This window comes from Mucilaginibacter arboris (assembly GCF_009754915.1).
Classification (GTDB): Bacteria; Bacteroidota; Bacteroidia; order Sphingobacteriales; family Sphingobacteriaceae; genus Mucilaginibacter_A; species Mucilaginibacter_A arboris.
This window is the reverse complement of record NZ_WPIK01000001.1, coordinates 287505-345175: the sequence shown is the minus strand read 5'-3', so window position 1 is coordinate 345175 and position 57671 is coordinate 287505. Positions and strand designations below refer to the sequence as shown.

Here is a 57671-nt window from a genome sequence, read left to right as displayed (position 1 = left end):
AAAGTGATAAAGGTTGCTGTTTGCGGCGGTTCAGGAAGCTTTTTGCTGAAAGATGCCATCCGTGCAGGTGCTGATGTTTTTGTTACGGCAGATTTTAAATACCACGAGTTTTTTGATGCAGAAGGGAAACTGGTAATTGCCGATATCGGACATTTTGAAACAGAGCAGTTTACACAGGAATTATTAGCCGAAATTATTAGCAAAAAATTTCCTAACTTTGCTCTCCGTTTAACAAAAATTAATACAAACCCCGTCAAATATATAATTTAATGGAACAAACAGTAGAACAAAAGCTAAAAGCTTTATACGAACTACAAACTATCCACACTAAAATCGACAGGATCAGACAGGTAAGAGGCGAACTCCCAATGGAAGTGAGCGACCTGGAAGATGAAGTTGCCGGTTTAGAGACCCGTATTCAGAAAATTAAAAATGACCTGGATGACCTGGAAGATTCTGTTGTTACCAGAAAAAACCTGATAAAAGAAGCACAGGCCAATACTAAAAAATATGAAGCCCAGCTTACAGAAGTTAAAAACAACCGTGAGTATGATGCAATTTCTAAGGAGATTGAAATCCAAGGACTTGATATTCAGGTAAGCGAGAAAAAAATCAAAGAAATTGGTTATGAAATTGCTACCAAAACCCAGGTTTATGAAAAAGCATTGGCTGACCTGGAAGAGCGGCGTAAAGATTTTGAACTGAAAAAAGCAGAATTAGGTACGATTACTTCCGAAACCGAAAAAGAAGAAAACGAGCTTACAGGACAAGCAGAGCAAGCGAAAAAAAACATAGAAGAGCGTTTGCTTTTTGCTTACAACCGTTTAAGAAAAAATGCTAAAAATGGTTTGGCTGTTGTTACAATTGAACGTGATGCCTGTTCAGGATGTTTTAATGAGATCCCGCCACAGCGCCAGGCAGATATCCGCCAGCGTAAAAAAATCATTGTTTGTGAACACTGCGGAAGGATTTTAGTAGATGAACAAATGGTTCTGGAAACGGCTGAAGCGGTTTAAATTCTATAAACATAAAAATTAAAGGTGACCGAAAGGCCACCTTTTTTTATGCGGTAAAAGAAGCATCAGGCTTAATTCTGATAAACAATAGCATTAATGTTCATGCCGGCACCAACGGAAGCAAACAAAATTTTATCTCCGGGATGAATAGCTTGTCCTTCCATTTTGCCTTTTAAGATAGTATCGAGCAGTGTTGGAACAGTAGCGACAGAACTATTGCCATAATGAGAAATATTCATCGGCATTAACTCCGCCGGAAATTCTTCTTCGCCGTAAAGTTTAAAAACACGTTGCATAATGGCCGTGTCCATTTTCCCGTTTGCCTGATGAATTAATACTTTTTTTATATCATATAAACATACGTTTGCTTTATCAAGCGCCATTTTTATTACTTGCGGTACATGGACCAGCGCATATTCGTACAGCTTCCGGCCATTCATCTTAATAAATAAATCCTTTTCTATTCCTTTTTCGGGCGCAAAAGAAGGGCCCATGGTTAGCAGATCAGCATAATCAACCGCATGAGATTGTGTTTTGTGTGCTAAAATCCCAACATCAGCAGCAGCAACAGCTTCTAAAATAACAGCGCCGGCACCATCAGCATAAATCATGGTATCACGGTCATGCGGATCAGTGATCCTGGAAAGTACTTCGGCCCCAATTACCATGCATCTTTTGGCATCGCCTGATTTAAGGAAATAATTAGCCTGAATAACACCTTCTACCCAGCCCGGGCAGCCAAAAGGCAAATCATAAGCCACACAATCTGGGTTTTTGATTTGTAAAAGCTGCTTAATTCTTGCAGCGAGTGTAGGGACTAAATCAACACGGTTTGTACCGTAAGCAATATCGCCAAAATTGTGGGCTACAATAATGTAATCGAGTGTTTCTCCATCTATGCCCGAACTTTCCAGTGCATCTTTTGCGGCTAAAAAACCTAAATCGGATGTGTTTTGATCCTTTTTTGCGTAACGCCTTTCTTCTATCTCAGTAATGTTTTTAAACTGGTCTAAAATAACCTCGTTGGTTTTAGCAATCGGGTTCCCGTTTTTCTCAAAAAAACGGTGGTTAATAAAGTGAGTACTGGTAATGATAACTTCCGGAATATAACTTCCGGTAGCAACAATTACCGAACGGATATCGGCTTGCATAATTTTTTATACTCTATACCAAAATGGTATTTAGTATAAAATTAATGCTATTTTGTTGATTTTCAAAATAGGATCAAAATAATTCTGTTTGCCTGCCATGCTGGTTTATAAAATGGTTGAGGTTATAAGGAGGGATTTTGCGTTCGTTCAGGTATTTTTTACAAGCAATTGTAAAGAATTGCTGGATTGATGCTGCAATATTCCCGTCACCACTTTTCCGTGTCCCCCAGCGGGAATCATTAAGTTTTCCTCCATGGCAATTCTCAATTTGATGCAATACTTTTTCTGCCTGATCCGGAAACGCTTTGTAAATCCAATCGGTAAAAATAGCTCCGATTGAACCGTTCAGCCTCACGATAGTATAAGCTGCATCCCGCGCGCCACAATTAGCGGCAGCTTTAATAATGTTTGTAATTTCGTGACTGTTTAAACCCGGAATAATAGGGGCTACCATTACCCGGACAGGTACACCTGCTTCCGAAAGTTTTTTGATTACGTTTAAACGGCCGGCAGCGGTTACGGTACGAGGTTCTAATTTCAAACGTAAATCTTCCGATAAAGAAGTGATGGAAACGTTAACATGGATCAAATCAAGCCTGGCTAAAGCTTCAACTAAATCGATGTCACGAAGGATCAGGTTATTTTTAGTGATGATGCTAATCGGATGCTTATATTTTAAAAAAACCTCCAGCAAAGAACGTGTGATTTTTAACTTTTTTTCTATTGGCTGATAACAATCTGTATTGCCGGAAAGTGCAATTACGGCAGGCTGATAATTCTTTTTGTTGAAGTATTTTTCCAGCAGAAGGGCAGCATTATGTTTAACAATGATCTTTCGTTCAAAATCGAGGCCTGCGCTAAAACCGTAATATTCATGCGAGTTGCGGGCGTAACAATAAATGCAGCCATGTTCGCAGCCCTGGTATGGGTTGATGGAATAATTAAAAGATAAATCTGGACTGTTTGATTCGCTGACAATGTTTTTAGGGGACTCGTTAAAAAACTGGGTTTTGCTATTTTCTAAAAACGGCTCGTCCAATCCTTCCTCAAATTCTCTTACGTATTTGTTTTGCAAAAACTTGTTGTGCGTGTTTAACTGCGCACCTCTGCCTTTAAAATACGCTTCGTTTTCCTGCTGATCCATAAACAAAAATACTAATATTTTTAGTATTTAGAATAATAGATCAATAAAAAAAGCCGATAAAAGAAGCATTGCTAAAAACGGAACATGCTTCTTTTATGGCTGTAAACTTTGCTTAGCTATCAACCATTAACTATCTGCAACAAATGCTTCTTTTATGCCTGTAAATCATCTAACAGAAAAACAAAAATTTCTTTTGGGCCATGCGCACCAATTACCAGTGTTTTTTCGATGTCCGCTGTTCTGCTTGGGCCTGTTATGGTAGAAATCATGGATGGCAGTTTGTTTTTGTATTTATCTTTAAGCAATTTAAATCCATCTTTTAAATCTAAAACTAACTGAGAGGTGTAGGCCAAAACTATATGTTGGTGCGGGTAAATACTTAATCGTCTGCCAGCAGCACTTCCGTTGGTAATTAAAATACTTCCGTTTCTGGCAATTAAAGCATCGCATAAGGTTAATCCGACTTCTGCCTGCTCAAAATCTTTGTCTGTTTCAAAATAAGGATATTCGTATGTTTTGAGGATATTTTGCAGATAACTTTCCCAGCAATATATTTTATGCCAGTTGCGCTGCTCGGCAAGTGTGAGCAGGTTTTCGATGAACTGTATTTCATCTTCACAAAAAATAAACTGACCGGCAACAGCCGTAAATTGTTCGGCAAACATCATTTCCAGAATATCGTTCTGTGGTGGGTACAGCGGTACATCTTCCAGTTGCGGATAGGGGTTATCGCGTTTTTCCAGCAAAGCCTTACGTATCTTTTTCAGCAGTTGCTCTTTTGGGGTCGTGTTGTCTTTCATTTCAAAATAAAAGCCACTATGCGTTTACATAGTGGCTTAAAATGAGTTGCAAATGTTTATTCTGGTTTTGAATTTGCACCGGTTTCTTCCGGGTTTCTGGCGAAAGTTCCGGAATGATCACCAACACCTTCATGGATCAGGTTTTGTTCAACCGGTTCCAAATTTGATGATGGTTCTTCTCCGTTCACAAATTCATCATAAGTGGTACGATGTTCAAAAGGTCGTTTGCCTAAAATTTCTTCCAGGTCAGATTGAAACAGGATCTCTTTTTCCAATAATTTATGGGCCAATTTATCCAATCCCTCACGTTTTTCCATCAGCAACTGCTTCGTGCGTTCGTAAACATTGTTAATTAAATTACGGACCTCGTTATCAATTAATTCAGATGTTTTTTCTGAATAGGGTTTGTTAAACTGATACTCGCCTTGTGTATCATTAAAAGATACATTTCCAACTTTATCGTTCATACCATAAATAGAAACCATAGCATAAGAAAGTTTGGTTATCCGTTCCAAGTCGTTTTGTGCTCCGGTTGATATTTTATTGAAAACTATATCTTCTGCTACACGGCCACCCATCGTCATACATAAACCATCGGTTAGTTGTTCTGTAGTATATAAAAACTGTTCTTTTGGCAAATATTGTGCATAACCTAAAGCTGCAACACCACGCGGAACGATAGAAACTTTTACCAAAGGATCAGCATGTTCTAAAAACCAACCGGCTATGGCATGCCCGGCTTCGTGAAAAGCAACAATTCTTTTTTCCTCTGGGGAAATGATCTTGTTTTTCTTTTCCAATCCGCCAATTACACGGTCAACTGCATCCTGAAAATCCTGCATATCTACAGCTTCTTTGTTTTTACGGGCAGCAATTAAGGCTGCTTCATTACAAACATTGGCAATTTCTGCACCGGCAAAACCAGGCGTTTGGGCCGAAAGTTTTTTTGCATCCACATCTGATGCTGTTTTTACCGGCAATAAATGTACTTTAAAGATTTGTTCGCGGCCATTCAAATCAGGTTTATCAATAGAAACCTGTCTGTCAAAACGTCCCGGACGCATTAAAGCCGAATCCAGTACATCCGGGCGGTTAGTAGCTGCCAGAATAATGATACCGGAATCAGTTCCAAATCCATCCATTTCAACTAACAACTGGTTTAGGGTATTTTCGCGTTCATCATTACCGCCTACAATGTTGTTTTTGCCACGGGCACGGCCAATTGCATCAATCTCATCAATAAAAATGATACAAGGGGCCTTGTCTTTTGCTTGCTTAAATAAATCACGCACACGGGAAGCGCCTACACCTACAAACATTTCTACAAAATCTGAACCTGAAAGCGAGAAGAAAGGTACTTGTGCTTCACCAGCTACTGCTTTTGCCAGTAAAGTTTTACCTGTTCCAGGAGAACCGATCAGCAAAGCACCTTTCGGTATTTTACCACCTAAGTTGGTGTATTTCTTTGGATTTTTAAGGAAATCTACAATTTCCATTACTTCCTGTTTTGCTTCTTCTAAGCCGGCAACATCATTAAAAGTAACATTAACCTGAGATTCTTTATCAAATAAAGTAGCTTTAGATTTACCAATATTGAAAATTTGCCCGCCTGGGCCACCGCCAGATCCGCCGCCCATTCTGCGCATAATTAACATCCACATGCCGGCAAATAAAGCAACCATAATAATGGTTTGAACTAACCAACTGGAAAAGATGCTTTCGTGCTGCTCGTAAGTAATCGGTACTTTTTGTGCGTCAGGTATGTCTTTTTGTGCGTTTTGTACAGATTGTTTCAGGCTTTCGTAAGATGCATCAGTAAAATAATACTGGGCATTATCATTAGCCATATTAAAAGAGCGTTTATCACGCACATCTGCATAATCAGTTTTGTTCAAACTGTCTTTTTTAATATAAACTTCGGCTACTACCAAGTCACCGTTTTTATAAGCAACAATTTTATCAACGTCGCCTTTTCTCAGCATACTACTTTCAAAAGTTTGAAAGTTAATAAGCTTGCCTCCGCTGCCGCCAAAAAAATAAGGTACAACCAGCAATCCTATTACAGCAATTGCATAGATCCACATAAAGTTAAATTTAGGCGGTTTTGGTGTAGTTTTTTTATTAGGTATCCGGCGGATAGTTTTCTGATTTTCAGAGTTTTTTTCTTTCATTTTTTACAAACACATATTATATAAAACACTACAGGACCAGAAACAAATTAAGCACTTTTATAAGATTTAAATTCGGCATCGCCCCACAATTCTTCTATCCCGTAAAACTCGCGTTTATCTGTTTTAAATATGTGTACTACAACGTCAATGTAATCTAATAAAATCCACTCTCCGTATTCAAAACCTTCTTTCCTCCAGGGGTCTTGCTTCAAAGCTTTGTAAACTTCTTCTTCTACGCTTCCTGCAATAGCCTTTACCTGGGTGGTTGATTCGGCATGGCAGATCACAAAATAATCTGACACCGAACTGCGGATATTTCTGAGGTCTAATCTAACAATATCATTGCCTTTTTTTTCCTGGATCCCATTAATAATGACTTCTGAAATTAAGGCTGATTCTAATTTATTCTTGTTTATTACCATTAAAAACACTTAGTTTTGAAAACGAATTTACACACGTTTTATTCTACTTTGCAAAATAACATAATTTCGAATGCATTTGTTGGGCAAAATATTCTGTCATTTAAGGAAATAACGTCCACCAACGACCTGATGAAACAACTAATGGCAAATTCCACGCCATTGCCGGAAGGAACAGTCATTATGGCAGAACAGCAAACGGCGGGAAAAGGACAGCAACAAAATGGATGGCATAGCGAAGCAGGTAAAAACCTGACTTTTAGTTTACTTTTGCTTCCCGGGTTTTTAATGCTGGCCAATTCTTTTGATCTCTTAACCGCCATCAGTTTAGGGGTAATAAAACCGTTACAAAAAATCTTAGGAAAGGATACGTGTATAAAATGGCCGAATGATATTTATTATGGTCAAAAGAAGCTTGGCGGCATCTTGATAGAAAATGTTTTGGCTGGTAAAAACATTAAACATTCGATTATTGGTATCGGCATCAATATTAATCAGGAAAATTTCCCTGGCCACTTGCCAAACCCTGTTTCTGTAAAGCAAATTCTTCAAAAAGAATGCAGTTTAAAAGAAGTATTGTTACAAATTTGTGCCGGAATAGAATTTTATTATTTAAAGTTAAAGGCGGGCAAATCTGAAGAAATTAAACAGGAATACTTAGATAATCTGTATGGTTTTAGGAAAACACTTCAATTTAAAGCAAACAATGAAGTTTTTGAAGGAGAAATATTCGCGGTAAACCATTTTGGTTTCTTAGGTGTCAAAAAACAAAAGGAAACTGTATTTTATGATCTGAAACAGATCAAATTTATTTTTAGCTAATTATGAAAAAGTTAACACTCTTTATCGTTATATCATTATTAAGTACAGGCTTATTTGCACAAATTTTAACGCCTGTAAAATGGTCTTATGCTGCTAAAAAAATCAACAAAACAGAAGCAGTCCTGCTGTTAAAAGCAACAATAGATAACGGCTGGCACATTTATTCTACCCAGCAAAAAGATGGCGGGCCGGTTAAAACGGCAGTTACTTTTACGCCATCAAAAGATTATGCGCTAAACGGAGCAATTGCAGAACCTAAACCAGTTACCAAATTTGAAAATGCTTTTAAAATGAATGTAAGTTATTTTGAAAAAAGCGTTGTCTTTCAACAAAAAATAAAACTTAAAAAAGATCAGGCCAGCATAAAAGGCAAACTCGAATACATGGTTTGTAATGATAAACAATGTCTTCCGCCAGAAGATGTTGATTTCAGTATTCCGGTTAAATAATTTGTATTAGCCGGGCTTGTGCCGCTTAGATTATAATTATTATGAGTACTTCTTCTATAGAAAACATTGGCGTATTTACTTCTGGTGGCGATGCACCCGGAATGAATGCTGCTATTCGTGCCGTTGTCCGCACGGCTTTATATTACAATATTCAGGTTACCGGTATCCGCCGTGGCTACGAAGGCATGATCAATGGTGATATGTTTTTAATGGACCGCCGTTCGGTAGCTAATATTGTACAGCGCGGCGGAACTATTTTAAAAACTGCCCGCAGTGAACTATTTAGGACACCTGAAGGGCGAAAAATAGCATACGAACAGCTACAAAAAAACAAGGTTGATGCCTTGGTTGCTATCGGTGGAGACGGAACTTTTACGGGCGCAAAAATTTTTGGAAACGAATTTAATATGCCGGTAGTAGGCTTGCCCGGAACAATTGATAATGATTTGTTTGGTACCGATTTTACTATCGGTTATGATACTGCTATTAATACGGCTGTTAGTGCTGTAGATAAAATCCGTGACACGGCCGAATCTCATGACCGTTTGTTTATTGTGGAAGTAATGGGCCGGGATTGCGGACTGATTGCTTTACGGACAGGTATTGCTACCGGTGCCGAAGCTATTTTGATACCGGAAACTATAAATAGCGGTATCGAATCTGTTTTTGCAAGGTTAGAACGTGGCCGGAGGCATAAATCATCCAAAATTATTATTGTAGCAGAAGCCGACGAGGCGGGCGGCGCTTTTGAAATTGGGGACAAAATCAAAGAAAAGTATCCGAATTACGATACACGGATTTCTATTTTAGGCCATATCCAGCGTGGCGGCAGCCCAACTTGTATGGACCGTGTTTTGGCCAGCCGGGTTGGTGTAGCGGCAGTAGAAGCCTTGCTGGACGGGCACCGAAATGAAATGATCGGCCTCATCCATAACGAGATTAGTTATACTGATTTTGATCATGCTATTAAACACAATACAGAAATCAACGCTAACTTCTTAAAAATAGTTGAGATTTTGTCTTTGTAGATTTTAGGGCGATAAAAGAAGCATTCCTACTCCCTCTCCTTTGGAGAGGGCTGGGGTGAGGCTGCTTCTTTTATCACCCTAAAATTTAGAGTAGTTTTGCGGCTACTTCTTCCCAGGTATTAACCCTTTCAAATTCGTTAATTAACTTATTATGGGGAGAAGTAAACAGCAACGGACGGCCATTAAATGCAGTAAAATTTCGGCTGCGGTCATCAATCATCACATCAACATTTACTATTTTTAAGCCGCAAAAAATGGTTCGTTGCCATGGGATGAAAGGGAAATGATCGACCAGCCAGTCAACTTTATCTTCCAATGAATTACGAAACTCCATCGCAGCAGAAACAATAAAAACATCATATTTTTTATCCAGTTCTTTAACTACCCGCTGGCTGTCTTTAATCACGTCCAGGTCTCTGAAAAACCCTTTTTCGTAAATGTGTTTTCTAAAATCGCCAGCTATATGTTCTGGCACAATGTCATAAAATTCTTTGCCGTCTGCCAGTTCCTGTAAAGTTTCTTTAGGATGATCGCGCTTGTAAAGCAATTTAAACTTAGCAATAACATCTGCCAGCACTTCGTCCATATCAATCGCAATCCGTTGTTTTTCCATATTTGCAATACTTTATTTGCAATACTTTGCCAATTGTACAAATAGAAAAAATTATTTTAAGGATAAGGTTTAATTTAAGTTAAAAAAACCGTTAAAGTTGATTTATTAATGATTATGCGTTTTTATTAAATAGTTTTTTCTACTTTTGCAGCCCCGCAACAAAAAGTTCCGGGGGATATGTTGAATACATAAAAACAAAAAATGGCAACAAAAATCAGATTACAAAGACACGGTAAAAAAGGCAAGCCTTTTTATTACATCGTAGTAGCCGATGCACGTGCACCAAGAGATGGCCGCTTCATCGAACGCATTGGTTCTTACAATCCAAACACCAATCCGGCAACCATCGATATTAATTTCGATAAAACGCTTGATTGGGTAAATTCAGGTGCACAACCAACAGATACTTGCCGTGCTATTTTAGGTTACAAAGGTGTAATGTACAAAAAACACTTGCAAGGCGGCGTACAAAAAGGCGCCTTGACCGCAGAACAGGCCGATGCAAAATTTGCAGAATGGACTGAGCAAAAAGAAAATAAAATCAGCGGTAAAAAAACAAACTTAGGTACATCAAAAGATGAAGCGCGTAAAACTGCTTTAGCTGCTGAAGCTAAGAAAAACGCAGACCGTGCTACTGCAATTGCTGCTAAAAATACGCCACCGGCAGCAGAACCGGTTACGGAAGAAACCGAAACTCCGGCTGAGTAATTAAATATAGCATTTTATGGTATAGCGAAGCATCTTCTACAAACAGAAGAGCTTCGCTATACTTGTTTTAAGCCCTTTTTATTGATGACTACAGAAGATTGTTTCCACTTAGGTGCTGTTACCAAAACACGCGGTTTAAAAGGTGAACTACAGTTGTTTATTGCTTTTGATGAACCCGAAAAGCTGAAATTCAACACTTTGTTTATTGAACTTGCCGGAAAGCTGGTGCCGTATTTTGTAACGTTTTTTAAACTTCCGCAAAAAAATATGGCTTATTTGCAACTGGAAGACGTGGATACGGTAGAAAAGGCTGCATTATTAGTAAAAAAGGCTATTTACCTGCCCAACAAGGTAAAGCCAAAAAAGAAAAAGAGCGAATTTGGTTTGAAAGACTTGCTTAATTTTATTGCTGTTGATGTAAACGAAGGAGAACTGGGCGAAATTATCGAAATCAATCAATTTCCGCAGCAGTTAATTGCAACGGTTTCTTATAAAAACCAGGAAGTGCTTTTCCCGCTAAACGAAAGCATTATTAAAAGTATTGATGTGGTAAAAGGAGTAGTTTTGGTGGATTTGCCGGAAGGTTTGCTGGATGTTTATTTAGATTGAACTACTATTGTTCAATACAAATCATAATGACCTTTTAAAGAAAGAATATTTAAGATTATTGTTTGATTTTTATCAGAAATACTGTAAATAATTCGATGTTCGTTATTGATTCTTCTAGACCATCTTCCTGCTAAATTATACTTTAATTGCTCTGGTTTGCCAATTCCTTCAAAAGGGTTTTCCTCTATGCGTTAATTAATTCCTGAATTTTCTTTTGTATAATTTTATTGCCCGATTTTTTCCAATACTGCAAATCCTGTATTGCCTTAGGCGAATAAATTATTTCCATAGATCCTCAGTACGGATACTAACACCTTTTCCGTTTTTTATATCTTCTTCTGCTTTTAAAATTTCAGCTACAAATTCCGGATTGTAAGTGTTTTCTTCTTCGAAAGAAATTTTTAAAGCGTGTAAAATAGCCCTTACAGCAGTTAGTTGCTCTTCATTATCAGGATGTATAATTAGTGTTGCCATAATTCAAAATTAAGGTTTATTTTGATGGATTAAGCTATAATTTTCTTGTTAAAGTTGGGTTAAAGGGTCCTTACTGCGTTCCGCCTTTTAATTTCAACGCCTTATCTTTGCCTCATGCGTTTTGATATCATTACTGTTTTGCCTGGTTTGCTCGAAAGCCCGTTTGCACATTCCATTTTATTAAGGGCGCAAAAAAAAGGAATTGCAGAAATCCAAGTGCATAACCTGCGCGATTACGCAACCAACAAGCAAAAAAGTGTGGATGATTATCCTTATGGCGGCGGAAGCGGTATGATTATGACAGTAGAACCTTTTGCCAACTGCATTAATCACCTGAAAACACAACGTGAATACGATGAAGTGATTTTTATGACGCCAGACGGTGAAACGTTAAATCAACACATCGCCAACCAACTTTCTATTAAAGAAAATGTGATGGTTTTGTGTGGACATTACAAAGGAATTGACCAGCGTATCCGGGATAATTTCGTTACGCGCGAAATTTCTGTTGGCGATTATGTTTTATCGGGAGGAGAATTGCCTGCAGCGGTTTTGGTAGATGCAGTGGTGAGATTGATTCCAGGCGTACTTTCTGATGAAACTTCTGCTTTATCAGATTCTTTTCAGGACGGATTACTGGATGCGCCTTTATATACGCGCCCGGCAGAATGGAACGGACAAGCAGTTCCACCAATTTTACTAAGCGGAAATGCCGGAGAAATTGAAAAATGGCGTCACGAACAAGCATTAGAACGGACTAAACAACGCCGTCCGGATTTGCTTTCGTAATCTTATACGCTATTTTGTGAATAAAAACAGAAATGTGGAAAATTTGAAATGAGCCTTTTATAATTAATTTTAATTTCCTATACTTGCAATCCGATTTTTAGGGCATAAAAATCGTTATTAAGAGCTTAAAATCATGGATTTAGTAAAATTTGTTGAAGAACAAAACATAGTTAAAAGCACCTTCCCTTCCTTTAAAGCTGGTGATACGGTTAGTGTACACTATAAAATCAGAGAAGGTAACAAAGAGCGTATTCAGGTTTACCAAGGCGTTGTGATCCAGCGTAACAGTACAGGCGCTCACGAAACTTTTACCGTTCGTAAAGTTTCTAACGGTGTTGGTGTTGAACGTATTTTCCCAATCAATTCTCCAAATATTGATAAGGTAGAAGTAAACAGCCACGGTAAAGTACGCCGTGCTAAATTGTTCTACCTACGCGAATTAACAGGTAAAGCAGCCCGTATTAAATCTAAAAGAGTATAATTTCTTAAAAAGATTTAGGTTGATAAAAGAAGCCTTTCAGAAAAATCTGAAAGGCTTCTTTTATGGGATAAAAATTTTTGTTTAAGTTGATTTAAAAATCAAAGTATTTTGTTATCCTGGCCTAAGGGAGAGATCTTATTCGAATATTTGTGCTTCTTTTATCAGCATAAAATCGAAATTAATCCATCTTTTTTAAAGAAGATCACGACCGCAGGTAGAGATGACAGTGTTAATCCGTTACCAATTCTGCTAAAACCGTTCTTCCGCCTTTTACAGTTTCGCCTAAGTTTACATTGATTTTTGTTCCAAGCGGTAAAAAAACATCTACCCGCGAACCAAATTTAATAAAACCGAACTGTTCGCTTTGTTTTACTTCATCACCTTCTTTTACGTACCAAACAATTCTTCTGGCAAGCGCACCGGCAATCTGCCTGAATAGAACCGGAATGCCTTGGTGTGTTTCTACTACAACTGTTGTACGTTCGTTATCTGTAGATGATTTGGGATGCCAGGCAACCAAATATTTGCCTGGGTGATATTTAAAATATTTAACAACTCCGGTAATCGGATTGCGGTTAACATGCACATTTACAGGCGACATAAAGATGGAAACCTGTATGCGTTTATCTTTTAAATATTCTGTTTCCTGTGCTTCTTCAATCACCACCACTTTTCCATCTGCCGGACAAACCACCATTTTTTCATCCTGAGTAACGGTAATATTTGGATGCCGGAAAAACTGCAGCACGATCAGGAAAAGTATGGCTGACGTAATATAAATTACCCAGCGAAAAACAACGGCGTCCGGAAAGTAAAACTGAACGAGCGCGTTCAGCACAAAAATAAATAAGATGCTTAATGCAATAGAAGAGTAACCTTCTTTGTGAATAGTCATGCAGTAAATAAACGTTTTAAATTACAAAGTTGAAAATAAGTATAGATAAATAAAAACCAGCGGCGCGGCTAATAACAATCCGTCGAAACGGTCGAGCAAACCGCCATGTCCGGGCAAAATACTGCCGGAATCTTTTACGTTGATGCTTCTTTTAAGCATAGATTCTACCAGATCGCTCATCGTACCAAAAATGGAAATGATTAGGGCAACGATGATCCAATGTAAAGCAGAAACTTCCTGGAAATAACGGCTAATTAAAAAAGCGATTAACGCTGTTGCTGCAATTCCTCCGATAAAACCTTCCCATGTTTTTTTAGGCGAATGACGTTCAAACAGTTTGTTTTTACCGAAATTTTTGCCAATCAGGTAAGCGCTCGTATCGTTCGTCCACAGCAGTAAAATAAATCCTAACGGAAGATGAAAGCTAAACTTTCCCTGCAAAAATGCCATTGCCATAAAAAATACAAATGGCATTAAAGTATAAATCAACCCTAAAAAAGTATAGGCAATTTGATGAAACGGTTTTGCTGGTTTCCGGTAAAGTTCAGCAAAAAAAACAATTACACTAAGCAGAATAATTAATGCTGAAAAATACCTGCTAAAAGAAGCATCGAGCCAGAATGAAGCAGTGCCGGCACAAATTACCGCACCCAGAATTAAACCAATAACTTGCTGCGGATAAATGTCTGTCGTATTAATCAAACCATAAAACTCAAACAAACAAAGCAAACTCAGCAGCGAGAAAAATCCGAGGAAAACATAAGGCCCGAAAAAAAAGGCGACCAGCATCACCACAACAAAAAAGAAACCGGTTATGGCGCGCGTTTTCATGGATTGATATCATTTAAAACCAGAATTTCTATGGCTTGGCTAAAATTAGATTGATGAATGTAAACTTCTACCTGGCCGAATGTGTTATGTGCAGAGTCGCGTTTGTTCATTAAAACCACTTCAATTTCGTGCTGCGTTAAAAGCTGTTTAACCAGTTCTGCCTGAAAAAAGTTAGTAGAAGTATATATTTTAACCCAATCTGATTCCATTAAACAGCTTGTAAACGTTGATTTTGGGTTTGAGACACTTTTTTGTAGGTTAAAAACAGTATCAGCGTAAGTAAAATACTAAAGGAATAGCTTTTCCAGTCGAACATTTGCTGTTCATCCGGATTAACTTTAATTAGTTTAAGCTGATAAAGATAGCTTACAACCAAAGCTGTACCATTATTTAAAAAATGGCCTAAAACGCCGGGCCAAATGCTTCCGCTCCATGCAGCAAAATAACCGAAAAATACGCCGAGCAGCATTCGTGGCAATAATCCAAAAAACTGAAAATGAATGGCACTGAAAAGTGCGGCAGAAAGCCAAACGCCCCAATGAATGCTTTTTGTCCAGCCGGTAAAAATTTGCTGGAAACAGCCACGGAAAATAAATTCTTCTGCAATTGCTGGCAAAATGGCAATCATGAGCAAATTGACCAGAAAATTTACAGAAGATTTCATTTTTAACAAAATTTCGGTTTGCTGACTGGCAGTATCTTCCATGTTTCGCATCCATCTTTCTAAACCTTTTAAAGCTTGCGGCAAAACCATTTTCTGATTAAAATTAATCAGCATTTCCATCAGCGGCGAAGAAACCAGCATGATAAAAAACACCAGTAAAAGAAGCATTAACGGAAATTTTCGCGATGTTTTGAGATAGGGAACGGGTTGCCTTACAATAACTTTTGCAAAAAAAATAGCTGGGGCCAGGAAACCGAAAACAGATGAGCCCATCTGCATAATCTTCAGGCTATTTAAAGTACTTGCAGGCATATCGGCGCCCATATTCATCATCGCGCTAAAGCCCGAAACGCCATAAATGATAACGATAAATATGCCGCAAATTAACCCGCCTAAAAACAAACCTGCCACAGCAAGCAGTACCAATAGTAAAAACTGTAGCGGATATGACATTTGGTAGTACGGCTTTTCCATCATCTGCTTAATAAATTACGTAAATTTGCAGGGCTTAAAGATAAACATGTCTGTTCAAATAGGAAACATTGATCTGGGAGAATTCCCGCTGCTGCTTGCGCCGATGGAAGATGTAAGCGATCCGCCTTTTCGTTATGTGTGCAAGCAAAATGGTGCCGATATGATGTACACAGAATTTATTTCTTCGGAAGGATTGATCCGTGATGCCGCAAAAAGCCGCCAGAAGCTCGATATTTTTGAATATGAAAGGCCAATTGGTATTCAAATTTTTGGAAGCAGCATTGAAACGATGAGTGAAGCAACGCAAATTGCTACCAAAGCAAATCCTGATCTGATTGATATTAACTATGGCTGTCCGGTTAAAAACGTAGCTTGCCGCGGTGCAGGTGCAAGTTTACTGCAGGATATTGATAAAATGGTAGCCATGACAAAAGCTGTGGTAGAAGCGACGCATTTGCCGGTTACCGTTAAAACACGTCTGGGCTGGGATGATAACACTAAAAACGTTTACACTGTTGCCGAACGTTTGCAGGAAGTTGGCATTAAAGCGCTAACTATTCACGGGCGTACGCGTTCGCAAATGTATAAAGGCGAGGCGGATTGGAATTTGATCAGTGAGGTGAAAAAGAACCCGAATATTGAAATTCCGATTTTTGGTAATGGTGATATCGATTCGCCGGAAAAAGCCGCCTCCTGGAAACGGGAGTTTGCAGTAGACGGGATGATGATTGGCCGGGCTTCTATTGGTAATCCCTGGATTTTTAGGGAGATAAAGTATTATCTCAAAACAGGAAACTTATTACCCAAACCAACGATAGAAGAACGGGTTGAAGTTTGCAAAATACATCTGCAAAAATCAATTGCCTGGAAAGGGCCGAAAACCGGAATTTTTGAAATGCGCAGGCATTATGCCAACTATTTTAAAGGCATCGAAAATTTTAAAGAAACACGGATGAAATTAGTTGCTTTAGAAGACATCGAAGAAATTTATGACGTTCTGGAAGGAATTAAAACGATACATGCCGAGGTTATGGCTTGATTATTGAATTATCAGTTTTATCATCCCTTTTTTATTTGATCAACAAATTATGGTTAATACAATTACCGAAGGTGTAAAAGTTTCTGTAGAAACCTTATATCAGCAAGAATATTCTAATCCGGCAAACGAACATTTTATGTTTGCTTATAAAGTAACAATTGAAAATATGACCGGTTATGCTGTACAATTAATGCGCCGCCGCTGGGATATTTTTGATTCAAACGGAGTACACAGGGAAGTGGAAGGAGAAGGCGTTGTAGGTTTACAACCTGTTATTGAACCAGGGGACCAGCATGAATACGTTTCGGGATGTAATTTAAAAACCGAAATGGGCAGCATGAAGGGAGAATATCAAATGTTACGTTTGTTGGATAACCACGAGTTCGATGTTAAAATCCCGGAATTTCATTTAATTGCCCCTTATAAGCTAAATTAAGATGCTTCTTTTACATACTAAAAATAAGAAAGGCTGCGGTTATCAATCGCAGCCTTTCTTGTTTATTTGAAATTTTTATTATCAGCTTAGTTTCTCCGGTTATTAAACAGAAAAGAAGCGTAATAAACCAAAGTAGCTAAGGCACTTAAAGCAGCAACAACATAAGTCATTGCAGCCCACCATAAAGCATCTTTTGCCTGTTCGTGTTCTTCGGTGGTTTGCATTACTGTGTAATTATTGTTTAACCAGGCCAAAGCGCGGTTACTGGCATCAAACTCGACCGGTAAAGTAACAAAGCTAAATGCGGTAACCAAAGACAAAGCAGCAACACCAATAGCTAACACCAAGGGGTTTCCGCTAAAAAACAGCAGCATAATACCGAGCATTAAAGTCCATTGCGTAATAGTTGAAGCCGTTTGCACAATCGGGACCAAAGCTGTACGGAAGCCTAACCAAGCGTAAGCTTTAGCATGTTGTACAGCGTGGCCGCACTCGTGCGCCGCAACAGCAGCAGAAGCAACGCTACGGCTTTCATACACATCGGCGCTTAAATTTACAGTTTTATTTTCTGGGTTATAATGATCGGAAAGCTGTCCGTCAACCGAAATTACTTTTACATCATAAATGCCATTATCGCGCAGCATTTTTTCGGCAACTTCTTTTCCGGATAAACCGGAAAGCAAGCCAATTTCTGCATATTCTCTAAACTTGCTCTTAAAACGCCATTGCACACCAAAACTGATCAATGCAATAACAATCATCAATAAATATCCTGAGGCCATCTTGTTTTTCCTTTTTTAAATCTTACCGATCACATTTCAAAAAGTATTCCGATTGCGAATTTTTTACCGATAAAAGAAGCATCAGCAAAAACCTGACAATTGGTCAGGCCATTAAAAGGAAGATAATTATAAAAGTTCCAGCAAAGTTTCCAAATGCATTCCTCTCGAACCTTTTACCAATACCGTTGCGCCCGTTACCGGTGCTGTTTTTAATGCCATAAAAGCAGCATCGGTAGTTTCAAAAAAAGTATCGGTAAAAGAAGCATGGTGTTCGTAAAATCCTTTCCCGATAAATATTCTTTGATCTGCTTCAATCTCGTTTGCTTTTTTTATAATGAGTTCGTGTTCTGCGGATGAATGTTCGCCTAATTCAAACATATCGCCTAAAATCAATACTTTTTTATTGGCGGTAATTGCCTCCATATTTTTAATGGCAACTTCCATGCTGCTTGGGTTAGCGTTGTAGTAATCGCAGATCAAGGTATTGGTTTTGGTTTGAACGATTTGCGAACGGCTGTTTTCGGGCTGATAACGGCTAATTCCGCTGTTAATTTGTTCTGCAGAAAGTTTAAAATGATGGCCGATACAAATTGCAGCCAAAATATTATCGAAGTTATAACTTCCCGTTAGCTGCGTTTGCACTTCATTTTTTGGTGCTTGATTTGCCTTATTTGCCTGCCATTGGATTTTTAAGAGTGGCACATTTTCTAATATTTCTCCGGAAACTACATTCGTTTCATCTTTTCCATAATAAACCACCTGCTTAAAATGACGGTGAAAAGCCATTTCCTCCAAAATCAAATCATCGTGGTTTACAAACACCGTTCCGGCGCTTTGTTCCAGAAAATCAAAAAGCTCGCCTTTGCCTTTTTTTACGCCTTCTGGTCCGCCAAAACCTTCTAAATGTGCGCGGCCAATATTGGTAATTAAACCATGCGTTGGTTGTGCAATGTTGCAGAGAAAAGCAATTTCCTGCTGATGGTTTGCGCCCATTTCTATAATCGCTATTTCTGTTCCACGTGAAATGGCTAAAAGCGTAAGCGGAACGCCGATGTGATTGTTCAGGTTGCCTTTTGTGGCATAAGTTTTAAATTTTCTGCTTAAAACCGAATTGATTAACTCTTTCGTAGTAGTTTTTCCGTTGGAACCAGTAAGGCCAATAACCGGAATATTTAGTTGCTTACGATAATAACGTGCTAAATCCTGTAAAGCCGTAAGCACATCATCAACCAAAATAAAACGATCGCTGATACAATAAGCAGCTTCATCAATAACGGCATAAGCAGCGCCGGTTTCTAAAGCTTGTGCAGCAAAAGTATTGGCGTTAAAATTTGCTCCTTTTAAGGCGAAAAAAATGCTGTCGGGGGCAATTTTACGGGTATCGGTAGAAACTTGCGGATGCTGAAGGAAGATTTGATAAAGCTGCTCGGTAATCATTTTTACTGTTTTTACAATTTTAAGGAATTGCAGCGTGATTTTGAAAAAGAGGAAATCCCTTGGGTTTTGCTGGGTTGAGCTGCTTCTTTAGTAACGTGCTTGCTTAATGTTGAGTCCCTGCTTTAAATGCTTTCATTATTCTTATAAACTAAAATAAAGATAGGGCTTATTTTAGTTTTGCGCCAAAAACTAAAATAAGAACAGGCGCTATTTTAGTTTTGGATGAAAAATTAAAATAAGAGGATTAAATATTGAAGTGTAACCCAGAAAGGTAAACTGCTTTACGCAAATTTGCTTTTACAAAAGCAAATCGTATTTATAAAATCAATAGCTTAGAAGCGGTTTAAATGATGTTCAAATTATTGGAGATGCTTCTTTTATCACCTAAAAATCTGCAAGGCAAATGGCTTTTGTATCGGCAGAAGGGGTAAACACCGATTTTATAGTGCTAAAAGAAGCATCAGCATTTTTCCCGGGATAAATTAAACAGCTTTTGATACTTTCTGAAATACCTTCTTCCTCAAATGAAAAAACTTGTTCTTGTATTTTTACTTTTTGCTTGCTTCTCAACCCTAAAAGCACAGCAAATACAGTCGCCTTCAGGGTTTTTAGGTTATCCATTAGGCGATCAGTTTACGCCGCATTACCGTATCGCAGAATATTTCAGATACATCGCCCGAACTTCAAAAAATGTAAGGTTGGTTCAATACGGAACAACAAATGAAGGTCGGCCGCTTCTGGCGGCTTTTATTGCTTCGGATGAAAACATCAATCGTTTAGAAGACATCAGGCAAAACAATTTGCGTTTAGCCGGATTAAGTTCTGGACAAGGAAGTACAGATTTTCCTGCTATCGTTTGGTTAAGTTATAACATCCATGGTAACGAACCAAGTTCCAGCGAAGCAGCCATGCAAATGCTTTTTCAACTGGTTGATCCTTCTAATTCTCAAACCAAAAACTGGCTTAAAAATACAGTTGTGGTGATTGATCCTTGTCAGAACCCGGATGGCCGCGATCGTTATGTTAATTTTTACAATCCGGTCCATGCTACGCCGCCGGATGCTGATCCTGCTGCCCGCGAACACCGCGAACCATGGCCAGGCGGCCGCTACAACCATTATTATTTTGATATGAACCGCGATTGGGCCTGGCAAACGCAAAAAGAATCGCAGGCAAAACTGGCTTTGTACAACCAGTGGCTGCCCGAAATCCATGTAGATTTCCATGAGCAAGGCTACAATGCGCCATATTATTTTGCGCCTGCTGCAGAACCTTTTCATAAAAATATTACACATTGGCAGCGCGAGTTTCAGGTAAGCATCGGGAAAAACAACGCAAAGTATTTTGACCGTAACGGCTGGTTGTATTTTACCAAGCAGGAGTTCGACTTGTTGTACCCATCTTACGGCGATACTTACCCGCTTTACAATGGTTCTATCGGCATGACTTTCGAGCAGGGCGGAATTGGCGCTGGTTTAGCTATCAAAACGGCTTCCGGTGATACCTTAACTTTAGCTGATCGTATTGCACATCATCTAACTACTGGTTTAAGTACGGTAGAAACAGCTTCTGCAAATTCAAAAAAATTGCTGGAAGAGTTTAAACGTTTTTTTGATCGTGCCAAAAGCAATCCACCCGGAGCATTTAAAACTTACGTGGTTAAAAATGAAAATCCGGACAAGCTGAAAGCATTGGCAAAATTGCTTGATAAAAACAGCATCCAATACGGTTTTGGTGGAGGAAATAGCTTTAGCGGATTTAATTACATCACCGGAAAAACCGAACGTTTTAATATAACTGCTAACGATATGGTGATTACATCGGCACAGCCAAAAGCAATTTTATTGAACGTGCTGATGGAACCTAAAACGTTTATGAGCGATTCTAACACTTATGATATTACGGCCTGGTCCTTGCCTTATGTTTACGGGTTAAAAACTTATGGCATAAAAGAAGCATTGCAGCCGCAAAGCACTTCCTTAAAAAACCAGGAACCAGACTATAATCATAAAGGAGCTTATGCTTATGTGGGCAACTGGAAATCGTTGGAAGACGTAAAGTTTTTAGCTGCGCTGATGCAGAAAAACATTAAAGTACGTGTAACGGAACAAGCTTTTGATGCTGCCGGTAAAAAGTTTGCTGCCGGTTCGTTAATTATTACGCGGGCAGGAAATGCACAATTACAAGACCGTTTTGATGAAACGGTGCAATCTGCCGCAAAAGCTTTTGAGCGTAATTTAACGCCTTTAACTTCTGGTTTTGTGGAGAAGGGAAATGATTTAGGTTTTTCTTCTGTTCATGCCATTACCAAACCTAAAATTATGTTGCTTACTGGTGATGATGTTTCGGCTTCTGCTGTTGGCGAAGTATGGTTTTACTTTGAAAAAGAATTGCATTACCCGGTTAGCCTCATCAACACTAAAGATTTGAACCGTGTAAAACTAAGCGATTTTGATGTCGCTATTTTTCCTGATGGTTATTACAATGATTTTCCTGCCGAACCCTTACAAGCCTGGGTTAGCGCTGGCGGTAAATTAATTTTGATGGAAAATGCCTTAACAAAAGCTGCCGGTAAAAAAAGCTTCGCCATTAAGCTGAAGGAGGATAAAAAACCAGATGCGGATGCGGATGCCAGGCAGGATCCGAAAAAGAAAACAGGAGATCCGGTTAAAGCTTTTGGTAACCGCCAGCGTGCTGCCATCAGCGAAAACGTTGCCGGCGCTATTTATAAAGTTAACTTAGATAATACCCATCCGCTTGGTTTTGGCTTCCCTGATTATTACTTCACCCTAAAACAAGATAATAATTTGTATGAGTTTTTAAGTGATGGCTGGAATGTAGGGACCATCCGTAAAAACGCTTACACGGCAGGTTTTGTAGGACAAAAAGCGAAAGCCGGTTTACAGGATGGCCTGGTGTTTGGCGTGCAGGATATGGGCCGCGGCCAGGTTGTTTACCTGGCCGACGACCCGCTCTTCCGCAGTTTTTGGGAGAACGGAAAGCTGCTTTTTAGCAATGCTGTTTTTATGGTCAATTAATTTAGTTGCCCGTATTAACACGGTTTTTTTCGGCATCGGCGCCGCTGTTATGGCGGCGTACGGCCAGTTTGCTATTGCCGAAGTTATAAGATAAGGTTAAACGGGCAACGCGTGTTTCGCCTTTTTGCCTGATATCAAGTACCGTATTCTGGTAATTGCTGGTGAGGTCATTTCTGCGGGTGTTAAAAATATCGCTTACAGAAAATTTCACATTTGCTTTTTTGCTAAAGAAAGAACGGCTTACGCCAGCATCAACAGAATACTGAGGCTTTATATAAAATAAACCATAAACCAAAGCAGATTGATAATTGGAAGAAAGTTCTGCTTTTAAAGTTTTGCCAACCGTAAACGTTTGCAAGGCTTTAAGCTGAAAAGCAGCACGTCCTTTATTCAGGTTTCCGCCAAGCAAAGAATCAGATTTAAAACCTAAATAAAAACCATTTAAGTTTACGTTGCCGGTCCACCATTTGGCAAAGGTAAAAGGAGTATTGATGTTAACGTTATAAGAATCCTGGCTTTGCAAGTTTAAATGTGTTTCGTACGATGCTTTGTTTACCGTTAAAATTACTTCGGTCATCACATCTTTGGTATGGCTGTAGCCCATACTCACGTTAACGGTTTTATTGTAACTGTAATTAAGTTCGAAGGATTGGGTATATTGAGGTTTTAAAAACGGGTTTCCCTGGCTGTAAGTATATTGGTCTAAGTAATAAACAAAAGGGTTTAAGTTGTCGTAGCTCGGGCGGTCAATCCTTCTGCTGTAAGAAAAGCCGAGATCATGTTTAGCAGATAAACTTTCGTGTAAAAACAAACTCGGGAAAAAGTCTAAATAATTACGGTTTACTACCTGGTTTTTGGTAATCAGGTTACCGTTAGAACTGGTATTTTCTGCCCGCAAGCCCAATTGTACAGAAAGCTTTTTAAAGTTCCTGCTGAGGTTTACATAACCGGCGCTGATTTTTTCATCGTAAATAAAGCGGTTGGTGCGCGAAGTATCATTAACATACCCGCTGTTCCCTGCTAATTTCTGTGCCTGCAGGTCGTTATCCGTTTTTACATCACTCAGCTTAAAGCCAGCTTCCAGCTTAACTATTTTTTTAAAAGATTTGGTATAATCTGCTTTTATAGTTTTAATACTGATTTCTGATGGTGTTTGGTTCCTTAATAATAAAGAACCTCGTTGTGAATCCCCGTTGGATAAAAAGAAATCTGTAGTGTACTGCGCAATGTTATTATTGTTAAACTTAGAATAATCCAGGTCAATGCCTAATTCCTGCCCGGCAGTGTCAATCTGAAAACGGTCATTCAGGTTAAAAGCGAAATTGCGATAAGTTTGATTTAAAGTTGAATTGGTATTCTGCATAGAATCCACGGCGGTTGGTTTAGCGCCGATGAGTGTATGGGTGAAGTTTTGGTCCTTTTCACCGTTAAAATAACCGTTCACTAAAAAGCCGATCGTGTTTTTAGCCGTAACATCATAATCCATTCCTGCACGGTAATTATTGTAGTAATTAGTTTGCTGCATAAAGGTTTTCTGGGTAAAGAACGTATTTCCTGCTTGTCCTCCAACAGTCCGGTCAATGTCGAGGTTTCGTGCTTGTTGCCTGTTGCCATGATTATAAGAGCCGAAAAAGTTAAACTTTCCTTCTTTATGGTTTAACGAAACCGATTCGCTGCTTTTTGGATAAGCGCCGTAACCGCCGGTTAAGGTCAGGTTTCCGTTAGTGCCTTTCGCTTTATTTTTTTTGAGTTTGATGTTGATGATGCCCGAATTGCCCGAAGCATCATATTTTGCAGAAGGATTAGTGATAATTTCTATAGACTGGATCGAATTTCCATCCGTAGAACGCAGCAAAGTAGCCAATTGCGCCGATGATAGGTAAGTTAGTTTACCATCAATCATTACCGTTACGCCTTGTTTGCCTTGTAAGCTAATGTTATCATCTTTATCAACCGTAACCCCTGGCGCTTTTTCCAGGATTTCCATGGCAGAATTTCCTGCCGCAAGCACACTGTTTTCTATGTTTAAAACTGTCCGGTCTATTTTTCTTTCAACCAATGGTTTTTGGGCAACAACAGATACTGCTTTTAGCTGATGGTTTCCGGCGGACATCAGCAAAGTTTCAACAGCAACATCAGCATTGGTTTCGCTAATGGTAAATGGTTTAGAAAAAACTTTCTGATAACCAACCATGCTTGTAGCAATCAAATATTTACCACTTGCAATGCCAGAAACTTTATAAGATCCCTTGGCATCTGTTAATGCTCCTTTTACCAGGGAAGAATCTTTGGCTTTCAATAAACTAATGGTAGCAAAATCAAGCGGTTTTTGCTGATTATCTTTTACCATCCCGCTTACCGTTCCGTTTTTTTTGATTTGGGCAGATGATTTGATCGCATGCAAAAAAAATGCTGCTAAAAGAAGTATGGATAAGGTCGAGGTTTTTTTCATGGTATAAAATTTTGGCAAAAAAATTCCCGTTAAAAAGAAAGCTTCTTTTTTTTAATTCTTATTAACAGGATTTGAATTAGGTTTGACCGGCAAGCCAAACCTGTTTTGTAATTATTCTATCAGCAGTGTTTTATTGATAAGATGCGGGAAGCAATGGTTTGGTTACACTTTTTTTTAAATATTTTTAGGTGATAAAAGAAGCATCGTAATTCATGAAGGTAGAAGAAACCGAAAGCCGGCGGTTGGGTTGGTTAAGGATAATAAATAAACCGCGCCGGAAATCGTATCATTTAAGGCCTTCCTTATTTTGGGTAGAATCTTTTAAACAAACCAAACCTGTTTCGGTCATCTTAAATTTGGCAAGCCTGTGCCCCCAGTTTTTATCATCGTTATAACAACTGTATAAATCTACATCCCGTAAAATATAATCTAAACTTTCATCAATGGTGATGATGGAATTTAAGGGAAGGTTTAGCGTTACATCAAGTTTTTGATCGCGCCATACTGCTTTGTTTATCGGTATTAATTTGCGGTCGAACTTTATTACCGAATCTTCCTGCATAAAATTGTACTGCGTATTGCGGGCATTCAGTAAGGCTTCCTGATAGTTTGCCCCTTTTGATCGATAAGATTCTACCAGCGAGGGAAATTTATTTTCGCTTTTTTGAATGAATAAAGAAACATTTTCCGGGCTAATGTCTGTGTCGTTTTCATTGTTCATGTTTACAATAATCCGGTTAGCAAAATCATTTTTTTTAATGCCTAATGTTAAGCTGTCTTCTTTGGTTAATATTTTAGCTGTGTTTATTTTGAGGAAATAATGCTGGTTGGGCGTAGGCATAATATCCATTTTTTGGTTAAAACTGGCTGTGTACCTAAAATCAGATGCTATTTTTGTGGCATAAAAAGCTACGGTACTTAAGGCCGCAATCCAACCAATTAATAATATAAAACCAATAGATCTGCCTAAAACATTCCTTGAAAATACAATACGGATGGTGAAAAGGATCAATCCAAATAACGGAATAGCGCAAACTAAAAATCCGCACACATATAAAATGTTATTAAACCGGTAATCAACGATGTTAAAAGGCGAAAACCTATGTACAAACATGGATTGATTGGCAGAGAAAACAACGATGGAAACCAGTAAACCAATGATAGCACAAGCGCATGCGATAATAATCATCAGGCCAATCAGTTTTAAAAGGATTTTACCGCCGCCCTTAAAAAACCGTTGCAGGAGCAATAAAAACTCACCTATAAAATCCCTGATCTTGTAAATAAAAGGCCTTGCTTCGCGGTTAGCATTTGATAACGATTGTTTGATGTTTTTTAGTTCTTCATCAAAATTGCGCTTAAAGCCTTGTAAATCTGCCCGTTCTCCCTTCATGGCCATTCTTTCTGCGCGTGTATTTGCCCTCGGGATGAGAGCCCAAAGGATAATATAGATTAAAAAGCCGCTGCCCGCACCAAAAAGCGTAATTACAAATGCCAAACGGACCCAAACAGCATCTATACCAAAATAGTTGGCAATACCGGCGGCTACACCGCCAATTAAATGATCTTCCGGATCGCGGAATAAACTGCGGTTAGCAGAAGTATCGCCAGCGCGGGATGCAAAAACTGGTTCCTGTTCTTCTGTAGAAAAATCTTCAATTGTTCCCATCTGTAAAATAACCGACGTTACATCCGTAGTAACAATTACTTGTTTACCATCTTTTTTTAGCAGTTCGGTAAACATTTCTGCAATTCGGTTTTCTATGTCTGTCGTAATTTCAAAACTGTCATCCGTGCCGGCAAAATGCTTTTTAATGCCGGTCATATAATTTTTTAGGATATCGTAAGCATCTTCTTCAATATGGAAAATAGTTCCATTCATATTGATGATTATTGTTTTGTTCATGATGGGATAGGTATAATAGGTTTATAGGTTATTATTTCTGTCTTTTAAAGAGATTTCTACTGCAAAAGATAACTCCTGCCAGGTTTTGTCAAGCTGTTGGAGCAGCACAGAACCTTCTGGTGTTAACTGGTAATATTTTCTGGGCGGACCGGAAGTAGATTCTACCCAGTTATAACTGAGCAAACCATTATTTTTAAGGCGGGTCAGCAGCGGGTACAAAGTCCCTTCAACAACCAGCAGCTTCGCTTTCTTTAATTCAGCAATAATATCCGAGGCATAAATTTCCCCGCGGGAAATAATAGCGAGAATACAGTACTCCAGTATCCCTTTCCTCATTTGGGTTTGCGTATTTTCCAATATCATAATACAAAGATATATGTTTAGGATTGTATTATGCAATGCATGGTACTAAATAAATGAAAATAATTTTTAGTGATGTTTTTTCATGCAAAACCTAACGCTTTATTGCAAGGCAATTATTTAATATCGATAAAAGAAGCATCAGCGATAAAGCTTGCAAAGTTTAAATACCTCTTATCTAAAAAAATAGGGCATGGTTTCCTTCCGTTCAAAATCATGTTTTGCAAACCGTATTGATAGCAGGAATATCAATAATTAAAATCGAAGGTTTTTTAGCTTTCGAAAATGAGGGAAGGGTTTCCAAGCAGTCAAAACTTAAACATAGCTTAAAATGAAATATATTTATTGCTATAACTCCTATTTTGGATATAAAAATCACAAAAAAGCATAATGTAACTTTTATTTAAGCCTAAATAGATTATTTTAAAAAATACTGTTTTAAAATTTGCCTTAAAATTTAGAAATAAACAACTTTTATTATTAAAAAATAAAATAATCTTAATTAAAATAAAAAATGATAAGTTTTTTATGATAAAAATTAGAAAATAACAATCTTTTTTAATTTTAATTGTAAAATTATTGAATAAATGATGTATTTATTAGTAATTTAAGAATTATTGCATAACTTGCAATCGTTTTAATTAAAATAATAAGTATGAAACAAAAATTACTTAAGCTTTTCTTGATTTTATTTGCATTATCGAGTGTGGCATTTGCCCAAAGGCGAACAATTACGGGTGTAGTTACCGGAAAACAAGACGGACTGCCATTGCCAGGAGTAAGTGTAATTGTAAAAGGAACTAAAACAGGCACTCAGACAGGGCCTGACGGGTCCTATTCGATTAAAGCTGATCCTGGGCAATCGCTGGTATTTACTTTTATAGGTTTTAATACACAAACTGTTACACCAAGCAGTAACCGTTTAGATGTTACTTTATCCGGGCAGACCAGCGAATTGAATGAAGTAGTGGTAGTTGGTTATGGTACGCAGGTGAGGCGGGATAACATTGGTAGTATTACTCCTATAAAGGGACGGGACTTAGCCGAAGTGCCGGTTCAAAATTTTGAACAAGCTTTGGGTGGGCGGGCCGCGGGCGCCCAGGTTACTATACCTAATGGCTTACTTAACGCACCGCCAGTAATCAATATCCGGGGCATCAACTCCTTGTCATTAAGTTCTCAGCCATTATTTGTAATAGATGGTGTACCAAGCTATACAGGTGATGTGAGTGGGGCTTCTGCTGCTGGTAATGCCTTAGGTAATATTAATCCGGATGATATTGAAAGTATTGATATTGCAAAAGATGGTTCTGCCACAGCTATTTATGGTAGTCGTGCGGCAAATGGTGTTGTATTTGTTACAACTAAAAAGGGTAAAAAAGGTAAGGCTGTTGTTACGTTAGATTCGTGGTATGGCATCAGCAAAGTACAAAGATTACCTAAACTGCTGAACGCTGAGCAGTATGTAATGATGAAGAATGAAGCGCTGGGTAATGCAGGTTACAATCTGGCCAATACTTACTTTGCCTTAGAAACGGATGCAAACGGTAAGGAAATTAATACTAATTGGAATGATTATGTGTATAGAACAGGCAAGGCATATAGCAATAGTGTAAGTGTATCCGGCGGAAGCGAAAATACTACATACTACTTGTCTGCTAACTATAGTAATCAAAATGGTATCCTTGCTAAAAATAGCTTTAACCGCACGGGTGTTACAGCAAACCTTGACCACAAAGTGAGCAACATTATTTCAATGGGTGGCAAAATTTCTTACTCGGATGAACAGAATTTGGCCGCTACTACTTCGGGTTCTCAAAATGGTGAAGCGTTTAACATTGCAGGTTTAGGCCGTATCCCATTGGTAAGCCCTCCTAACGTATCGCCTTACAATAACGATGGTTCTTACAATTTGAATGGTAATGCATTAGGGCTTGGTAATGATAAAGGTGTATCTACTTCGTATTATAATATTGTACCGGTATTAGATATGAACCGTTCCAACAATGAAGTCAATCATGTTTCTTCAAATTTTTATTTTCAGCTAAAGCCCCTGTCATGGATTACCTTAAAAACCACTTACGGTATTGATTATCTTTATTCTGATAATGATATTTATCAAAACCCTTACCAGGGAGATGGTTATCCTAACGGTTCGGCTACCGACAGTTACACCAAATATAAAAGATGGGTGTGGGATAATACGGCTCAGTTTGATAAAGGGTTTGGTAAAAATTCCTTCAGCTTATTGTTAGGTAATGAACAGCAACGTAGTACGCAACGCGGTTTTGGTTTAAACCGTACTGTAATCTCAGACCCTGCATTTAATGTTATCCAGGCTGGCTGGGGTACCAACAATGCATCCGGTTTATCCTACGGAGAAAATTACCTGGTATCGTTTTTCGGACGTTTAAATTATGACTTTGATAAAAAATACTTTCTAAGTGGTACTATTCGCCAGGATGAATACTCTGCCTTTGGTGCTAATAGTAAAAAAGGATATTTCCCCGGCGTTGGTTTAGGCTGGGAAATAACCCGCGAAAATTTTTGGCATGGCATAGGTGCTGATAAAGTCTTCAGTAGTTTTAAAATAAGGGCCAGTTATGCCAAGGTTGGTAATAATACCTTGAGTGATTATCAGTCTTTCGGCTTATATAATAGCGGTCTTTATAACGGAACAGCTTCATTGGCTTATAACCAAACCGGTAATCCTCAATTAGGCTGGGAAACCAGTAAGAAAACCGATATTGGTTTCAACTTTGGGGTGTTGAATGACAGGATAACTGGTGAAGTTGCTTATTACAAAAATAATATTTCTGATATGTTATATGGGGTTAATGAGGCACCATCTGCAGGTTTGCCAAGTAACCCGGTAGTTAACATCGCTTCTATGTATAACCGAGGTTTGGAAATTACGCTAAATGCTAATGCTGTTCAAAATAAAAATTTTAGTTGGACACCTTCATTTAATATCAGCTTTAACCAAAACAAGCTTACATCATTATCTCCGGGCCTTACTTCTCTTACCAGCATAACAGCAGGTAGTGAAACCGTAAGCATAAGCCAGGTAGGTTCTCCTATTGGTGACTTATATATTGTTCGTACTGCTGGTGTTGACCCCGCTACTGGCCGCAGGATATTTATTAATGGTGCAGGCCAAAAAGTTTACTATCAGTATTACGCGCCAACTGGTGCATACAACTGGACTTATGCTGACGGAACAAAAGCACCAGCGATTACCCAAGCTACTGATGCGGTTAATTACAAAAAGACCAGCCCTACCGCATATGGTGGTTTTAGCAATACCTTCCGCTATAAAAGCTTTGATTTGAACATCCTGTTTACCTACTCACTGGGCGGTTATGTATATTATGGAACAGGTGCCGGTTTGCATGACCAGCGTTTCTGGAACAATACTACTGATATTTTGAACCGATGGACTGCACCGGGACAGGTTACTAATATTCCAAAAGTGGTTTACGGTGATAATGTATCAAACGGATCAACTCTGCCTTTGGATATTAATGTATATAAAGGAGATTTTCTGAAATTCAAATCAGGAACGTTTGGATATTCGCTGCCTAAATCTTTGGTAAACAAAGTCGGTATTTCTAACCTTCGGGTATATCTAAGCGCTTATAACCTGTTTGTCATTACTAAATATCCAGGTCCAGACCCTGAAGTTTCTTCCAACGGTACTGGTGGTAATTCAAGTCAGGGTATTGACAGGAACACGGCAGCTAACCAGAGAACCATTACAGCAGGTTTGCAAGTTAAATTCTAACAAGAAAAATCAAAAGAAATGAAAAAGAAGTTTTTAATTATACTCGGTATGGGGGTAATGTTAAGTATCTCATGCCAAAAAAGCTTGCTGACCCCTGTATCACAAACGCAGGTTTCAGATCAAGACTATCAGCCTTTTACTACTTCTGCACGTATAAACTCTCAGGTATTGGGATTGTATGCTAGTATTCGTCAAAGCACAACCTCAAATGCAACTACCTATAATTCGATTTTTGGTGGCCGTTACCAGATTTATAATGATGTTAAGGCGGATAACTGGCTTAATTACACTGCAAACTCGGTAACAGCATATCAAACCTGGAATGAAACGGTAACCAGTACAGCATCAGAAGTAGAAGGTTTATGGACCGCAGAATACCGTACAATTAATAGTTGCAACCTATTTATTGATGGCATGGCTGCTAAAGGAACCTCGGTAGTTGGAAGTACTCAAGGGGCCTATTATGTAGCTGAAGCTAAGTTTTTAAGGGCATTAGCTTATTACAGTCTGCTGCAACTGTACTGCCGGCCCTACTGGGATGGCAACGGGAGCCAACCGGGGCTACCGCTTCGTTTAACAGGTAATAGCTCCTATAATAACTATGACCTGGCACGTAGTACTGTAGCACAAGTATATACGCAAATAATTAGTGACCTACAAGCAGCAGAAACAGGCTTGCCTACAAACTATGCAGATGCTGCAACTAACACTACACGGGCGCATAAAAATACAGCTATTGCTTTGTTGACTCGTGTTTACCTTACCATGCAAAAATGGACTGATGTAATAAACGAAGCAAATAAAATTGTTCCTGTCAGTGCGCCATTTACTGCCAGCTCTGGCGTGGCAAATACACTTCAGGCTACTCCGGCTGCCGCATTTACTTCTTATACTACTACAGAATCTGTTTTTTCTATGCCTTTTGTGAATGCTACTGAAACTCCTGGCTCGCAAAGTGCGTTAGCAGACTACTTTGGCGGCTTAGGCTCTACAGAGTTTTACTTGAACCCCAATGGTGTTATCGCGGATGCAAATTGGAAAACTTCAGATCTCAGGCGAGGTTTTGTGGCTACAAAAAGTGGACGGGGCTGTATTACAAAATTTCCAACAGTATCGCCTTACACTGATTGGGCTCCTGTAATGCGCTGGCCAGAGGTATTGTTAAGTTTGGCTGAAGCCCGGGCGCGCAGTACACAATCGGTAGATGTACAAGCGGTAGCTTTGTTAAATGCTGTACGGCACCGTGCTGATGCAAGTACCACCTATACAACAGCCAGCTTTGACACCTACATAGACTTGGTTAATGCTATTTTACAAGAACGAAATATTGAGTTTTTGGGTGAAGGCTTAAGAAATATTGATTTGGTACGGTTAGGATTAACTATACCGGCCAAAGGTACTGTTCCTGCCATTACTTCATCTGACCCCAGATATATATGGCCAATTCCGAATAGTGAACTTTTATATAACAAGCTGATGACGTCTAACCCTTAATTAGTTTATAGTTAATTATAATTTAACCCCTGAAGTTATCGGGCTTCAGGTTCTCTTCAAATGAGAAAGAAATAATTTTCCTACTATTACTTTTCCAGCACAATTTCAACCCGGAGGTTCTTAACCGCTTCTTCGGGTTTTTTATTGTCATACAAAGGGTTTTTTCCGCCTAAACCAAAGCATCGGATCCGGTTATTGGCAATACCATGTTGCAACAGAAACGTTTTTACTGCCCAGGCGCGCCTTTCGGATAGCTGTTGCAGGTAATGTTCATCCGTAAAAACATTAGAATTGGTATGGCCGATAATCTGTATTTTCCAGTTCTTTTCCTCCTGTAAAAAAGTTAACAAATTGTTTAAATCAGTTCCGGAAGTATTAACAATGGCAGGGCTGTTCGGCAAAAAATGAATGTTGTAAAAGATGATGCGGGCGCCTTCTTTTAACTTTTGCAACTGATAGTTTTGTTGCCATACTGTTTTTACCGATAAAAAATCATTGACCAGCACATACCCTTTTTTGCTGATGGTAATCATCAATTTATCTTCTGGCGGCACTTTAAAACTAAATTTTCCGGTCAAGGAATCTGAAACCGTGCCCGCAACCATTTTTCCTGCGGTATCTTCAACTGTAATTGCTGCTTGCAATGGTAGCATGCTTTCTTTATCAGTAATAAAACCACTCATTAAAGAATTTGATATTGGAGGGGATAAGGTTTTACTGATCTGAGAAGAAAAAGTAAAGCCTTTGCCGCCTGGATAAATATTATCCACAACCAAAATATAATTTTCGCCTTTATAAACGGAAATAGGTTTAGAATAGCTTTTACCAGGGCCCGGAGCGGTAAACAGGTTAAAAAAACCTTCTTTTAAGCCTGTTTTGCCTGCAATTGTACCATCGTTACGGCTATTGTTGGTACGTATAGGTTTGTTATAATCAATCCTGCTGTTGCCAGAACCAATTGTAATTTCTTTAAAAAGCATCCAGTCGTAATCATCGCTTGCAGAAAACGGGATAATATCAAAAGTGAGAAAACCATCATTTTCTACACTTAAACTAAACCAGCAAGTGTTCCTTTCCTTTTCAAAAAGATAGCGTGAACGTGCTTTATTTATCGGATATTCCTGAATTTTACCAAAACCTTTTGCAGAAGCAGGAAAAGTATATTTTTGATGGATATTTAAGTTTACAGCATCTGCATAATCACCTTTTAAGGCATAGTTATTCTGGCCGCTAACTTTTAAACTTATTAGTAATAAGATAAATAGCAGCCGCTTACCGTTCATTTTTTATCAATGCTATAAATGCCAGGGCCTATAAAAAACAATCCTAAAAACATAATGGCATCTTCAATAGCATGTGCCGCACTTTCTAAACCTCCGCCTTTGCTGAAATGCGTTAAAGCAGCGATAATCAAATTGATAAACAGCAGCAAACAAACCGGACGGAAAACCAAGCCGATGATTAACAATAAACCGCCGAAAGTTTCGGTAATGGCAGCCATGAAACCCCAAAAGGCCGGTGCGAAATTAATACCAATAACATTCATGGAACCGCCTATTTTTTCCCAATGTTCTGGTCCGCCTGCAAGTTTAGGCACACCATGATAAATAAACATAACGCCCAGACCCAAACGGATAATCAAAAGCCCGAGGTTTTTATACTTTACTAAATTCTCAAAAATTGCCATGTTATAAATATTTTGCAGTTGTATGCTCTTTTTGCACAGTTAAATTTAGTGTTTTTCCCAGGATCAAAGCTTGATTATTCGAAATATGTCCGGCCGGAAAATTAAAGCAAACCGGGTAATCGTATTCTTTTACTGTTTCAAAAATAATTTCTTCCGCTGTTTGCCCGAATGGTGTTTCGTTATCTTTCAACTCTGTAAAGCTGCCAACCATTAAACCTGCCAGGTTTTTTAGCTTTCCGGCCCGTTTTAAAGTCCGCATCATTCTGTCGATGGAATACAAATATTCGCCCACATCTTCTATAAACAAAATCTTTCCGCTATAAACAAAATCAGAAACAGAACCCGAAACAGCAATAAGCAAAGCCAAATTTCCGCCAACTAAAATTCCTTGCGCTTCGCCCATTCGGTTTAGTTTTTCTGCGGAGAATTGATAACCGACATCTTCTCCAAACAAAGCTTTTCTGAGTGTTTGCAAAGATTCTGCCGTTCCATCCGGAATGGTTAGCGGCATTTGTCCGTGGATACTTTGCAAACCGAAAGCAGCAAAAACGTGTGCATGCAAGACGGTAATATCGCTAAAACCGATGATCCATTTTGGTGCTTCTTTTATCGATGAAAAATCTACATCATCAATCATCCGGATCGTACCGTATCCGCCGCGGGCAGCAAAAATAGCTTTGATGCTATCGTCTTTAATAAAGCCTTGTAAATCTGCAGCCCGTAAAGCATCCTCTCCCGCAAATTGGTTATAAGAAGCATTTACGGTTTCACCTAAAACAACTTTTAGTCCCCAGGATTCCAAAAGTGCAACCGCATCCGTCATGGGCTGCAGCAATTTTTTGGCCGGACAAGTAATGGCAACTTTATCGCCAATTTTTAAATAAGGAGGCTGGATCATCGTCGATATTATTTAAACAGATTTTAAGAGCAGACAAATTGGCTTATCTTTGCAAATTAAAACATTCCCGCAAATACTTTGGAAGATCATCAGATTAAAAGATATACTGTTACCGCAGCTTTACCTTATACTAACGGGCCAGTACACATTGGCCATTTAGCCGGCGTATATGTACCAGCAGATACGTATGTGCGTTACCTTCGCCTGAAAGAAAAAGACGTTATTTTTGTTTGTGGCTCTGATGAACACGGCGTTCCAATCACCTTAAAAGCACGTAAAGAAGGCGTTACACCACAGGAAGTAGTAGATAAATACCACAAAATTATTGGTGATTCTTTCCGCGATTTTGGTATTTCTTTCAATATTTATCACCGTACATCTTCGCAAACGCACCATGAAACGGCTGCTGGTTTTTTCAGGAATTTGTATGATAAAGGTGTTTTTACCGAAGAATCGACCGAGCAATATTTTGATGAAAGCGCACAGCAGTTTCTGGCCGACCGTTACATTGTAGGAACTTGTCCGGTTTGCGGCAACGAAAATGCTTATGGTGATCAGTGCGAAAAATGCGGAACTTCTTTAAACCCGACCGATCTGATCAATCCGCACTCTACTTTATCCGGAAAGGCGCCAGTTTTACGTAAAACCACTAACTGGTTTTTGCCGCTGGATAAAATGCAACCAGAAATTGAAACTTATGTAGAAAGCCATCAAAAAGACTGGCGGACAACGGTTTTTGGCCAGTGTAAATCCTGGTTAAACGGAGGTTTGCAGCCGCGTGCCATGACACGTGATCTGGAATGGGGCGTAAAAGTTCCGGTAGAAGGTGCAGATGGTAAAGTTTTATACGTTTGGTTTGATGCACCAATCGGTTATATTTCGGCTACCAAAGATTTACTGAATGCGGATTTATCCGAAGAAAAGAAAAAAGAATATTACCTCAAAAATATACCGGTAAAAGAAGCATCGTGGGAAGATTACTGGAAATCCGAAGAAACCAAATTAGTACATTTTATCGGGAAAGATAATATCGTTTTCCATTGCATTATTTTTCCGGCAATGCTGATGGCGCATGGCGGTTATACTTTGGCCGATCAGGTTCCTGCAAACGAATTTTTAAATTTAGAAGGAGATAAAATTTCTACATCCAGGAATTGGGCGGTTTGGTTGCCGGAGTTTCTAAAAGATTTCCCCGGGAAACAGGATGTGTTACGTTATGTACTGACTTCTGCTGCTCCCGAAACAAAGGACAATGATTTTACCTGGAAAGATTTTCAGGCGCGTAACAACAACGAACTGGTTGCTATTTATGGCAACTTTATTAACCGGGTGCTTGTTTTATCGCATAAATATTTTGGTGGAAAAGCGATGCCGGTTGGCGTTTTATCTCAACAAGACCAGGAAGTAGCAGAACAACTGAAAGAATTTCCGGAAAAAATAGGTTATGCTTTAGAAAACTACCGTTTTCGGGAAGCATTAAGTGAATTTATGAACTTAGCCCGTTTAGGCAACAAATATCTGGCAGATGAAGAACCGTGGAAATTAATTAAAACAGACCCGGAACGGGTACAAACCGTATTAAACATTGGCTTACAATTGGCAGCAAATTTGGCAATTCTATCTCAGCCATTTCTACCAAATAGTGCCGATGCTTTGTTTACCATGCTAAATCTTATGCCGCAACATTGGAAGGAAGCAGGAAACATTAACTTACTTCCGGAAGGGCATATATTGAACGAAGCCAAATTGTTATTTGAAAAAATTGAAGATGGGCCGATTCAGGCACAAATACAAAAACTATTAAATACTAAAATGGAAAACGAACAGGTAAAGCTGCCTTTGATTGAAGCTAAACCAAATATCACCTTTGAGCAATTTGCAGCTTTAGATGTCCGTGTCGGAACAATTTTAGCTGCCGAAAAAGTAGCCAAAACAAAAAAACTCCTTAAACTAAGCATCGATACGGGTTTAGATCAGCGGACTGTTGTTTCTGGCATTGCAGAATATTTTGAACCAGAAGCCATCATCGGCAAACAGGTAAGCATTCTAATAAACCTGGAACCACGGGAAATTAAAGGAATTTTATCACAAGGAATGATTTTAATGGCTGAAAATCCCGAAGGAAAACTTAGTTTTGCAACACCATCGGAAGCATTTACCAACGGTAGCGTAATCCGGTAATTTTACAAATGGTCCCGTAGTTCAACGGATAGAATAGAAGTTTCCTAAACTTTAGATATGAGTTCGATTCTCGTCGGGACCACTAAAAAAACGCAGCTTGTTAAACAGGTTGCGTTTTTAAATTAAGTTAATAGCTTAAAATATTTAGAAGCAGGGTATTTTATTCAACCCAAACTGCTTCTCACCATAAATTCTTTTTCCGTTAATTCTTCCAGCGCATCCACTTCTTTAGGTTTAGTTTTAAGCGGAATTTTAGAAGCATATTTCTGAGAAGGTTTTTCTATCAACAGATAAAAAACATAAGCAGATAATACACTAACCATAAAGCTTAACAAAACAACCAACAACTTTTCATATAGGTTGGAAACATGCGGAACAAAAAAGTTAGCAATGGCTGATCCGAATATAGTATGCGTTAAATAAAGAGAGTAGGAAATATTTCCAAAGAAATTACCCAGTTTGTTTTGGTAATTGGAAAAGAAGTGGATAATGCCAAGTGTACATACCGAAATAAAGGTAATTGCAACGCCATGAAGGAAATAACCAAAACCTATTGAAACCATTAATACAATGCTAAACTCTAAGAGGTTAATTTTTGCAAAAAGGAAATTTGCATAAATAATACCGATCATAAAAATGGGCAGCCATACAGGCACAAATTCTCCATTTGTAAAAATAAGGGCTGCTCCAAAAACAGTAATATAACTAATCAATCTTACAATAAGGTTATGGTTTGACAATAAGGGGAAAAGTAAACTGATTAACAGGTAAAACTGGAACTCGACAGCCATCGTCCAAAAAACGATTATAAACCAATGCTGATCTTTAAAAAACGGTATTAAATAACCCAGATGCAGAAGTAAATTTTTAACTGTTGGAATATCATGTGGTGCTTTTGCTAAGAAGTGATTTCTTAAGAGGATAAATGAAATAGCGGTTAATATGGAAAATAAGTATGGGGGTTCTATCCTTACAATCCGCTTTAACATAAATTTACTAAATAAAGAATAGTTATATTTTCCTTTAATAAGTGCTATTGGTATAACTACTCCGGTTATTACAAAAAATACCTGTACACCTAATTTACCATAAGGAGCAATTTCGAATATTAAAGTATGTTCCAGAAAATTTAATGGCAGGCAAACAAGGTGAAAAATGCAAACGGTTACGGAAGCCAACCCCCTTAATGAATTAATAACCGGAATATATTTAGGAGGAGATATTATCCGGTTGGAAGTAGCTGTACCTTTTGCCATATTGCATTGTTTAAAGTATGGATACTTAATTAGTTACAATAAGAGCTTATACGAACAGAAAACTACTCAGGTCCCTGTTAAGCTTTAGATCAATTTTTATATATACTGCTAAGATTGGTTTATAATCGGCAAGTAGGGCAGTTGTGGAAACGGCAATTCTAAAGTCGATAAATACTTTTAATATTCCAACTTTATTAATAATTAATAATAACAGTTGATAAGAAAAGGCTGGCTTCTTGTTTGTATTATAAATGTATTAAGAGAGGTTATTAGATGATTGTGTTACATCGTAACAGGTTTTGTTTAGCAAAAGTTGTATGCTTCTTTTATCCTGTAAAAACAGTAGTATATTTTATCACATTCTTCAAACAGAATAGATAACAATAATTACCAGGCTAAAAGAAGCATTTAATGCTTTTCAGATCAAATGCTTTTAAGCCATAAGGTTGAGAATTTAATCATAGTATAGGTACAAGTAAAACCTGGGTTATAATTTAACCGAAAGCAGTTATTTATAGGTTAACAATGTTTCATCTGATAAAACCAATGGTTGTTTAAGAAGTTATGATTTAAAAAACTTTTATCATGGCAAAAAATGTTGCAGAACAACTGGTGGAAATGCTGATAGCAGCAGATGTGAAAAGGATTTATGCTGTTACGGGCGACAGTTTAAACGAGGTGAATGATGCTGTACGCCGTAGCGATAACAAAATTCAATGGATACATGTACGGCACGAAGAAGCAGGCGCCTACGCTGCTGCTGCTGAGGCTCAATTGCTTGGTATTGCTTGTTGTGCCGGAAGTAGCGGTCCCGGCCATGTGCATTTGATAAACGGATTGTACGACGCACACCGTTCGGGTGCACCAGTTATCGCTATTGCTTCAACTGTTGCTACGCATGAATTTGGTACCGAATATTTTCAGGAAACTAACACCCTAAAGTTATTTGCAGATTGTAGCTATTACAATCAAATAGCAACAACGCCGGCCCAATTGCCGCGCATGTTACAAGCAGGTATTCAACATGCAGTAGGTAAAAAAGGCGTTTCTGTGGTAGGTTTGCCAGGAGATTTAACAAAGATGGATGCTGTAGAAATACCAAGTTCTACTAAAAATTATTTTTCTGATCCGTTAATCCGTCCGTCAGAGCGCGATTTGCAAAACCTGGCAAGCTTAATCAATTCGCATGAAAAAATTACTATTTTTTGTGGAATAGGCTGTGCCAATGCACATGATGAAGTGGTAGAATTATCTAAGCGGGTACATGCAACAGTTGGCTATTCTTTCCGTGGTAAAATGAGTATGCAGCATGATAATCCGAATGAAATCGGTATGACTGGTTTGCTTGGTTTACCATCAGCTTATCACAGCATGCACGAATCAGATTTGCTGATGCTTTTGGGTACAGATTTTCCATACGAACAATTTTTGCCAACAGAATGTGATATTGTACAAGTTGATATTAAACCAGAACGCATTGGCCGCCGTGCTAAAGTAGATATGGGTTTATACGGAAAAATTGAAGATACACTGCAAGCTTTATTGCCGCTTATCCCACAAAAAACGGATGATAGCTTTTTGCAAACTCAGCTAAAATTGTATGCTCATGTTAAGGATAACCTGGCAACTTATGTAAACGATCCTGGCGTTAAGGAGAATATTCACCCGGAGTTTGTAGCCGATACTTTAGACCGCTTGGCTAACGATAATGCTATTTTTACGGTTGATACAGGCATGTGCTGCGTTTGGGGCGCGCGTTATATACACGGTACGGGTAAACGGACCATGATCGGTTCTTTCAATCATGGTTCTATGGCCAATGCAATGCCGCATGCTATTGGTGCGGCGCTTTCCTGTCCGGACAGGCAAGTAATTGCTATGGCTGGTGATGGCGGTATTTCTATGCTGCTTGGCGATCTGGCTACAATTAAACAATACAAACTTCCCATCAAAATTATTGTATTTAACAATCGTTCTTTAGGTATGGTAAAGCTGGAAATGGAAGTTGGCGGTTTACCAGACTGGCAAACCGATATGCAAAACCCGGATTTTGCCTTGGTGGCAGAAGCAATGGGTATCAGAGGGATTAAAGTTAATGATCCCGATCAGGTAGAAAGTGCACTGCGTGATGCTTTGTTATACGATGGCCCTGTACTATTAGATGTAATGACCGATCCCAATGCGCTGGCTATGCCGCCAAAAGTAGAGTTTGAACAAATGAAAGGGATGTCGTTAGCAATGTCTAAATTAATACTAAACGGACAAATGGGCGATGTTTGGGATACCATCAAATCTAATTATAAACATATTAAAGAGGTAATTTAAAGCAAATACTTCTTTTAGCATATATTTATTTCTGTTTAAATTAGATTTAGAATAAACAGCTTTCAAAGAAATTTGAAAGCTGTTTTGTTTAGGCGGTAATGGTCCGTTACCGCGAAGATTTAGCTTTCTTTTTAGCCAAATATTTTAAAGGTCAAATAATGAAGTGAACTGTAACAAAACGATGCTTCTTTTATCCTATAAAAATCTATGCCTAAATATCAGCATTATTCGTTTGATCTTTGGTTAACGCTTATCCGTTCCAATCCGTTATTTAAGCAGGAAAGGACAAAGTTTTTTCATCAGCATTTCAATTTTCAACATAAAACTTTAGAAGAAATAGCTTTAATTTTTCGTCAGGTTGATTTAATGGTAAATGCAGTTAATGAAAAAACAGGTAAAAATATCGATGCTGATGAAATGTATTTAATGGTGATCAGTTTGATTAACAACAGCAAATTTCCTTTCGGTGAAATAGACCTGAACTTACTTGAAACGGAAATGGAAAACCTGCTGTTTAAACATTTGCCTTTGGTATATTGCAACCAAACGATGAGCGTGTTAGAGCAAATTTGCAAAACCGGAAAAAGCACCGCAAGTATTTTAAGCAATACGGGTTTTATCAGCGGAAAAACTTTGCGTAAAGTATTAAAGGAACTTAACTTAGCTCATTATTTTGATTTCCAGTTGTATTCGGATGAAACAGGAATGTCTAAACCTAACCCTGATTTTTTTAAATTGATGCTAAACCACATTGCTATAATCAGGAAAACAGAAAACGTCAGTCTCAACAAAATCATTCATATTGGCGATAATGAAAAAGCAGATGTAAAAGGAGCATGTGCAGTTGGAATCCAAAGTTTGCTTATCAATTCAAACGATCAATGTATTTCAAGTTTAATTAACTAATGTTATCTACTTACGCTTTACATCAGATCAGCAATACGCATAGTTTCGGATTTTCTGCGGATGATTACAGCCGTTTTAAATTTGGAGACGAAGCAGTTGCAAAAACTTTCGGAACTAATTTGGCTAATGGTTTTTTTGAAAAACTTCGTGTTAATCCAATTCATCAGCAAATCGTAGTTATTTCCAGTCCGTATTCTTTTATTCCGACTGCTACTTTTGCCATGAAAAACTATTTTGTGTATCAGTTGAACCAATGGCTGGCAGAACATAATTTTCCGGTTGTGCAGGAAGCAAAAGTTCATCGTACCATTACTTATAAAGAAGATTACGGCGAATTAAATGCAGAAGAAAGGATCAACTTAATCAGCAAAGATTCTTTTCATATTGATAAAGCGTTTCTTGCAGGAAAAACATTGCTGTTTTTAGATGATATAAAAATTACCGGCAGCCACGAACGGATGATCTTGAAAATGGTTAAGGAATACGATCTGCAAAATGAAATACAAATGTTGTATTTCGCAGAATTAGTGAACAAAAGCATTCATCCTAAATTTGAAAATTACTTAAACTATCATTCGGTAAAATCTATTTTTGATCTGGATAAGATCATCAACAGCAATCATTTTTGTATCAATACCCGTTTGGTAAAATACCTGTTAAATTACGAACACAATAGTTTTTCTGTTTTCATTCAAACCCAAACCGATGCTTTTATTACGCATCTTTACAATATGGCACTGGGCAACAGTTATCATTTAATGGAAAGTTATAGTGTAAATTTGAACTATATAAAACAGTACCTCAACACAAAAAAACAATTACAACATGGCAATTAATCTGCAAAAAGGACAAAGGGAAAATATTAACGCGCCTAAGTTTACCATTGGCTTGGGCTGGGATACCAACAGCTCTGCAACAGGGGCCAGCTTTGATCTGGATGCTTCTGTTTTTATTTTGGGAGAAAATAAAAAACTGCTATCGGATGAGCATTTTGTTTTCTACAACAACCTGCAATCTCCCGATGGCGGTGCAGAACATACCGGCGATAATTTAACCGGCGATGGCGATGGTGATGACGAACAAATTAAGATCGACCTGGCTAAAGTAGATGCGCGTGCAACAGAAATTTGCGTAGTGGTAACCATACACGAAGCCGCAAGCCGCAGGCAAAATTTTGGTCAGGTTAAAAACTCTTTTGTGCGTATTTTTGATAGTGTTAGTAATGCAGAGTTATTGAAATACGAGCTGGAGGAGGATTTTTCGATTGAAACAGCCGTAGAATTTGGCCGCATTTACAAACGCGAAGGCAAATGGAAATTTGAAGCCGTTGGTGTTGGCATGAAAGGCGGTTTGCAGGATTATTTAAACAAATACAATTAACATTATGGCAATTAATCTTCAAAAGGGACAACGCATCAACCTGGAAAAAAGCAATGGCAGCAAGTTGCAAAACATTTGCGTAGGCATTAACTGGGGCGCAATAGAAAAAAAGGGTTTCTTCGGATTTGGTACTACAAAAGAAGCAGTGGATTTAGATGCAAGCTGTGCTTTGTTTGATGCATCAAAAAAACTACAGGAAACCATTTACTTTGGCAACCTGCAATCAAAAAACGGATCAGTAAAACACAGCGGAGATGATTTAACCGGAGATATTGATGGCGATGACGGACTGGACAATGAAGTAATCACACTCGACTTTTCTTTGTTAAACAGCAATATAGAGCATGTTGCTTTTGTACTGAACAGTTTTCGCGGCCACGATTTTGGTAAAATCCCGTTTGCTTCTATCCGCATTTATGAAGGAACGCCAAAAATGGTTAAAGAAGTTTTTGCCACTTATGATATTGCGCATAACTCCGGTTTTTCTGGTTACGTTTCTATGGTGATGGGCGTTTTCTACAAAAGAAACAACGAGTGGAAATTTAACGCCATTGGCGAACCGACAAAAGATAAAAAATTGCCGGAAACCATCACTACTGTAATGAACCAGTATTTGTAACCCTCACAGGGAATAACAATTTTTTGCCGGTAAAAGAAGCATCTGTAAAAACGCAAATTGTAACATCGGTAGTTAAATTCAGTCAAAATTTAAAAACAACAATGGAAACCAATCCGGTTAATCAAAATACTCAAATTGTTCCTTCTGTTAAGTTAGATAAAGAAGGCAATGTTGATTTATCTAAAATTACGCCTGAAGACGAGCAGAAGCTAAGCGAAATCAGCAAAACCATTAATCCGGCTGATGTTAATTCTATTTTGAATTACGGCGTGGAAGTGCAGAACTCGATGGAGAAATACAGTAACGCGTTTTTAACTTCGGTCCGTACTTATAATTCTGGTGAAGTTGGTACTTTAATTACCGATCTGCTTTCGGAACTGAATTATATTGATGTAGATGAACTGGAACAAAGCGGTTTTAAAAGCATCTTGTCTAAAATTCCTTTCCTGAAAAAAATTGTGGTTGATACGCAAAAGCTTTTTCAGAAATACGATACTGTTGTTAACAACATCGATAAAATCACCAATAAAATTAAAGCCGGCCGTTTAAATTCGATCAAAGATAACAGCTCGCTGCAAACCATGTTTGATAGCAACGTTTCGTACATCAAACAAATGGAAGAACTGATTATTTCCGGTCAGTTAAAGTTCAATGAACTAAGCGAAAAGCTGGCGCAAATGGATGCAAATCCTGGTGATTACCAGGATTACGAAATTGCAGATCTGCGCGACTTTGTAAACCGTTTAGATAAGCGTTTGGCCGATTTAAAGGTAGTTCGTTTTATTATGCTGCAATCGCTGGCGCAAATTCGGGTTGTTCAAAACAACAATACTTCTATTGCAGAAAAAGCGCAGTCGATTATCTCCACAACAATTCCTGTCTGGAAAAATCAATTGACAATTGCTGTAGCTTTACACCGGCAAAAGCAGCATGTAGAAGTTCAGAAAAAGATTTCGGACACCACGAATACCATCTTGCAAAAAAATGCAGAACTGTTAAAGCAAAACAGTATTGATGTTGCACGCGAAAATGAAAAAACAGTAGTTTCTATCGAAACTTTGAAAAGAACTACGCAATCATTAATTGAAACGTTAAACGAAGTAAAACGCATCCACGACGAAGGAACGCAGAACCGAAAAGCGTTAAATACTGAATTACAAAGTTTAGAAACCGAGTTAAAGAAAAATGTAACCAGTATTAAGTAATTTTGTATGAATGGACGGGCATCTGCAAAATATATTTAATGAATCTAAACGGATCATCAGTAAATTACAATTGCTTGCTGCTTTTTTTGGGGAAGAAATACTTTATAAGATTTACCTGCGCAGTCAGGTAATTCATCAAATGTTCGAGCAGAACCCGGAGCTGGATGCCAATAACCTCGAACTGTTCCATCTGCAATACACGGCAAGTTTGATCGAGCTTTTAAAGAAGATCAAAAAGAACAACGAAAAAAATGTAAGCCTGCTTTTTGATGAAATGCAACTGAACAAAGAGCTGGAAGAAAAGCTTTCCAACTCTTTTTATACGGAGAAAAGCTATAAACTTGACCAGCAGAAACAGGCGTTAAAAATCAATATTTCGTTAAGACGGTTGTACCAGTTGTTATCAGACAATGTAGATGAATATCCGTTTTCTAAAAACATCAACAGCTTTAGTTCGAAGTTTTCGCAGGATTTTTATGATGATGTTCCGCCAGAATTATTGAATGAATTAACGCACTATAATCCGTCTGACGTTTACACCAACGCTTATGCAGTTATCCAGAAAAAGCTGCTGGGTTTGCTGTGTAAATACGATTTTAAAACAGAGTTTTTCTGCGGATTAAAAGCTGGAAATTCAATTGTCGAAGTTTATAAGTTTGTAAATGAAGACCGTTACTTTCTGTTTTATCCGGCTAAAAACTTGTTTCTTTTTTGTGATTTTGCAAAAATTGAAAATATCAGCCATGCCAACAACGTTTCTAATAAAGAAAAAATGATTCAGGAACTAAAAGATAAGAACGATCAGTTGCAAAGCAGCATTAACGTAACAAAAACTTATCTTCCGCAGGAAATTAAAACATTGCTTGCAGAAAATTATAGAAAATTAACAGACATTAGCTTTTTGCAGAATATTGGCAATTACGATGCACAGGCCAATATTTTAAAAACGATGCTGAATACAGATATGATTTAATATCTTACGAGTAACAAAAACACAAAAAAGTAGTCGTAAAAGAAGCATTGCAATTAATAAATCAATATGGATATTTTACATCAGTTATTAGGCGAAGACATTCAGGCAGGCTTGCTGATCATCTTAAATTTGATTGTGATCGAAAGCCTGCTTTCTGTAGATAATGCAGCCGTTTTGGCAACAATGGTAATCGATTTGCCAAAAGAACAAAGAAGCAGAGCGTTACGTTATGGTATTTTAGGCGCTTATGTTTTTCGCGGTATCTGTTTGTTCCTTGCTGCCTGGTTAGTTAAAATATGGTGGTTAAAACCTTTGGGCGGCTTGTATTTATTGTATCTGGCTTTTGATTTTTTTAAAGGGAAAGGTGATGAAAGTGGCGAAGAGGAAACCGTTAATAAAAATGAAAACTGGATTTATCGTTCTACCGTTGGATTGGTTGGCACATTCTGGGCAACCGTAGCTTTGGTGGAAGTGATGGACCTGGCTTTTTCTATTGATAATGTTTTTGCTGCTGTTGCTTTTACAAAACATGTATTCCTGATTTATACGGGTGTTTTTATCGGTATTTTGGCAATGCGTTTTGTTGCACAAGGTTTTGTTAAGCTGATGGAAAAGTTTACTTTTTTAGAAACAGTTGCTTTTGTTGTGATTGGCGTACTTGGATTTAAACTGACAGCTTCTATTTACACACACTTTTATCCGGTATCATTATTTTCAGAAATAATGGAAGGCAAAAAAGCCGATCTGTTTATTTCTTTATTTACGGTTGCCGTATTTCTGGTTCCGGTAATTACTTCTTTGCTGTTTAATTTTCCTAAAAAACATGCAATTAAACTGGAGATAACAGAAGATGCAGAAAAGGTATTAGATAAAAGCTAAAAATACTTTTATCAATTTTTATACGGTAAAAGAAGCATTGTTAATTTTTCCAGCGCAGGCTTTTGATCATGACATCTATATCCTGCTTAACAAAATCTAAAACAGGTTTAATAGAATCCTGACGAGGGATTTCATTAAAATACAAAGCGCCGCGCAAATAATTCTTACTGCTGTCTGTTAAATAAAATTGCACCGATGAGGCTGCGTTGCCGTCAATCCGGTAATAAATGCCATACATTTTACGATCTGGATAAGCAATGGTGGCTTCATCAATGGCAGTTGCTTTTACGGTATGTTTAAAGGCGAAAGTATGGGCATCTTCAATCAGTTCGTTAAATACTTTTTTAGAAGTTACCGGCATATAACTTAGGTGCAGTGTTCCTTTAAACTGAGGAAATTCAAGGTTAAACCAGCAGGGCTGGGCATTTTTGTTTTTATCAGGTTCGATACTGGCATAAACCGGATAGGAAAAAGTAAACGGACAATTGCCGGTATAAGCCTGATATTTTTTTTCAGGAAAAATAATGCGGAAAAAGCCGCGTGGTTTAGGCGTAAAATCATGGCTATTGCTACAGGAAATCAGCAGGGACAATCCGGAACAAAACAAAGCCAGCCAGCACTTTTTACTCATAAAATTGCTTTTTTATTCCAGATTTCCCATGATTTTTCTGCCTGTAAAACAAGCATCTCATAACCATTTTTTATAGTTGCGCCCTGCGCCTCGCCTTTTTGCAAAAACACGGTTTTTTCCGGGTTATAAATCAGGTCATACAGTAAATGCTGATCGGTAATATTCCCATAAGGAATAGGTGGGAAAGCGGTTAGGTCAGGAGCGGTCCCCAGCGGGGTAGTATTGATAATTAGTTTACTGGTTTTAATTAATTCCGGTGTTACATTTTGATAAAGCAAATGGTTTCCTTTTGGCCTGCGTGATACTACCTGAAAAGGGATTCGGAGTTTTTTTAATACATACCTTACTGCCCTGCTTGCACCGCCATTTCCTAAAACCAAGGCTTTATTATGCTGAGATTTAAGCAACGGCTTGAGGGAATGTTCAAATCCATAAATGTCGGTATTGTACCCTTCCAGCCTAAAATCCTGCCCTACAAAGCCCACTTCGCCAGAAAAAGCAGCTTCAATCGCACTTTCTGTGATGATTTTGATGCAATTAATGGCTTCTACTTTTTTTGCTTCATCATCCATCCAGTTCATGTAAAATACAGCACCTATTTTATGTGGTATCGTTACATTTAATCCGCACAGATCAGGATTAGCCTTGATAAACTCTGGGAAGTTACTTAAGTTTTCCAATTCAAAAAGCTCATAAGAATTATCTTCAATATCTTCCCGTGCAAATTTTTCTGTAAAATATTTTTTAGAAAAAGAATGTGTTAAAGGATAACCTATCAGTCCGAATTTTTTCATGGCTTTTTTAAATATGTACCGTTTAACCGGGTGATAGTTGAACAGCTTAACAGGATTATTGATTTAAGAAAAAATCAAATGTATCACTGCGTAAGCCAAGCCTGATCGTTTCTAACGGAATAACTTCTGCCGGTGCAATATTTCCTAAGTTTACATTAGCACCAATCAGTTTAATAAACCAAACCTGCTGTGCTTTTTGCGGTGCTTCCCAGATAATTTTTTCTTCAGGGATTTGTGTGAGTATTTCATCAACCAAACCTTGCCTAACCTCTCCCGAATCGCGGTAAATACCCACGTTTCCGCTTTCGCGGGCTTCGGCAATTACTTTCCAGGAACCAGCTTCTAATTCAGCGTTCATCAGCCTGATCCATTTATACGGGGCAAAAATTTTCTCTACGTCTTTGGACCCTACTTCCGAAATTACCGTTACCTGCTTGCTTAATTCTTTAATGTAATTACACTTCTCGTCATGGTCAATAGTGATAGAACCATCAGAAACTTCGGCGTAATCCATCTGATATTTATCCAGGGTACGGCGGTAATCGTCAAACTGGCCGCGGATAATAAAGGCTTCAAACAAAGTACCGCCAAAATAAACAGGAATGCCTGCATCGCGGTACAGTTTCAGTTTTTCGGTAAGATTAGATGTAACATAAGAAGTTGCCCAGCCCAATTTTACAATATCTGTGTATTGGCCGGATACTTCCAGAAAGTCCTCAACCTGCCTTAAACTAAGGCCTTTATCCATTACCATTGTAAAACCGGATGACCTGGGTTTTTGTGTACGTTCAGGAATATTACTTAGAAAATAGTTCATTGGAATACAGTATTAATTAAAAACCAGCTTTAAGCTGGTTTTCCTGATGGGTCAAATGTAAAAAAAAACCAAAACTTCTTGTTTTGAAAGCACAAACAAGGACTGAAATCCTTTCAAATCCGGTAAAACCTATTGATAATATCAACAATAGCTTTATTTTCCTGAAGCTGCGGCAGGTATTCAAACAAAATGTAATGCTTCTCCGGGTCAGTAGTTAAAGCTGTTTCCAGATATTTTAAAGCTTCGTTGTATTCGCCCTTTGCAAAAAGGTAAGCAACCATGCGGTAAAACAGCTCTGCAGCGTCAGGATTATTTTTAATGGCTTCGGCAATGGTTTCAATAGCTGCGGTTATTTTGTACTGTTCATAAAGGATAGAAGAATAATCAAGCCAGGCATCTACATCTAATGGGTTCAGTTCAATTACTTTGGCATAAGCTTCTTCCGATTCCGGCAAGTTGCCTAATTTATAGTTAGCATCAGCAATGGCAAACCAGTAGTCTGCATTATTATTGTCTAACTCCAAAGCTCTTTTATAATAACGCATTGCCTCAAAATAGCGTTCTTCAAAATCAAGCGTAACACCTATACCAAACCAGGCATCGCCCATTTTAGCATCTTTCCGAACAGCTTTTTTGTAATAAGCACGGGCCTCGTCCATGCGTTCCAGCTTTTCGTAACACTCGCCAATAGAACAATAAGTATCTGCGCTGGCAGATTCGTACTCCAGTGTTTGTTTATACACTTCAATCGCCTCGGCAAATTTATCCAGGTTAATCAGTGCGTTTCCTTTGTTAAAATAAGCATAAGTAAAGCTTTCATTAATCAGGATAGCATAATCATAAGCATCAATAGCTTTTTCAAACAGGCCGAGTTTGGTAAAAGCATTGCCTAAATTATACCAGGCAGCATAACTGTAAGGTTCTTTATCAATATACTGCTCGTAAAACTGCACGCTTTCGTGCTGCCGGTCCATCACATCATAGCAAAATGCCAGTTCGTATAAAGCGTCCTGGTTTTCCATGTTTTGTTCCAGGCAAAGTTTCAGGTAAGTTATAGCGCTGTCATATTCCCCTTTGCTTTGATAAACAAAAGCAATGTGCAGTAAAATATCATCCGTTTCTTCTGCCAGGGGTAAAGCTTTCTCGTAGTTTTCCAGCGCTTCTTCGTGCCTTTCCAGGCTTTCGTATAAATTACCGCGGATAATATAAATATCAGCCTCGGATGGTTCCAGGCTTTCAGCTTTTTCCAGTATGGCAAAAGCATCGGCTACCTGGTTGGTTACTATAAAAAGCTGGGCTTGTTTAATCAGGAATACGGCGGCAAAAGGATGCTGGCTTCGGGCATAGCCAACTACCTGAAGTGCTTTTACAGGATCGTTTTTTTCAATATAATAATCAATAATATTTTCAAATACCTGGGCATCAAAAAAATACTGATCATGGTTGCGGATCATTTCCTCATATCGTTCTACAGAAAACCGGGGATCCTCAGAGAAATTGTAATCAAATTCTTCTTCCATTCAATTTTATTAGCAGAACAAGTAGCTGTTATTTTTATTTTCAGTACTAATTAACATTAATTAAATTATATTTTAAACAAAGCTATACTGAAAAGGATTTTTGTTTCGTTACAACAACTGTTCGTTGTACTTCAATTTTCAGTCATAATCAACAAGACACTGTTTTTATTTGCCTAAAATTGTAGCTTTGACAAAAGTACAAAAAAGCATTTTTAATTAATTGTCCCTGTTAATGAAGTATAAATAATCAAAACGTTATAAAAAGCTTTTTTAGTATAACATAATCCATGTCCTGTACCTGTTTCTCCGGGGTGAAATAATTGTTTTAAGCCGGTAAATGTAAAACCGGCTGAAGTGATAAATCTAATATTCTACATAACATATTCATGAAAATTAATTTGAAAACAACTGTAGTTGCCGCAGTTGCATTATTTGCTATAAACTATACAGTGGCTGTAGCGCAGCAGGTCCCGGCCAAACTTCCCGCTGATCTTCCTAAAAACTGGCATACATTGGATTTGAAAAAAGACGGCTATTTTGGGGTAAGCCTAAACCAGGCATACGATTTTTTAAAGGGTAAAAAAAGCAAGACTGTTATTGTTGCTACTATAGACAGCGGGGTTGATACTTTACAAAAAGACCTGCAGCCTATTTTATGGGTAAATACAAAAGAAAAAGCAGGCAATGGCAAAGACGATGATAACAATGGTTATACAGACGATATACACGGCTGGAATTTTTTAGGCGGCCCAAACAACAAATGTGATGTAAACGAAACCACGGAAGAAGTACGCGAATATTACCGGCTTAAAGATAAGTACGCAACTGTTACTGCCACTGCTGCCGCAAAAGATAAAGCAGAATATGCTTACTGGCTTAAAGTTAAAGGCATTCGCGATTCTACGGTAAGTAAATCACAAGCAGAGCTTGATCAGCTTACTCCGTTAATGAATGCTTTAGTTACTACAGATGCTTTTATTAAAAAGTCATTAAGTTTAAAAGCTAGCCAATCTTTCACTAAAAGCGATCTTACTAAATTAGAAGCTAAAAATGATACGCTTATCAAAAGCAAATACATTTGGGGCTTGATTTTGCAGGATGGCGAAAGCGGCAAAACAGATACCAAAACCATTACGGAGCTAAATGAATATATCACTAAGCTGAACAATGATGTTAACCCGGACCTGGAAGCACGAAAACGGGTAGTAGGCGATAACCCGAATGATATCAACGATAAAAAATATGGCAACAATCAGTTAAAGTTTGAAGATGCTTCTCATGGAACGGGCGTTGCCGGTTTAATTGGTGCTGTCCGCAACAATGGTTATGGTATTGATGGTATTGCCGATAACGTAAGAATTATGGCGATAAAAGCAGTACCAAACGGAGATGAGTATGATAAAGATATTGCCAATGCCATCCGTTATGCTGTAGATAATGGCGCGAAAGTAGTAAACATGAGCTTTGGTAAAAAAATATCACCGCATAAAAAATGGGTGGATGATGCCATGAAATATGCTGCCGAAAAAGATGTGCTGCTGGTACAGGCATCCGGTAACGATAACCAGGATGTAGATGTAAAACCAGAATTTCCGAATGATACTTTTTTAGACGGCTCTACGGTTGATAATGTAATTAGTGTTGGCGCTTCCGGTTCTTTAAATGATGAAACCCTTGCTGCCAGTTTCAGCAATTATGGCAAAAAAAATGTAGATGTTTTTGCGCCAGGTGTAAAAGTAACTTCTATTGATAAAGATGCAGAGTTTAATACAGCAGACGGGACCAGCTTTGCTTCGCCGATTACAGCCGGAATTGCAGCTTTGGTTTTGGAGTATTATCCCACCCTGAGTGCAAAGCAACTGAAAGAAGTTATTATAGCTTCGGCTAAACCTTTGCAAGGCATGCAAGTGCTTAAACCGGGAAGTAAAGAAAAAGTGGATTTTACTACGTTAAGTAAATCTGGCGGTGTGGTTAATGCTTTAGAGGCACTTAAAGCAGCTTCTGTAATGAAAGGCGAACGGAAAAAGTAAGTTATTTTTTAAAGAGCATCAGTTTAAGGCCGTATCTGTTAAAAATTCAGATAGGGCTTTAAATTTTTACTTCGTCCTTTTTTATTTCTTCCTCTTCTTTTGCTTCATCATTGTCTTCTTCGTCGAGGTTATATTCTTCTTTTATCTGGTCTAATTCTTCTTCGGTTAGTTTTTCAATCCCTAATCTTTTGTTGTTTCCGGTTTCCAAGGCATAAATAATTTCGTCCAGTTTCAATTGTGTGGCTTTATCAGCTTTGTTTTGGCCTTTTTGAATGAGAAACAACATAATAAAGGTAATAATAGAAGTGCCAGTATTTAAGATCATCTGTGAGTTTTCAGAATAATGCTTAAAGTAGCCATAAACCAGCCATAGCAGCATTAAACCGTTGGCTGTCATAATTCCGGCCGTGCTTCCCGTCCACTTAATTACTTTGGTTGTTATAGCTCCCCAGAAATCCTTTCTTGTTGAGTCGGAAAAATAGTATTTAATAAATTTCATAATATATTTAACTGATAATCTGCTTTAGGTTTAATAGTTTGTAAATTATAAAGCTAATACGGATTATAGATAAATTATATAAGGTTTAGAATAAAAAAAATTAACTTTTTAATCTAACGTAATTTGCCTCTTAATGCTTTCTTCCAGTGAAATGAAAGTTTCAGTACGCTGTATGCCTTCTACGCTTTGGATTTGCTCATTCAAAATTTCTCTTAAATGCGTAGTGTCCCGGCAAATAATTTTTGCAAAAATACTCCAGCTTCCGGTTGTGTAATGCAGTTCTACAATTTCGTTTACCGTTTTTAATTGTTTAACGGCATTGTTGTACTGCGAACCTTTTTCCAGAAAAATGCCTAAAAAAGCGCAAACATCATAACCAAGCTTTTGCGGGTTAATTTCCAGGTTTGCCCCTTTAATAATGCCTAAATCTTCTAATTTTTTCATCCTGACGTGTATTGTTCCGCCGGAAACAATTAATTCTTTAGCAATTTCGGTATAAGGCGTAGTTGCGTTTTTCATCAGGATAGATAAAATCTGAATATCCAGATTATCAATTTCTGAATTTTGTGCTTTTTTCTGATGCATAAATTTAAAAATATGTAACGTTCAACAAGTATAATTTAAATTTAGATAAAAATAAAAATATTTCATTGAAATATTTGCAAGGAATTGAATCATGCCTTAAATTTGTATCAAGCAATCAGAAAAAAGGCGTTCTTTAAATTGCTTAACAAACAACTTGTAGGATGGTGAAATTTGGCAGACACACCTCCTTGTCCCGGTGGCGAAGATTATGGGAAACCATGGCAACATGATAACCACTTCGTGAAGGTTCGACCCCTTCTCCTACAGCCCTTCTCATAATTTAGGTTTATAATTGGTTAGTAAAAGCCCCTGCCCATCAGGGGCTTTGCTGTATAACAACAATTTTATGCCGGTAAAAGAAGCATTTAAAGGAAGTTGGAAAGACCGGACGTTTTGCCGCTGTTATTTATCGAAACAAAACTTCTAAGCGGAATGGAATGCTTCTTTTAGCACTATAAATTGGTACCCTTCCCCTTCCCAAAATCTTATTTACAGTATCTGGCTAAATATGCATCGGCTTTATTGCTGCCAATGTTGCGTACAAACTTCCAATCTTTGCAAGCACCTTCACGGTCGCCTTGTTTTAATTTTTGATTGGCCTGGTTTACTACTTCATCTGCATAATCATCATCAAGGCCCAACTGCTTTTTTAAAGCCAGTATTTCTGGTTCTTTCGATGTATCTGCTTGTCCTGCGTACTTGTTTTCGTAATAATTGGTAACTGCATCAACCAATGCTTCGCGTGCTTTGTAGGCAGCAATTGCCTGTTCCATGTCGGCCTGCGTTCTGTTACCGCAGTTATATTGATTTAAGTTAAAATGGACAGGCAAAATTAAAGTAGTATTACTATCGTGGTTTGGAGGCAAAACCCATTTCCCTGCCGTTAATTTTACCAGGCGAACGGCTTCATCATCCAAATCAATACCAAAACCTTTTTGTACTTTAACATTTACAGGTTTGTTGTTTTGGTTGATGTTAAAGCTGATTTGTACAGTGCCAGAGATACAATTCTGCTTAGAAAAATCAGGATAAATCAAATTTTGCGACAAGAAGCTGTTCAAAGCGTTTTGCCCGCCTTTAAATTGAGGCTGATCTTGCGAAGTAAAGGCAGTAAGAAGGGTTTGAAAAAATATAAAAAGATACAACATGATTTTGAATTCTAAATGAAATAGGATAACGAAAAAGTCGGATTATCGTTGTACCGGAAAGCGAAGAATTAAGTTCGGATCAGGAGTATTCTGCAGATATTTTTCTTTCTCGGATAATTTGCACACGCCAGGATAATCGCCTTCATTTCCTTCCATATCAAACATCAACTGATAATGCAGATGCGGCGGCCAGCTTCCGTTTTCTTCCGAAGTACCAAACCTGGCTATTTCTTCATTTTTTTGAATGAGTTTCCCCGGATATAATCCTTTCAGCGCTTCCCGGTTTAAATGTCCGTAAAGCGCAAAAAACGTTAAACCATAAAAGTTATGTTCTAAAATAATAGTCGGGCCGTAATCTCCAAAATGATCATTATCAGCATAACTATGAATTTTGCCGGTAAAAGAAGCATATACCGGCGTGCCTGCTTCTGCCCAAATATCTATGCCCAAATGTAGCCGGCGCGCTTCATCCGAAGTATTAAAATGAGTGCTTCTTGCATACAAAGTACGATGTTCAAAATAACCGCCAATGCCATAACGACAATGGTTTTGCTGTAAAGTGGAGGTTACATAATCTGAAAAAGTGTTTGTATCAGCAACGGTTTCTGCGCTTAAAGCAGTGTTGGAAGCTGTAAAATCAAAAGGGAATAAACGGTCTTTTGCGGGATTGAAATCAACCACTTTACCAATCTCCTGCCCGTGTTTTTGCAGGAGACCGGCAAACTGCTGATGCTTTTTTAGCAGCATAAATACTTACTGTTCGTTTTCGTCTTTGTGGATTTTATCGAAAATTTTATCCATACGGTTTACGTAATCGCTGGTATCATCCACAAAAAACTCCAATTGCGGGATCACGCGTACCTGGTCTTTTATTTGTCGGCCAAGTTTGTATCTGATTTCTGAAGCGTGCAGCTTAATCGTTTGTAAAGCCTGTTCTGCGTTTGCCGTATTAAAAAAGCTTAAAAAAACGCGCGCAATAGCCAGATCTGGTGTAGTACGTACTTTGGTAATCGTAATTAAAGTATTGGGCAGAAAATTCATTCCTTCCCGTTGAAAAATAGCTGCCAGGTCTTGTTGGATAACTCCGGCAAACTTTTGTTGTCTTTTAGATTCCATAATATAAATGTATTTACGGGCTAGGATTTATAAAGTAACGAAATATCAGGTATAAATGATACATGATATTTTGTTAATGCAAGCCTTACTTTTTCCCGCTTTGTTATTGGCAATTATTGCTTTAATAAGTTTTATGCCATAAAAACAGCATTCGGTTTGCTAATACAATAATTGGTCATACGGGTAACGTTCGGTATGAATAGCTTTTACCTGATCGTATAACAGTTTCCTGAAATCATCCAGGTTTTCTTTTTTAAGTGCCGAGATAAATATTGCCGGACTATTATTTCTGCCCATCCAGCTTTGTTCAAATTCTTCTAAAGTAGTTGCTGTTTCCGGTTCCGGTTCTTCCGGATTGATAGACTTTGGATGATAAGCATCGATCTTGTTAAAAACAGTAATGATTTTTTTATCGATAGCGCCTAAATCTTTTAAAGTTTCTGTTACAGTATGAATCTGATCTTCAAAATTTGGATGCGAAATATCAACCACATGAATTAAAACATCCGCTTCACGAACTTCATCTAACGTCGATTTAAAACACTCAACTAAATCATGAGGCAATTTTCGGATAAATCCAACAGTATCAGACAATAAAAAAGGCAAATTTTCAATTACGACTTTTCTTACCGTTGTATCCAAGGTTGCAAATAGTTTATTCTCTGCAAAAACATCCGATTTGGAAATCATATTCATAATGGTCGATTTCCCAACGTTGGTATAACCAACCAACGCAACCCGAACTAATTCAACACGGTTTTTACGCTGTGTTTCGTTTTGCCTGTCAATGTGTTTCAGTTTTTCTTTCAGGAGAGATATTTTATTCAAAATCAAACGCCTGTCTGTTTCGATTTGGCTTTCGCCCGGGCCACGCATACCAATACCGCCTTTTTGCCGCTCCAAGTGAGTCCATAAACGGGTTAATCGCGGTAACAAGTATTGTAATTGTGCCAGTTCTACCTGCGCCTTTGCTTGTGCCGTTTGTGCGCGGCTGGCAAAAATATCCAGGATTAAATTGTTCCGGTCTAAAATTTTTACCTGTAATTCGTTTTCAATATTCCGTAATTGAGAAGGTGACAATTCATCATCAAAAACTACCGTATCAATCTCTTCTGCTGCCACATAAGCTTTTATTTCTTCCAGTTTCCCTGTTCCTACAAATGTAGCACGTTCTGGCCGTTGCATTTTTTGAGTGAAAGTTTTTACGGTTGCACCGCCTGCTGTATCTACCAGAAATTCGAGTTCTTGCAAATATTCGCGCTCTTGTTCTTCCGTTTGGTGCGGTGTAATAATACCTACTAAAACAGCCTTTTCCTGCTTAATAGCAGTATCATAAAATTTTGGTTTCATTCTAATTATCAGTGGCAATTGAAGTGCCAAGTCTGCAAAATCAACTAAATATATTAGTTAGTTATTTTTTATATGACAATTGTTCAGTAGTCAATTTGTATTATCTTTAACTATGCTAACTAATCTCAAACTTCTTGATCGGATTACATTAATTCCAGGTTTAATGGGCGGCAAACCAACAATCAGAGGTATGCGCTTTCCAGTAAGTGATGTGCTTGAATTATTGTCTTCTGGTTTATCAGAAAGTGAAATCTTAGAACAACATCCTATCCTGGAAAAAGAGGATATTAAAGCAGCACTTTTATACGCTTCCTTTAAGATAAAAAATACAGTGATTATCCATGCTTCCTGAATGTTGGGAGATATGGCTGGATGTTCAAATTTCTCCAATTATTGCCAAGTGGATGGCGGAACATACAGGATTAATCGTCAAGTCGTCTTTTATCCTTGGGTTTCAAAGTATGACCGATCTTGCTATTTATCAAAAAGCAAAAGCACAAGGAAAAGTTATTATAGTTTCTAAAGATGCTGATTTTACTGAAATTGTTACTCGCTTAGGATCTCCGCCTAAATTAATAAATCTTAAAATTGGCAATTGTGATAATC

Annotated in this window: 57 protein-coding genes and 1 tRNA gene (2 of these 58 cut by a window edge); 27 read left to right on the top strand and 31 right to left on the bottom strand. The window is 38.1% G+C overall.

The annotated features are described in order from the left end of the window. Both GO621_RS01695 and GO621_RS01690 read left to right on the top strand, forming a co-directional pair. Nucleotides 1-270, top strand: the 3' end of a protein-coding gene (locus GO621_RS01695) for a Nif3-like dinuclear metal center hexameric protein (protein ID WP_157563505.1). It extends 828 nt beyond the left edge of the window; the window shows 270 of its 1098 coding nt (coding positions 829-1098); the start codon falls outside the window, past its left edge; its stop codon occupies nt 268-270. Then, a complete protein-coding gene (locus tag GO621_RS01690) occupies nt 270-1016 on the top strand; it encodes a zinc ribbon domain-containing protein (RefSeq protein ID WP_157563502.1) in 747 nt (248 codons plus the stop codon). The genes GO621_RS01695 and GO621_RS01690 overlap by 1 nt, the downstream gene beginning before the upstream one ends. Nucleotides 1017-1087: 71 nt before the next feature. Here the strand turns inward: GO621_RS01690 and GO621_RS01685 are convergent, their stop codons facing one another. The 5 genes from GO621_RS01685 to rsfS form a co-directional block, all read right to left on the bottom strand. Continuing rightward, a complete protein-coding gene (locus GO621_RS01685; RefSeq protein WP_157563499.1) occupies nt 1088-2167 on the bottom strand; it encodes a 3-oxoacyl-ACP synthase III family protein in 1080 nt (359 codons plus the stop codon). Between the two features lie 73 nt (nt 2168-2240). Continuing rightward, entirely contained in the window at nt 2241-3311 is a 1071-nt protein-coding gene (locus GO621_RS01680) for a PA0069 family radical SAM protein (RefSeq protein WP_157563496.1), read from the bottom strand. Nucleotides 3312-3463: 152 nt separating this feature from the next. Continuing rightward, nucleotides 3464-4111, bottom strand: coding sequence for a LutC/YkgG family protein (locus GO621_RS01675; protein WP_157563493.1), 648 nt, complete (start codon nt 4109-4111; stop codon nt 3464-3466). Between the two features lie 56 nt (nt 4112-4167). Beyond that, entirely contained in the window at nt 4168-6282 is a 2115-nt protein-coding gene (gene ftsH / locus GO621_RS01670) for an ATP-dependent zinc metalloprotease FtsH (RefSeq protein ID WP_157563491.1), read from the bottom strand. A gap of 47 nt (nt 6283-6329) precedes the next feature. After that, nucleotides 6330-6704: a ribosome silencing factor gene (gene rsfS, locus GO621_RS01665; protein WP_157563489.1), complete on the bottom strand. Its 375-nt coding sequence runs from the start codon at nt 6702-6704 to the stop codon at nt 6330-6332. A 15-nt stretch (nt 6705-6719) separates the two neighbouring features. Between rsfS and GO621_RS01660 the strand changes: the two genes are divergently transcribed. From GO621_RS01660 to pfkA, 3 genes are read left to right on the top strand one after another with little or no spacing between them, the layout of a single operon-like run. After that, a complete protein-coding gene (locus tag GO621_RS01660) occupies nt 6720-7523 on the top strand; it encodes a biotin--[acetyl-CoA-carboxylase] ligase (protein ID WP_198170093.1) in 804 nt (267 codons plus the stop codon). Nucleotides 7524-7525: 2 nt separating this feature from the next. Further along, the gene (locus GO621_RS01655; protein WP_157563473.1) at nt 7526-7972 is read left to right on the top strand and encodes a protein-disulfide reductase DsbD domain-containing protein; all 447 of its coding nucleotides are present in this window, start codon (nt 7526-7528) and stop codon (nt 7970-7972) included. A 41-nt stretch (nt 7973-8013) separates the two neighbouring features. After that, nucleotides 8014-9000, top strand: a complete 987-nt coding sequence (gene pfkA / locus GO621_RS01650) for a 6-phosphofructokinase (protein WP_157563470.1) — start codon at nt 8014-8016, stop codon at nt 8998-9000. A gap of 85 nt (nt 9001-9085) precedes the next feature. On the opposite strand, the gene GO621_RS01645 is transcribed toward pfkA, so the two are convergent. Then, entirely contained in the window at nt 9086-9613 is a 528-nt protein-coding gene (locus tag GO621_RS01645; RefSeq protein ID WP_232335564.1) for a 5' nucleotidase, NT5C type, read from the bottom strand. Between the two features lie 201 nt (nt 9614-9814). Between GO621_RS01645 and GO621_RS01640 the strand changes: the two genes are divergently transcribed. Beyond that, nucleotides 9815-10321 carry a 30S ribosomal protein S16 gene (locus tag GO621_RS01640; RefSeq protein WP_157563467.1) on the top strand — a complete coding sequence of 169 codons (507 nt, stop codon included), beginning with the start codon at nt 9815-9817 and terminating at the stop codon, nt 10319-10321. A gap of 84 nt (nt 10322-10405) precedes the next feature. Next, a complete protein-coding gene (rimM, locus tag GO621_RS01635) occupies nt 10406-10930 on the top strand; it encodes a ribosome maturation factor RimM (RefSeq protein ID WP_157563465.1) in 525 nt (174 codons plus the stop codon). Between the two features lie 11 nt (nt 10931-10941). Here rimM and GO621_RS18975 read toward each other — a convergent pair whose 3' ends face one another. Continuing rightward, entirely contained in the window at nt 10942-11094 is a 153-nt protein-coding gene (locus GO621_RS18975; RefSeq protein WP_317163371.1) for a Txe/YoeB family addiction module toxin, read from the bottom strand. Between the two features lie 115 nt (nt 11095-11209). Next, nucleotides 11210-11404 (bottom strand): DUF2683 family protein, encoded by a 195-nt coding sequence (locus GO621_RS01625; RefSeq protein WP_157563463.1) that lies wholly within the window; start codon nt 11402-11404, stop codon nt 11210-11212. A 114-nt stretch (nt 11405-11518) separates the two neighbouring features. Between GO621_RS01625 and trmD the strand changes: the two genes are divergently transcribed. Continuing rightward, complete coding sequence (gene trmD / locus GO621_RS01620) at nt 11519-12193, top strand: tRNA (guanosine(37)-N1)-methyltransferase TrmD (protein WP_157563460.1); 675 nt, start codon at nt 11519-11521, stop codon at nt 12191-12193. A 133-nt stretch (nt 12194-12326) separates the two neighbouring features. Continuing rightward, on the top strand, nt 12327-12674 hold the full coding sequence (gene rplS, locus GO621_RS01615) for a 50S ribosomal protein L19 (protein ID WP_157563457.1): 348 nt from the start codon (nt 12327-12329) through the stop codon (nt 12672-12674). Between the two features lie 229 nt (nt 12675-12903). On the opposite strand, the gene GO621_RS01610 is transcribed toward rplS, so the two are convergent. From GO621_RS01610 to GO621_RS01595, 4 genes are read right to left on the bottom strand one after another with little or no spacing between them, the layout of a single operon-like run. Continuing rightward, nucleotides 12904-13569, bottom strand: coding sequence for a phosphatidylserine decarboxylase family protein (locus GO621_RS01610; RefSeq protein WP_157563454.1), 666 nt, complete (start codon nt 13567-13569; stop codon nt 12904-12906). Between the two features lie 21 nt (nt 13570-13590). Beyond that, entirely contained in the window at nt 13591-14400 is an 810-nt protein-coding gene (locus tag GO621_RS01605; protein WP_157563450.1) for a phosphatidate cytidylyltransferase, read from the bottom strand. Continuing rightward, on the bottom strand, nt 14397-14609 hold the full coding sequence (locus GO621_RS01600) for a putative signal transducing protein (RefSeq protein ID WP_157563448.1): 213 nt from the start codon (nt 14607-14609) through the stop codon (nt 14397-14399). The genes GO621_RS01605 and GO621_RS01600 overlap by 4 nt, the downstream gene beginning before the upstream one ends. Then, nucleotides 14609-15517 carry a CPBP family intramembrane glutamic endopeptidase gene (locus GO621_RS01595; protein WP_198170092.1) on the bottom strand — a complete coding sequence of 303 codons (909 nt, stop codon included), beginning with the start codon at nt 15515-15517 and terminating at the stop codon, nt 14609-14611. The genes GO621_RS01600 and GO621_RS01595 overlap by 1 nt, the downstream gene beginning before the upstream one ends. 67 nt (nt 15518-15584) lie before the next feature. On the opposite strand from GO621_RS01595, the gene dusB reads away from it, so the two are divergent. Together dusB and apaG are read left to right on the top strand one after the other, a co-directional pair. Continuing rightward, nucleotides 15585-16577 carry a tRNA dihydrouridine synthase DusB gene (gene dusB / locus GO621_RS01590; RefSeq protein WP_157563442.1) on the top strand — a complete coding sequence of 331 codons (993 nt, stop codon included), beginning with the start codon at nt 15585-15587 and terminating at the stop codon, nt 16575-16577. Nucleotides 16578-16626: 49 nt separating this feature from the next. Beyond that, a complete protein-coding gene (gene apaG / locus GO621_RS01585; RefSeq protein WP_157563439.1) occupies nt 16627-17013 on the top strand; it encodes a Co2+/Mg2+ efflux protein ApaG in 387 nt (128 codons plus the stop codon). A gap of 86 nt (nt 17014-17099) precedes the next feature. On the opposite strand, the gene GO621_RS01580 is transcribed toward apaG, so the two are convergent. Then, on the bottom strand, nt 17100-17795 hold the full coding sequence (locus GO621_RS01580) for a zinc metallopeptidase (RefSeq protein ID WP_157563436.1): 696 nt from the start codon (nt 17793-17795) through the stop codon (nt 17100-17102). Nucleotides 17796-17921: 126 nt separating this feature from the next. After that, nucleotides 17922-19232, bottom strand: a complete 1311-nt coding sequence (locus GO621_RS01575) for a UDP-N-acetylmuramoyl-tripeptide--D-alanyl-D-alanine ligase (protein ID WP_157563433.1) — start codon at nt 19230-19232, stop codon at nt 17922-17924. Between the two features lie 524 nt (nt 19233-19756). On the opposite strand from GO621_RS01575, the gene GO621_RS01570 reads away from it, so the two are divergent. Next, nucleotides 19757-22270, top strand: a complete 2514-nt coding sequence (locus GO621_RS01570; RefSeq protein WP_157563430.1) for a M14 family metallopeptidase — start codon at nt 19757-19759, stop codon at nt 22268-22270. Nucleotide 22271: 1 nt separating this feature from the next. Here GO621_RS01570 and GO621_RS01565 read toward each other — a convergent pair whose 3' ends face one another. The 3 genes from GO621_RS01565 to GO621_RS01555 all read right to left on the bottom strand — a co-directional run bounded on the left by GO621_RS01565 (nt 22272) and on the right by GO621_RS01555 (nt 26991). Then, entirely contained in the window at nt 22272-24722 is a 2451-nt protein-coding gene (locus tag GO621_RS01565; RefSeq protein ID WP_157563427.1) for an outer membrane beta-barrel family protein, read from the bottom strand. 286 nt (nt 24723-25008) lie between these two features. Beyond that, nucleotides 25009-26628: a PspC domain-containing protein gene (locus tag GO621_RS01560; RefSeq protein WP_157563425.1), complete on the bottom strand. Its 1620-nt coding sequence runs from the start codon at nt 26626-26628 to the stop codon at nt 25009-25011. A gap of 21 nt (nt 26629-26649) precedes the next feature. Continuing rightward, nucleotides 26650-26991 carry a PadR family transcriptional regulator gene (locus tag GO621_RS01555; RefSeq protein ID WP_157563422.1) on the bottom strand — a complete coding sequence of 114 codons (342 nt, stop codon included), beginning with the start codon at nt 26989-26991 and terminating at the stop codon, nt 26650-26652. Nucleotides 26992-27643: 652 nt separating this feature from the next. Between GO621_RS01555 and GO621_RS01550 the strand changes: the two genes are divergently transcribed. Both GO621_RS01550 and GO621_RS01545 read left to right on the top strand, forming a co-directional pair. Further along, nucleotides 27644-30772 (top strand): SusC/RagA family TonB-linked outer membrane protein, encoded by a 3129-nt coding sequence (locus tag GO621_RS01550; RefSeq protein WP_157563419.1) that lies wholly within the window; start codon nt 27644-27646, stop codon nt 30770-30772. A gap of 84 nt (nt 30773-30856) precedes the next feature. After that, complete coding sequence (locus GO621_RS01545) at nt 30857-32266, top strand: RagB/SusD family nutrient uptake outer membrane protein (RefSeq protein ID WP_232335563.1); 1410 nt, start codon at nt 30857-30859, stop codon at nt 32264-32266. 86 nt (nt 32267-32352) lie between these two features. Here GO621_RS01545 and GO621_RS01540 read toward each other — a convergent pair whose 3' ends face one another. From GO621_RS01540 to GO621_RS01530, 3 genes are read right to left on the bottom strand one after another with little or no spacing between them, the layout of a single operon-like run. Next, nucleotides 32353-33549 (bottom strand): OmpA family protein, encoded by a 1197-nt coding sequence (locus GO621_RS01540; protein ID WP_157563414.1) that lies wholly within the window; start codon nt 33547-33549, stop codon nt 32353-32355. Continuing rightward, nucleotides 33546-33953: a DoxX family protein gene (locus tag GO621_RS01535; protein ID WP_157563411.1), complete on the bottom strand. Its 408-nt coding sequence runs from the start codon at nt 33951-33953 to the stop codon at nt 33546-33548. The genes GO621_RS01540 and GO621_RS01535 overlap by 4 nt, the downstream gene beginning before the upstream one ends. Nucleotide 33954: 1 nt before the next feature. Next, entirely contained in the window at nt 33955-34851 is an 897-nt protein-coding gene (locus GO621_RS01530; protein ID WP_157563409.1) for a S66 peptidase family protein, read from the bottom strand. Between the two features lie 78 nt (nt 34852-34929). Here GO621_RS01530 and metG point away from each other — a divergent pair, with 78 nt between their 5' ends. Continuing rightward, a complete protein-coding gene (gene metG, locus GO621_RS01525) occupies nt 34930-37032 on the top strand; it encodes a methionine--tRNA ligase (protein WP_157563406.1) in 2103 nt (700 codons plus the stop codon). Nucleotides 37033-37042: 10 nt separating this feature from the next. Beyond that, a tRNA-Arg gene (locus tag GO621_RS01520) sits at nt 37043-37114 on the top strand. An 82-nt stretch (nt 37115-37196) separates the two neighbouring features. On the opposite strand, the gene GO621_RS01515 is transcribed toward GO621_RS01520, so the two are convergent. Then, on the bottom strand, nt 37197-38288 hold the full coding sequence (locus tag GO621_RS01515) for an acyltransferase family protein (RefSeq protein WP_157563405.1): 1092 nt from the start codon (nt 38286-38288) through the stop codon (nt 37197-37199). A 585-nt stretch (nt 38289-38873) separates the two neighbouring features. Here GO621_RS01515 and GO621_RS01510 point away from each other — a divergent pair. The 8 genes from GO621_RS01510 to GO621_RS01475 all read left to right on the top strand — a co-directional run bounded on the left by GO621_RS01510 (nt 38874) and on the right by GO621_RS01475 (nt 46575). Further along, nucleotides 38874-40613 (top strand): thiamine pyrophosphate-dependent enzyme, encoded by a 1740-nt coding sequence (locus GO621_RS01510; RefSeq protein WP_157563402.1) that lies wholly within the window; start codon nt 38874-38876, stop codon nt 40611-40613. A 207-nt stretch (nt 40614-40820) separates the two neighbouring features. Then, nucleotides 40821-41519 (top strand): HAD family hydrolase, encoded by a 699-nt coding sequence (locus tag GO621_RS01505; protein ID WP_157563400.1) that lies wholly within the window; start codon nt 40821-40823, stop codon nt 41517-41519. Next, a complete protein-coding gene (locus GO621_RS01500) occupies nt 41519-42355 on the top strand; it encodes a phosphoribosyltransferase family protein (RefSeq protein ID WP_157563397.1) in 837 nt (278 codons plus the stop codon). Before GO621_RS01505 ends, GO621_RS01500 begins: the two co-directional genes overlap by 1 nt. Then, on the top strand, nt 42345-42899 hold the full coding sequence (locus tag GO621_RS01495; RefSeq protein ID WP_157563394.1) for a TerD family protein: 555 nt from the start codon (nt 42345-42347) through the stop codon (nt 42897-42899). Before GO621_RS01500 ends, GO621_RS01495 begins: the two co-directional genes overlap by 11 nt. A gap of 4 nt (nt 42900-42903) precedes the next feature. Continuing rightward, nucleotides 42904-43518 (top strand): TerD family protein, encoded by a 615-nt coding sequence (locus GO621_RS01490; protein WP_157563391.1) that lies wholly within the window; start codon nt 42904-42906, stop codon nt 43516-43518. A 23-nt stretch (nt 43519-43541) separates the two neighbouring features. Next, nucleotides 43542-44723, top strand: a complete 1182-nt coding sequence (locus GO621_RS01485; protein WP_232335562.1) for a toxic anion resistance protein — start codon at nt 43542-43544, stop codon at nt 44721-44723. Between the two features lie 10 nt (nt 44724-44733). Next, nucleotides 44734-45696: a hypothetical protein gene (locus tag GO621_RS01480; protein ID WP_157563389.1), complete on the top strand. Its 963-nt coding sequence runs from the start codon at nt 44734-44736 to the stop codon at nt 45694-45696. Between the two features lie 66 nt (nt 45697-45762). Beyond that, on the top strand, nt 45763-46575 hold the full coding sequence (locus GO621_RS01475) for a TerC family protein (RefSeq protein WP_157563386.1): 813 nt from the start codon (nt 45763-45765) through the stop codon (nt 46573-46575). Between the two features lie 40 nt (nt 46576-46615). On the opposite strand, the gene gldD is transcribed toward GO621_RS01475, so the two are convergent. The 4 genes from gldD to GO621_RS01455 all read right to left on the bottom strand — a co-directional run bounded on the left by gldD (nt 46616) and on the right by GO621_RS01455 (nt 50337). Then, nucleotides 46616-47206 (bottom strand): gliding motility lipoprotein GldD, encoded by a 591-nt coding sequence (gene gldD, locus GO621_RS01470; RefSeq protein WP_157563383.1) that lies wholly within the window; start codon nt 47204-47206, stop codon nt 46616-46618. Next, nucleotides 47203-48000, bottom strand: a complete 798-nt coding sequence (locus tag GO621_RS01465; RefSeq protein WP_157563380.1) for a shikimate dehydrogenase family protein — start codon at nt 47998-48000, stop codon at nt 47203-47205. Before GO621_RS01465 ends, gldD begins: the two co-directional genes overlap by 4 nt. A 55-nt stretch (nt 48001-48055) precedes the next feature. After that, on the bottom strand, nt 48056-48817 hold the full coding sequence (locus tag GO621_RS01460) for a phosphosulfolactate synthase (protein WP_157563378.1): 762 nt from the start codon (nt 48815-48817) through the stop codon (nt 48056-48058). Between the two features lie 113 nt (nt 48818-48930). Then, nucleotides 48931-50337 carry a tetratricopeptide repeat protein gene (locus GO621_RS01455; protein ID WP_157563375.1) on the bottom strand — a complete coding sequence of 469 codons (1407 nt, stop codon included), beginning with the start codon at nt 50335-50337 and terminating at the stop codon, nt 48931-48933. 386 nt (nt 50338-50723) lie between these two features. On the opposite strand from GO621_RS01455, the gene GO621_RS01450 reads away from it, so the two are divergent. Next, nucleotides 50724-52367, top strand: a complete 1644-nt coding sequence (locus GO621_RS01450; RefSeq protein ID WP_157563372.1) for a S8 family serine peptidase — start codon at nt 50724-50726, stop codon at nt 52365-52367. Nucleotides 52368-52425: 58 nt separating this feature from the next. Here the strand turns inward: GO621_RS01450 and GO621_RS01445 are convergent, their stop codons facing one another. The 6 genes from GO621_RS01445 to hflX form a co-directional block, all read right to left on the bottom strand. Then, entirely contained in the window at nt 52426-52866 is a 441-nt protein-coding gene (locus tag GO621_RS01445) for a low affinity iron permease family protein (RefSeq protein WP_157563369.1), read from the bottom strand. 108 nt (nt 52867-52974) lie between these two features. Further along, nucleotides 52975-53451: an Lrp/AsnC ligand binding domain-containing protein gene (locus tag GO621_RS01440; protein WP_157563367.1), complete on the bottom strand. Its 477-nt coding sequence runs from the start codon at nt 53449-53451 to the stop codon at nt 52975-52977. 485 nt (nt 53452-53936) lie between these two features. Beyond that, a complete protein-coding gene (locus GO621_RS01435; RefSeq protein WP_157563365.1) occupies nt 53937-54599 on the bottom strand; it encodes a TonB family protein in 663 nt (220 codons plus the stop codon). Nucleotides 54600-54641: 42 nt separating this feature from the next. Then, nucleotides 54642-55346 carry a peptidoglycan DD-metalloendopeptidase family protein gene (locus GO621_RS01430; protein WP_157563362.1) on the bottom strand — a complete coding sequence of 235 codons (705 nt, stop codon included), beginning with the start codon at nt 55344-55346 and terminating at the stop codon, nt 54642-54644. 6 nt (nt 55347-55352) lie between these two features. Next, entirely contained in the window at nt 55353-55715 is a 363-nt protein-coding gene (gene rbfA / locus GO621_RS01425) for a 30S ribosome-binding factor RbfA (RefSeq protein ID WP_157563359.1), read from the bottom strand. Between the two features lie 159 nt (nt 55716-55874). Continuing rightward, nucleotides 55875-57065 carry a GTPase HflX gene (hflX, locus tag GO621_RS01420; protein ID WP_157563356.1) on the bottom strand — a complete coding sequence of 397 codons (1191 nt, stop codon included), beginning with the start codon at nt 57063-57065 and terminating at the stop codon, nt 55875-55877. Nucleotides 57066-57177: 112 nt separating this feature from the next. Between hflX and GO621_RS01415 the strand changes: the two genes are divergently transcribed. Both GO621_RS01415 and GO621_RS01410 read left to right on the top strand, forming a co-directional pair. Further along, a complete protein-coding gene (locus GO621_RS01415) occupies nt 57178-57417 on the top strand; it encodes a DUF433 domain-containing protein (RefSeq protein WP_157563352.1) in 240 nt (79 codons plus the stop codon). Further along, nucleotides 57407-57671 carry the 5' portion of a DUF5615 family PIN-like protein gene (locus GO621_RS01410; protein WP_157563350.1) on the top strand. It continues 89 nt past the right edge of the window, so only the first 265 of its 354 coding nucleotides appear in the window; the start codon lies at nt 57407-57409; the stop codon falls past the right edge of the window. Before GO621_RS01415 ends, GO621_RS01410 begins: the two co-directional genes overlap by 11 nt.

Excerpts from the sequence above, each read along its gene's own strand:
- GO621_RS01575 (WP_157563433.1), bottom strand. The coding sequence starts at position 19,232 with ATGATTACCGAGCAGCTTTATCAAATCTTCCTTCAGCATCCGCAAGTT.
- GO621_RS01540 (WP_157563414.1), bottom strand. The coding sequence starts at position 33,549 with ATGAACGGTAAGCGGCTGCTATTTATCTTATTACTAATAAGTTTAAAA.
- rimM (WP_157563465.1), top strand. The coding sequence starts at position 10,406 with ATGACTACAGAAGATTGTTTCCACTTAGGTGCTGTTACCAAAACACGC.
- GO621_RS01555 (WP_157563422.1), bottom strand. The coding sequence starts at position 26,991 with ATGATATTGGAAAATACGCAAACCCAAATGAGGAAAGGGATACTGGAG.
- rplS (WP_157563457.1), top strand. The coding sequence starts at position 12,327 with ATGGATTTAGTAAAATTTGTTGAAGAACAAAACATAGTTAAAAGCACC.
- GO621_RS01530 (WP_157563409.1), bottom strand. The coding sequence starts at position 34,851 with ATGATCCAGCCTCCTTATTTAAAAATTGGCGATAAAGTTGCCATTACT.
- GO621_RS01600 (WP_157563448.1), bottom strand. The coding sequence starts at position 14,609 with ATGGAATCAGATTGGGTTAAAATATATACTTCTACTAACTTTTTTCAG.
- GO621_RS01535 (WP_157563411.1), bottom strand. The coding sequence starts at position 33,953 with ATGGCAATTTTTGAGAATTTAGTAAAGTATAAAAACCTCGGGCTTTTG.
- GO621_RS01515 (WP_157563405.1), bottom strand. The coding sequence starts at position 38,288 with ATGGCAAAAGGTACAGCTACTTCCAACCGGATAATATCTCCTCCTAAA.
- GO621_RS01605 (WP_157563450.1), bottom strand. The coding sequence starts at position 14,400 with ATGAAAACGCGCGCCATAACCGGTTTCTTTTTTGTTGTGGTGATGCTG.
- ftsH (WP_157563491.1), bottom strand. The coding sequence starts at position 6,282 with ATGAAAGAAAAAAACTCTGAAAATCAGAAAACTATCCGCCGGATACCT.
- GO621_RS01595 (WP_198170092.1), bottom strand. The coding sequence starts at position 15,517 with ATGTCATATCCGCTACAGTTTTTACTATTGGTACTGCTTGCTGTGGCA.
- GO621_RS01475 (WP_157563386.1), top strand. The coding sequence starts at position 45,763 with ATGGATATTTTACATCAGTTATTAGGCGAAGACATTCAGGCAGGCTTG.
- GO621_RS01510 (WP_157563402.1), top strand. The coding sequence starts at position 38,874 with ATGGCAAAAAATGTTGCAGAACAACTGGTGGAAATGCTGATAGCAGCA.
- GO621_RS01460 (WP_157563378.1), bottom strand. The coding sequence starts at position 48,817 with ATGAACTATTTTCTAAGTAATATTCCTGAACGTACACAAAAACCCAGG.
- GO621_RS01480 (WP_157563389.1), top strand. The coding sequence starts at position 44,734 with ATGGACGGGCATCTGCAAAATATATTTAATGAATCTAAACGGATCATC.
- GO621_RS01560 (WP_157563425.1), bottom strand. The coding sequence starts at position 26,628 with ATGAACAAAACAATAATCATCAATATGAATGGAACTATTTTCCATATT.
- GO621_RS01550 (WP_157563419.1), top strand. The coding sequence starts at position 27,644 with ATGAAACAAAAATTACTTAAGCTTTTCTTGATTTTATTTGCATTATCG.
- trmD (WP_157563460.1), top strand. The coding sequence starts at position 11,519 with ATGCGTTTTGATATCATTACTGTTTTGCCTGGTTTGCTCGAAAGCCCG.
- GO621_RS01625 (WP_157563463.1), bottom strand. The coding sequence starts at position 11,404 with ATGGCAACACTAATTATACATCCTGATAATGAAGAGCAACTAACTGCT.
- pfkA (WP_157563470.1), top strand. The coding sequence starts at position 8,014 with ATGAGTACTTCTTCTATAGAAAACATTGGCGTATTTACTTCTGGTGGC.
- GO621_RS01500 (WP_157563397.1), top strand. The coding sequence starts at position 41,519 with ATGTTATCTACTTACGCTTTACATCAGATCAGCAATACGCATAGTTTC.
- hflX (WP_157563356.1), bottom strand. The coding sequence starts at position 57,065 with ATGAAACCAAAATTTTATGATACTGCTATTAAGCAGGAAAAGGCTGTT.
- GO621_RS01430 (WP_157563362.1), bottom strand. The coding sequence starts at position 55,346 with ATGCTGCTAAAAAAGCATCAGCAGTTTGCCGGTCTCCTGCAAAAACAC.
- GO621_RS01655 (WP_157563473.1), top strand. The coding sequence starts at position 7,526 with ATGAAAAAGTTAACACTCTTTATCGTTATATCATTATTAAGTACAGGC.
- GO621_RS01450 (WP_157563372.1), top strand. The coding sequence starts at position 50,724 with ATGAAAATTAATTTGAAAACAACTGTAGTTGCCGCAGTTGCATTATTT.
- apaG (WP_157563439.1), top strand. The coding sequence starts at position 16,627 with ATGGTTAATACAATTACCGAAGGTGTAAAAGTTTCTGTAGAAACCTTA.
- rsfS (WP_157563489.1), bottom strand. The coding sequence starts at position 6,704 with ATGGTAATAAACAAGAATAAATTAGAATCAGCCTTAATTTCAGAAGTC.
- GO621_RS01490 (WP_157563391.1), top strand. The coding sequence starts at position 42,904 with ATGGCAATTAATCTTCAAAAGGGACAACGCATCAACCTGGAAAAAAGC.
- GO621_RS01580 (WP_157563436.1), bottom strand. The coding sequence starts at position 17,795 with ATGGCCTCAGGATATTTATTGATGATTGTTATTGCATTGATCAGTTTT.
- GO621_RS01570 (WP_157563430.1), top strand. The coding sequence starts at position 19,757 with ATGAAAAAACTTGTTCTTGTATTTTTACTTTTTGCTTGCTTCTCAACC.
- GO621_RS01505 (WP_157563400.1), top strand. The coding sequence starts at position 40,821 with ATGCCTAAATATCAGCATTATTCGTTTGATCTTTGGTTAACGCTTATC.
- GO621_RS01610 (WP_157563454.1), bottom strand. The coding sequence starts at position 13,569 with ATGACTATTCACAAAGAAGGTTACTCTTCTATTGCATTAAGCATCTTA.
- rbfA (WP_157563359.1), bottom strand. The coding sequence starts at position 55,715 with ATGGAATCTAAAAGACAACAAAAGTTTGCCGGAGTTATCCAACAAGAC.
- dusB (WP_157563442.1), top strand. The coding sequence starts at position 15,585 with ATGTCTGTTCAAATAGGAAACATTGATCTGGGAGAATTCCCGCTGCTG.
- GO621_RS01415 (WP_157563352.1), top strand. The coding sequence starts at position 57,178 with ATGCTAACTAATCTCAAACTTCTTGATCGGATTACATTAATTCCAGGT.
- GO621_RS01640 (WP_157563467.1), top strand. The coding sequence starts at position 9,815 with ATGGCAACAAAAATCAGATTACAAAGACACGGTAAAAAAGGCAAGCCT.
- GO621_RS01690 (WP_157563502.1), top strand. The coding sequence starts at position 270 with ATGGAACAAACAGTAGAACAAAAGCTAAAAGCTTTATACGAACTACAA.
- GO621_RS01675 (WP_157563493.1), bottom strand. The coding sequence starts at position 4,111 with ATGAAAGACAACACGACCCCAAAAGAGCAACTGCTGAAAAAGATACGT.
- gldD (WP_157563383.1), bottom strand. The coding sequence starts at position 47,206 with ATGAGTAAAAAGTGCTGGCTGGCTTTGTTTTGTTCCGGATTGTCCCTG.
- GO621_RS01465 (WP_157563380.1), bottom strand. The coding sequence starts at position 48,000 with ATGAAAAAATTCGGACTGATAGGTTATCCTTTAACACATTCTTTTTCT.
- GO621_RS01455 (WP_157563375.1), bottom strand. The coding sequence starts at position 50,337 with ATGGAAGAAGAATTTGATTACAATTTCTCTGAGGATCCCCGGTTTTCT.
- GO621_RS01645 (WP_232335564.1), bottom strand. The coding sequence starts at position 9,613 with ATGGAAAAACAACGGATTGCGATTGATATGGACGAAGTGCTGGCAGAT.
- GO621_RS01565 (WP_157563427.1), bottom strand. The coding sequence starts at position 24,722 with ATGAAAAAAACCTCGACCTTATCCATACTTCTTTTAGCAGCATTTTTT.
- GO621_RS01445 (WP_157563369.1), bottom strand. The coding sequence starts at position 52,866 with ATGAAATTTATTAAATACTATTTTTCCGACTCAACAAGAAAGGATTTC.
- GO621_RS01495 (WP_157563394.1), top strand. The coding sequence starts at position 42,345 with ATGGCAATTAATCTGCAAAAAGGACAAAGGGAAAATATTAACGCGCCT.
- GO621_RS01685 (WP_157563499.1), bottom strand. The coding sequence starts at position 2,167 with ATGCAAGCCGATATCCGTTCGGTAATTGTTGCTACCGGAAGTTATATT.
- GO621_RS01680 (WP_157563496.1), bottom strand. The coding sequence starts at position 3,311 with ATGGATCAGCAGGAAAACGAAGCGTATTTTAAAGGCAGAGGTGCGCAG.
- GO621_RS01440 (WP_157563367.1), bottom strand. The coding sequence starts at position 53,451 with ATGCATCAGAAAAAAGCACAAAATTCAGAAATTGATAATCTGGATATT.
- GO621_RS01435 (WP_157563365.1), bottom strand. The coding sequence starts at position 54,599 with ATGTTGTATCTTTTTATATTTTTTCAAACCCTTCTTACTGCCTTTACT.